This window comes from Nocardia thailandica NBRC 100428 (assembly GCF_000308795.1).
In the GTDB taxonomy this organism is placed as follows: domain Bacteria; phylum Actinomycetota; class Actinomycetes; order Mycobacteriales; family Mycobacteriaceae; genus Nocardia; species Nocardia thailandica.
In genome coordinates, this window is the sequence record NZ_BAGK01000011.1 from 1 (window position 1) to 52,000 (window position 52,000).

At 70.5% G+C, this 52,000-nt stretch carries 38 protein-coding genes; 23 read left to right on the plus strand and 15 right to left on the minus strand.

Going from position 1 to position 52,000, the window contains the following annotated elements; genetic code table 11:
- On the minus strand, positions 1-1,962 hold a 1,962-nt coding region (locus ON36_RS00785; RefSeq protein WP_043646546.1), incomplete at its 3' end, for an N-acetylmuramoyl-L-alanine amidase.
- Positions 1,963-2,185: 223 nt separating this feature from the next.
- On the opposite strand from ON36_RS00785, the gene ON36_RS00790 reads away from it, so the two are divergent.
- A complete protein-coding gene (locus ON36_RS00790; protein ID WP_052313511.1) occupies positions 2,186-3,568 on the plus strand; it encodes a SpoIID/LytB domain-containing protein in 1,383 nt (460 codons plus the stop codon).
- On the opposite strand, the gene ON36_RS00795 is transcribed toward ON36_RS00790, so the two are convergent.
- A complete protein-coding gene (locus ON36_RS00795) occupies positions 3,569-4,189 on the minus strand; it encodes a TetR/AcrR family transcriptional regulator (protein ID WP_052313512.1) in 621 nt (206 codons plus the stop codon).
- Positions 4,190-4,295: 106 nt separating this feature from the next.
- Here ON36_RS00795 and ON36_RS00800 point away from each other — a divergent pair, with 106 nt between their 5' ends.
- The 19 genes from ON36_RS00800 to ON36_RS00890 all read left to right on the plus strand — a co-directional run bounded on the left by ON36_RS00800 (position 4,296) and on the right by ON36_RS00890 (position 31,460).
- Positions 4,296-5,018 carry an SDR family NAD(P)-dependent oxidoreductase gene (locus ON36_RS00800; RefSeq protein ID WP_043646469.1) on the plus strand — a complete coding sequence of 241 codons (723 nt, stop codon included), beginning with the start codon at positions 4,296-4,298 and terminating at the stop codon, positions 5,016-5,018.
- A 62-nt stretch (positions 5,019-5,080) separates the two neighbouring features.
- Positions 5,081-5,623 carry a hypothetical protein gene (locus ON36_RS00805; RefSeq protein WP_052313513.1) on the plus strand — a complete coding sequence of 181 codons (543 nt, stop codon included), beginning with the start codon at positions 5,081-5,083 and terminating at the stop codon, positions 5,621-5,623.
- A gap of 95 nt (positions 5,624-5,718) precedes the next feature.
- Entirely contained in the window at positions 5,719-6,126 is a 408-nt protein-coding gene (locus ON36_RS00810) for a hypothetical protein (RefSeq protein WP_043646473.1), read from the plus strand.
- Positions 6,127-6,163: 37 nt separating this feature from the next.
- Complete coding sequence (locus ON36_RS00815) at positions 6,164-6,676, plus strand: hypothetical protein (protein ID WP_043646475.1); 513 nt, start codon at positions 6,164-6,166, stop codon at positions 6,674-6,676.
- A gap of 96 nt (positions 6,677-6,772) precedes the next feature.
- On the plus strand, positions 6,773-8,008 hold the full coding sequence (gene glf / locus ON36_RS00820; RefSeq protein WP_043646478.1) for a UDP-galactopyranose mutase: 1,236 nt from the start codon (positions 6,773-6,775) through the stop codon (positions 8,006-8,008).
- Positions 8,009-8,037: 29 nt separating this feature from the next.
- The gene (locus ON36_RS00825) at positions 8,038-9,984 is read left to right on the plus strand and encodes a glycosyltransferase (protein WP_043646559.1); all 1,947 of its coding nucleotides are present in this window, start codon (positions 8,038-8,040) and stop codon (positions 9,982-9,984) included.
- 95 nt (positions 9,985-10,079) lie between these two features.
- A complete protein-coding gene (locus ON36_RS00830; RefSeq protein WP_043646562.1) occupies positions 10,080-10,601 on the plus strand; it encodes a phosphatase PAP2 family protein in 522 nt (173 codons plus the stop codon).
- A gap of 1 nt (position 10,602) precedes the next feature.
- A complete protein-coding gene (locus tag ON36_RS00835) occupies positions 10,603-11,535 on the plus strand; it encodes a decaprenyl-phosphate phosphoribosyltransferase (RefSeq protein ID WP_043646481.1) in 933 nt (310 codons plus the stop codon).
- A 4-nt stretch (positions 11,536-11,539) separates the two neighbouring features.
- Complete coding sequence (locus ON36_RS00840; protein WP_083884822.1) at positions 11,540-13,453, plus strand: arabinofuranosyltransferase AftB family protein; 1,914 nt, start codon at positions 11,540-11,542, stop codon at positions 13,451-13,453.
- Between the two features lie 243 nt (positions 13,454-13,696).
- Positions 13,697-14,773, plus strand: a complete 1,077-nt coding sequence (locus tag ON36_RS00845; RefSeq protein WP_043646487.1) for an alpha/beta hydrolase — start codon at positions 13,697-13,699, stop codon at positions 14,771-14,773.
- A gap of 433 nt (positions 14,774-15,206) precedes the next feature.
- Positions 15,207-16,229 (plus strand): alpha/beta hydrolase, encoded by a 1,023-nt coding sequence (locus ON36_RS00850; protein ID WP_052313514.1) that lies wholly within the window; start codon positions 15,207-15,209, stop codon positions 16,227-16,229.
- Between the two features lie 282 nt (positions 16,230-16,511).
- Entirely contained in the window at positions 16,512-17,552 is a 1,041-nt protein-coding gene (locus ON36_RS00855; RefSeq protein WP_083884823.1) for an alpha/beta hydrolase, read from the plus strand.
- A gap of 367 nt (positions 17,553-17,919) precedes the next feature.
- Complete coding sequence (locus ON36_RS00860) at positions 17,920-19,695, plus strand: alpha/beta hydrolase-fold protein (protein WP_373281754.1); 1,776 nt, start codon at positions 17,920-17,922, stop codon at positions 19,693-19,695.
- A 113-nt stretch (positions 19,696-19,808) separates the two neighbouring features.
- On the plus strand, positions 19,809-20,321 hold the full coding sequence (locus ON36_RS00865; RefSeq protein WP_052313515.1) for a DUF732 domain-containing protein: 513 nt from the start codon (positions 19,809-19,811) through the stop codon (positions 20,319-20,321).
- Positions 20,318-21,292 carry a cutinase family protein gene (locus ON36_RS00870; protein ID WP_043646496.1) on the plus strand — a complete coding sequence of 325 codons (975 nt, stop codon included), beginning with the start codon at positions 20,318-20,320 and terminating at the stop codon, positions 21,290-21,292. Before ON36_RS00865 ends, ON36_RS00870 begins: the two co-directional genes overlap by 4 nt.
- 184 nt (positions 21,293-21,476) lie before the next feature.
- Positions 21,477-22,496 carry an LLM class F420-dependent oxidoreductase gene (locus ON36_RS00875; RefSeq protein ID WP_043646499.1) on the plus strand — a complete coding sequence of 340 codons (1,020 nt, stop codon included), beginning with the start codon at positions 21,477-21,479 and terminating at the stop codon, positions 22,494-22,496.
- Between the two features lie 211 nt (positions 22,497-22,707).
- The gene (fadD32, locus tag ON36_RS00880; protein WP_043646502.1) at positions 22,708-24,624 is read left to right on the plus strand and encodes a long-chain-fatty-acid--AMP ligase FadD32; all 1,917 of its coding nucleotides are present in this window, start codon (positions 22,708-22,710) and stop codon (positions 24,622-24,624) included.
- A 98-nt stretch (positions 24,625-24,722) separates the two neighbouring features.
- Positions 24,723-29,897, plus strand: a complete 5,175-nt coding sequence (gene pks13 / locus ON36_RS00885) for a polyketide synthase Pks13 (RefSeq protein ID WP_043646505.1) — start codon at positions 24,723-24,725, stop codon at positions 29,895-29,897.
- A gap of 66 nt (positions 29,898-29,963) precedes the next feature.
- A complete protein-coding gene (locus ON36_RS00890; protein WP_169334664.1) occupies positions 29,964-31,460 on the plus strand; it encodes an acyl-CoA carboxylase subunit beta in 1,497 nt (498 codons plus the stop codon).
- A gap of 112 nt (positions 31,461-31,572) precedes the next feature.
- On the opposite strand, the gene ON36_RS00895 is transcribed toward ON36_RS00890, so the two are convergent.
- Both ON36_RS00895 and ON36_RS00900 read right to left on the minus strand, forming a co-directional pair.
- Positions 31,573-32,070, minus strand: a complete 498-nt coding sequence (locus tag ON36_RS00895) for a peptidylprolyl isomerase (protein WP_043646571.1) — start codon at positions 32,068-32,070, stop codon at positions 31,573-31,575.
- A gap of 240 nt (positions 32,071-32,310) precedes the next feature.
- Complete coding sequence (locus ON36_RS00900) at positions 32,311-32,958, minus strand: hypothetical protein (protein WP_043646511.1); 648 nt, start codon at positions 32,956-32,958, stop codon at positions 32,311-32,313.
- A 491-nt stretch (positions 32,959-33,449) separates the two neighbouring features.
- Between ON36_RS00900 and ON36_RS00905 the strand changes: the two genes are divergently transcribed.
- Complete coding sequence (locus tag ON36_RS00905) at positions 33,450-36,785, plus strand: arabinosyltransferase domain-containing protein (protein ID WP_043646514.1); 3,336 nt, start codon at positions 33,450-33,452, stop codon at positions 36,783-36,785.
- 87 nt (positions 36,786-36,872) lie between these two features.
- Here ON36_RS00905 and ON36_RS35365 read toward each other — a convergent pair whose 3' ends face one another.
- The 7 genes from ON36_RS35365 to ON36_RS00935 all read right to left on the minus strand — a co-directional run bounded on the left by ON36_RS35365 (position 36,873) and on the right by ON36_RS00935 (position 45,007).
- Positions 36,873-37,031 (minus strand): hypothetical protein, encoded by a 159-nt coding sequence (locus ON36_RS35365; protein ID WP_169334665.1) that lies wholly within the window; start codon positions 37,029-37,031, stop codon positions 36,873-36,875.
- Positions 37,032-37,180: 149 nt separating this feature from the next.
- The gene (locus ON36_RS00910) at positions 37,181-37,615 is read right to left on the minus strand and encodes a hypothetical protein (protein WP_043646517.1); all 435 of its coding nucleotides are present in this window, start codon (positions 37,613-37,615) and stop codon (positions 37,181-37,183) included.
- A 185-nt stretch (positions 37,616-37,800) separates the two neighbouring features.
- Entirely contained in the window at positions 37,801-41,118 is a 3,318-nt protein-coding gene (locus tag ON36_RS00915; protein WP_043646574.1) for an arabinosyltransferase domain-containing protein, read from the minus strand.
- Positions 41,119-41,150: 32 nt separating this feature from the next.
- Positions 41,151-41,654, minus strand: coding sequence for a hypothetical protein (locus ON36_RS00920; protein ID WP_043646520.1), 504 nt, complete (start codon positions 41,652-41,654; stop codon positions 41,151-41,153).
- 171 nt (positions 41,655-41,825) lie between these two features.
- Positions 41,826-42,362: a hypothetical protein gene (locus ON36_RS00925; protein ID WP_043646523.1), complete on the minus strand. Its 537-nt coding sequence runs from the start codon at positions 42,360-42,362 to the stop codon at positions 41,826-41,828.
- A gap of 204 nt (positions 42,363-42,566) precedes the next feature.
- Positions 42,567-44,519, minus strand: a complete 1,953-nt coding sequence (locus ON36_RS00930) for a galactan 5-O-arabinofuranosyltransferase (RefSeq protein WP_052313517.1) — start codon at positions 44,517-44,519, stop codon at positions 42,567-42,569.
- 113 nt (positions 44,520-44,632) lie between these two features.
- Positions 44,633-45,007 (minus strand): MerR family transcriptional regulator, encoded by a 375-nt coding sequence (locus ON36_RS00935; protein WP_043646527.1) that lies wholly within the window; start codon positions 45,005-45,007, stop codon positions 44,633-44,635.
- Between the two features lie 65 nt (positions 45,008-45,072).
- Between ON36_RS00935 and ON36_RS00940 the strand changes: the two genes are divergently transcribed.
- Positions 45,073-46,191, plus strand: coding sequence for an alkene reductase (locus ON36_RS00940; protein WP_043646531.1), 1,119 nt, complete (start codon positions 45,073-45,075; stop codon positions 46,189-46,191).
- Between the two features lie 70 nt (positions 46,192-46,261).
- Here ON36_RS00940 and dprE2 read toward each other — a convergent pair whose 3' ends face one another.
- Together dprE2 and dprE1 are read right to left on the minus strand one after the other, a co-directional pair.
- The gene (dprE2, locus tag ON36_RS00945; protein ID WP_043646534.1) at positions 46,262-47,041 is read right to left on the minus strand and encodes a decaprenylphospho-beta-D-erythro-pentofuranosid-2-ulose 2-reductase; all 780 of its coding nucleotides are present in this window, start codon (positions 47,039-47,041) and stop codon (positions 46,262-46,264) included.
- On the minus strand, positions 47,038-48,462 hold the full coding sequence (gene dprE1, locus ON36_RS00950; protein WP_043646537.1) for a decaprenylphosphoryl-beta-D-ribose oxidase: 1,425 nt from the start codon (positions 48,460-48,462) through the stop codon (positions 47,038-47,040). The genes dprE2 and dprE1 overlap by 4 nt, the downstream gene beginning before the upstream one ends.
- A 92-nt stretch (positions 48,463-48,554) precedes the next feature.
- Here dprE1 and ON36_RS00955 point away from each other — a divergent pair, with 92 nt between their 5' ends.
- The gene (locus ON36_RS00955; protein ID WP_083884826.1) at positions 48,555-49,010 is read left to right on the plus strand and encodes a GtrA family protein; all 456 of its coding nucleotides are present in this window, start codon (positions 48,555-48,557) and stop codon (positions 49,008-49,010) included.
- A gap of 1 nt (position 49,011) precedes the next feature.
- Here the strand turns inward: ON36_RS00955 and ON36_RS00960 are convergent, their stop codons facing one another.
- Together ON36_RS00960 and ON36_RS00965 are read right to left on the minus strand one after the other, a co-directional pair.
- On the minus strand, positions 49,012-49,641 hold the full coding sequence (locus tag ON36_RS00960) for a pyridoxamine 5'-phosphate oxidase family protein (RefSeq protein WP_043646540.1): 630 nt from the start codon (positions 49,639-49,641) through the stop codon (positions 49,012-49,014).
- A 174-nt stretch (positions 49,642-49,815) separates the two neighbouring features.
- Positions 49,816-51,996 carry a molybdopterin-dependent oxidoreductase gene (locus ON36_RS00965; RefSeq protein WP_043646543.1) on the minus strand — a complete coding sequence of 727 codons (2,181 nt, stop codon included), beginning with the start codon at positions 51,994-51,996 and terminating at the stop codon, positions 49,816-49,818.
- Between the last annotated feature and the right edge of the window lie 4 nt (positions 51,997-52,000).

Consider the following 52,000-nt stretch of genomic DNA (forward strand, 5'->3'; position numbering starts at 1 on the left):
GCGGTAGGTCTCGTCGTACGTCTTCCACACCGTCGTGACGATGCCGGTGACCTGGTTCAGGATCAGCGAACCGTGCTCGAAGTCGGCGCGGGTGCCGTCCGGGACCGGGTAGGCCCGACCCGTCGGCAGGCCGAGCACGCCGGAGTCCGCGCCGAGGGACACGTAGCGGTCCAGGATCGCGCCCACCACCTCGAACGCCTGCCCGTCGGCCCCGTCGTAGACGTAGCCGTGCGCGAACTTGGCGTACTGACGGCCCTGCGCACCCGCCAGCAGATCCGACTGCGGGGCGCCCAGCGCGCCGTCGACGCCGCCCGCGTCGACCCAGTGCTTGGCCACCGAACTGGTGCTGGACAGGCCGACCAGCTTGTCGACGAGGGCGCCGAGCCCGGCCAGGTTGTTCTGCGCGCGGGCCTGCCGGTTGGGCGCGTTGCTCGGGGTGGCGGGCGAGCTGTACTCGGTGCCCGAACCCGCCGCGATCGCGCGGATGCGGTCGAGCTTCGCGTACGCGGCGTCGCCGGGGCAGCTGGTGTTGCCGACGTCGCGGTGCGCGAAGACCACCGGCAGGTCGACCTGCTCGCCCTGGGCGTACGGCGTGAACTCGGTGCCCTCGGAGATCATCGTCGTGTGGCCCTCGGGGTCGAGCCCGGCCAGCTTGGCGCGCCAGCCGATGAACTTGCCGACCGCGTTCAGCGACGCGTCGGTCGGCTCCTCCTCCTCGTAGTTGCCCATGATCGCCACGCCCGCGGTGTTCTCGTTGAACCCGCCCGCGTGCGCGCCCTGCACCGGCCGGTCGAGGCCGCCGTAGCGGCCCTCGAAGATCTGGCCGTACTTGTCGACGAGCGCGTTGTAGCCGATGTCGCACCAGCCGAGCGTCTCCGCGTGATACGCGTAGATCGCCCGCACGATGCCCGCCGACTCCGCGCGGGTGTAGTCGTTGCGGCCCGCGGTGTGGTGCACCGTGATCCCGCCGAGGCCGTCGTCGTAGGTCGGTTCCTCGCAGCGGATGGACTCGTCGGCACCCCACTGGGCGCGGGTGATCACCTTGGGTCCGCCGCCGGGCAGGGCGGCGGCGACCTGGTCGAGGGCGCTGTCGATGGCGGCGCGGCCGGGGGTGATGAGGACCGCCTCCAGCGACTGCGCCAGGTGCGCCGGGTCGTCGCTGCCCGCGTTCACCGCGGTGGGCTTGCGGGTCACCAGCATCTGCACCGCGGTGGTCTCGCCGACGTAGATGGGCTCGGTGCCGGTGGTGTCGCCGACCGGGGTCTTGTCGTCGGCGCGGGTGTCCACGGGGTCGGCGCTGTACCAGGGCCCCCAGTTCCCGTCGGACTGCCTGGCCCGGATCTGCGTCGAGGTGTTGAGCAGGTCGCGCGCCTTGAGGGCGACCATGCTGAACGGTGTCTCCTGGGTGATCTCCTTGACCTGCGCGCCGACCTGGTCGACCAGGTCGGGCGAGACCGCGCCGGGCGCGAGCGCCGGGGTGTCGGGGCCGGTTCCCGGCTCGAGATTGGCCGGGTCGGCGATGAACCGGGTGCCGCCCGCGGCGCGCGGCGGCGCGGCCGCCGGGTTGGCCGGTTTGCCGGTGGTGGTCGGGGCGGGAGTCGACGGGGTGCTGGTCGCCTTCTGGGGCAGCGGCGGCAGCGGGATCTCGGTGGGCAGGGTCACACCGGGCGGTACCGGCAGGCCGGACGGGACCGGGATGGCCGCGGGCAGCGGCAGCATCCGCAGGTCCGACAGGTGCAGGTCGGGCAGGTTGAGGCCCGTGAGGTCCTTCAGCGGGATGGTGATGTCGGGGATCGAGGTGAACGCGACCTGGGCCAGTTGCGTCGTGACCGGCCCGATCTCGGTGTTGGCGGTCCGGACGTCGGCGGAGTCGCTCAGCGCGAACGCGCCGACCGGTGCTGCGACGGCGAGGGTGGTGACCACCGGGAGCACGAAGGAACGTCTCGGCTTTCGGTATCGCACGAGCCTCTCCAATCAGGGTGGAACGGTCGAAACACACCAGTGGAAGTGATGCTTGCTTCCTATAGCCTCACACACCACACTAGTTGACATACGTCACATATCTAAACCTCAGCTCGAGGGTTATGTGATTGCTCGAATGTAGCCCCCGAACGGCCGTGGACTCCGGCGACATGCCGAGACGAATCCCGCCGGTCCGTCCGGGAAATCGACTGGAGGGCACGGTATGAATCGCACATCACGTCGAGGGACCCGGCGCCGCGGCGTGCCGGTGCTCCGCACCGTGCCCCTGCCCGTGCTGGTCGGCGGCACCGTCGTCGCGGTCACCGGCGCGGCCGGGCTGTGGGCGCTGACCCCGCGCGACGCGGTCACGCCGGCCGTCGGCGCCGGCCACGGCCGCGGCATGAGTCAGGTCGGCGCGTTCGACAGCGCGCAGGAGGGCTCGACGGCCGAGGACATCCTCGCCCACTACTACCCGGGGGCCGAGCTGGGCACCGTCGGCGCCGTGCCCGTCCGGGTCCGGCTCATGGCGCAGGACGACGCCACCCTCGACACCTATTCGCACGCGGGCGCTTTCGTCGCGGGCCGCGACATCGGCCCCGGCGAGGCCGCGCACCTGACCCCGTTACCCGGCGGCGGCGCGAGCGTCGTCGTCACCGCGGGCTGCGACGGAGAAGTGCTGTGGCAGGCGCAGACCGACGATCCCCACGTGTACCCGGTGGCCGACGGCCCGGGCAGGCCGATCGACGAACAACTCGTGCTGTGCAACGGGACCGGCTATCGCGGCGCGCTCGGCGTCGCGCTCGAGGGCGACCGGTACCGCACCGTCAACCAGGTGGATGTCGAGGACTATCTCGCCGGGCTGCTCCCCGCCGAGATGCAGGCGAACTGGGCCGACAAGGGCGCCAACGAGGCCCTGCGCGCCCAGGCCATCGCCGCGCGCTCCTACGCGCTGTCGGAGACCCGCTACGACTACGCGCAGACCTGCGACACCACCGACTGCCAGGTGTATCCCGGCACGGTGAAGGAGGATCCGCGCACCACCGCCGCCGTCGCCTCCACCGCGGGCACCGTGCTGCTGCGCGACGGGCTGATCCTGCGCTCGGAGTACTCCTCGGCCCCCGACGGCGGCAGGCCCGCCGACATCCAGACCTTCGAGGTCGGCCCCGCGCCCGCCGACCTCGGCGCCGCGCCCGCGCCCGTGCGCACGGCGCCGCGACCGCCCACCGCGCCCGAGGAGGGCGTCGAGGAGGCGCCGCTGCCCGGCGAATCCGCCATCGACGCGGTCTACCGGCGGATCGGCGGCGCCCAGAGCGCGGTCGGCGCCCCCATCGGCCCGGAGATGCTGCTGCCGCAGCGGGCGGGTACGTATCGCATGTACGCCAACGGCGTCATCGTCGCCACGCCGACGCTCGGCGCGCAGGTCGTCGACTTCACCACGCTGCTCGAGCTGGTCCCCGACGCGGCCGACCAGCTGCCGCCCTCGGCGTCCGGCAAGCCGCGGGTGACCGCGCCGCGGTCGCGGGCCGACGTGTCGGCCGCGCTGGGGGAGCCCGGTCCGGTGCACGGCCCGGCGAACCCGCTGCCCGGCCCGTACGACGGGGAGTAGTCAGCGGCGCAGCGCGCGCATCAGTTCGTCCTCGGTCAGCGCGGGCACCGGCAACGGGTGCGCGGCCGAGGCGCGCAGGCCGTCGAGGATCAGCGCCAGATTGCGCCGCCACGCGTCCGGTGCGACCTCGGCGGTCGCGGTGACCACCGTGGTGTGCGACCACGTGATGAAGCCGATGTCCTCGAGCGTCCAATCCGCGCGCAGCACACCGGCTTCCTGCGCGCGCGTGACGATCCGGCGCATGAGCGCGTGCCCGTGTTCGCGGGCGCGCTCCACCGCCGCGCCCGGCGCCTGGCGCAGGGCCAGGTCGCCCAGGATGCGGTCGCCCGCCTGGAGCGCGCAGACCTGTTCGACGAGGTGGACGAACGAGTCCCACGGGTCCTCGATCCGCAGGGCGTCCTCGGCGATCCTGGCGCCCGCCTCCAGCCGGTCCTCCACGGCGGCGGCGATGAGGTCGTCGCGGGTGGGGAAGCGGTTGTAGAGCGTGCCGATGGCGACGCCCGCGCGGGCGGCGATGTCCTTGAGGGGCGCGTCGAGGCCCCGTTCGGTGAACACCTCGCGCGCGGCCGTCACCAGGGACTCGCGATTGCGCTGTGCGTCGCTGCGCAAGGGCTTGTCCATGCGGCAGATCCTACAAATCCGCGGCGCGAAATATCTTGAGCATGGGTTCAACTTGATGCTACGGTCGGCGAAATTGAACCTACTCTCAACTTATGGGGTACCACGCATGACCAAGACACTCGCGGTCTTCGGCTACGGACCCGGCCTCGGCGCGGGCACCGCGCGCCGCTTCGGCCGGGCAGGCTTCCGCGTCGCCGTCGTCGGCCGGGACGCCACCGCCGCCGACGGGCACGTCGCCGCCCTCGCCGCCGAGGGGATCGACGCGAAAGCCTTCCGCGCCGACGTCACCGACGCCGCGCAACTCCGCTCCGCGATCGACCGGATCGAGGCCGAACTCGGCGTCATCGACGTGGCCCTGCACAGCGCCGCGGCCGACATGTCCATCCGCAGTCCCTCCACGCTCGACACCGAGGTGGACGCGCTGGCGGCGCCGTTCGCCCTGAAGGTGCACTCGCCCATCGCGCTGGTCCGGGCGCTGGCGCCCGCGATGATCGCCCGCGGTGACGGCGCGCTGCTGTTCTCCTCCGGCGCCTCCGAACACCTCGTCCAGCCCTACCTCGCCAACGTCGGCGTGGCGCTCGGCGCCCAGCGCGCCTACCTGCGTCAGCTCGCCGTCGAACTCGACGGCACCGGCGTCTACATCGGCCTGCTCAACATCGGCGCCCTCATCCGGCACAGCAGGGCCCAGCGCATCATCGACGCGCGTCCCGACCTGATCCCCGCCGGCCTCGAGCTGCCGCGCATCGGCAACGACGAACTCGGCGAGGCGTATTGGCGGCTGTACTCCGAGCGCGCGGCCACCGAACTCGACATCGGTTTCCCCGGCTGAGGTCGCCTATCATCACGACCGAGGACGGCCCGGAGAGTCCGGCGCCGGCTGGAGGGGGGCGGATGAACTACCCGTACGGCGGCTACGGCTACGGCTACCCGCCGCAACCGTACGCGCCCTATCCGCAGTACCCGCCGCCCCCGCGGCCCGGCGGCGGGACCGCCATCACGGCCGGGGTGCTTGCGCTGCTCGGCGGGCTGTGGGGCGCGGTCTCGGCGGGATCGCTGGCCATCGGGCTGAGCTCGGTGTCCAGCGGGGCGCTCGACGAGGTGAAGACCATGCTGGTCGTCAGCCTCGGTATCGGCGCGGTCGTGGCGCTGTTGCTCCTGCTCGGTTCCCTCCTGCTCTTCCTGCGCCGCACCGCGGGCCGGGTGCTGGTCATCCTCGGCTGCCTCGGCGCGATCGCGAGCGCCGCCGTCAGCGTCGTCTTCATGGCGAGCGTCGGCGCGGACTTCAAGGACACCGACGGCTACGCCTCCGGCCTCGCGGTCACCGCCGGGATCTCCGGCGTCATGGCCCTGTTCCCGCTGCTGACGCTGATCCTGGCCGCGGTCCCGGCGACCGGCCGCTGGATCGCGGCCCGCGACGCGCCGCGCTACTACTGACCTCGGCGGCCCGAGTCCCAACCGCCCCATCGGCACCACCCGGCCCGGCGCAGGGCCGTATAAATGAACCCAGTGCCGAGGGAGTTTTAGGGGACGTGGTGGAGCAACAGGAACCGGGCTTCTGGACCCGGGGAGCGACGGCGCTGGCCGCGGGCGGGCTCGGGACGATGATCGGCGTCGCGCTGCTGGTGTTCGCGGTCGGGCTGGTGTGGTGGATGCGCACGACGGCGGGGGACCAGACCATCGCGGCCGTGATCGTCGGGCTGTCGGGACTCGGCTATCTCTTCGGCGGCGTGCAGCTGCTGCGTCGGCGCAACGCGGGGCGGCGGGTCCTGCTCGTCGTCTCGGGATTGATGGGGGGCGCCGCGTTGTTGGTCGTGTTGGTGAACGGCATCGGGCACGGGTGGACGTTCGGCCCGTTCGGCGGCTGGGCCGCGCTGAACGCCGTGCTGCTGGCGCTGGCACTGGCCGAACCGACCCGCCGCTGGGTCGGCGCGCGTTAGGGCTCGATTTCGGGTGAGAGGTATTACGGTTCGCGACATGGTGGTGCGGCAGCAGACTGTGCGGTCGGGTATCGACGAGTGGCTGGCGACGACGGCCGCGGTCCTGGCGTTGCTGCTCGTGGCGGGCAACCTCATCGGCACGGTCCGCGTCGGCTGGACCGCCGTCAAGGGGCCCGACGAACTCGACAACTCCCTGGCGCTGTTCACGGCCCTCGGCGGCGCGGTGATGACCTTCGCCCTCGTCTACGGCGCGTACCACGAACTGCGCCGCGACGAGACGGGCCGCCACGTACTGTTCCTGGCCGCCGTCGTCCAGCTCGGGCTGGGCGCGCTCGGCGTCCTCGCGGCCGTGACCAGCTACGACTCCGGCTACGGCATCCGCTGGTTCGCCGAGGGCTCGGCGCCGCACGCGGTACTCGACGCCCTGACCGGCCTGCCCGGCGCGGTGACCGCGATCGTGCACGACAACCTCGCCGGCGCGCTCACGGCGCTGGTCCTCGGCGGGTTGCTGCTGATTCCGCTGCTGCGGGTCGCGCCCGGGCAGGAGTGACGCCCCCGGCCCGATTGCCGGTCGATCGCCCCAGCTCAGCGGCTGGGGGGTGACTCCGCCGGGACAATCGGCGGTCTTCCGATACTCTGGGCTCCCGTGACCGCCGCATCGTCTCCGGGTAACTCCGTCAACACTGATTCCGCCACCCCGTACGACCTGATCGTCGTCGGCTCCGGCTTCTTCGGGCTGACCATCGCCGAGCGCGCCGCCAACCTGCTGGGCAAGCGCGTGCTCGTGCTCGATCGCCGCCACCACATCGGCGGCAACGCCTACTCCGAGCCCGAACCGGAGACCGGGATCGAGATCCACAAGTACGGCGCGCACCTGTTCCACACCTCGAACAAGAAGGTGTGGGACTACGTCACCCAGTTCACCGAGTTCACCAACTACCAGCACCGGGTGTTCGCGCTGCACAAGGGGCAGGCATACCAGTTCCCGATGGGGCTCGGCCTGATCTCCCAGTTCTTCGGCCGCTACTTCACCCCGGACGAGGCCAAGGCGCTGATCGCCGAGCAGTCCGCCGAGATCGAGACCGGCGACGCGACCAACCTCGAGGAGAAGGCGATCTCGCTGATCGGCCGCCCGCTCTACGAGGCGTTCATCCGCGACTACACCGCCAAGCAGTGGCAGACCGACCCGAAGGAACTGCCCGCGGGCAACATCACCCGCCTTCCGGTGCGCTACACCTTCGACAACCGCTACTTCAACGACACCTACGAGGGCCTTCCCAAGGAGGGCTACACGAAGTGGCTGGAGAACATGGCGGCCTCCGAGCTCATCGATGTGCGGCTGAACACCGACTGGTTCGACGTGCGCGAGGAGCTGCGCGCGGCCAGCCCGGACGCGCCGGTCGTCTACACCGGCCCGCTGGACCGCTACTTCGACTACGCCGAGGGCGAACTGGGCTGGCGCACCATCGATTTCGAGACCGAAGTGCTCGAGACCGGCGACTTCCAGGGCACCTCGGTGATGAACTACAACGACGCCGACGCGCCGTACACCCGCATCATCGAGCCGCGCCACTTCCACCCCGAACGCGACTACCCGACCGACAAGACGGTCATCATGCGCGAGTTCTCCCGCTTCGCGCAGACCGGCGACGAGCCGTACTACCCGATCAACACCCCCGAGGACCGCGCCAAGCTGCTCGCCTACCGCGAGCGCGCCAAGGCCGAGACCGCGCGGGCCAAGGTGCTCTTCGGCGGCCGTCTCGGCACCTACCAGTACCTGGACATGCACATGGCGATCGGCGCGGCGCTGAGCATGTTCGAGAACGTGCTTCGCCCGCACCTGGAGTCCGGCGCCGCGCTGGTCGACGAGGGCCAGGCGTGACCGGTCAGCGCAAGGCCACCCGACCCGTGCTGGAAGACACGACCACCGAGACCCGCGCGATCGCGCTGCTGCAGCGGATCATCCTGCCCCGGCCGGGCGAGCCACTCGACGTGCGCACCCTCTACCTGGAGGAGTCGCCGACCAACGCCCGGCGCGCGCACGCGACCAGCCGCACCGCGCTCTCGATCGGCGCGGAGTCCGAGGTGTCGTTCTGCACCTACTTCAACGCGCTGCCCGCCAGCTACTGGCGGCGCTGGAGCGTGCTGAAGTCGGTCGTGCTGCGCCTGGAGCTGGCCGGGCACGGCCGCGTCGACGTCTACCGTTCCAAGGCGGACGGCTCGCGGATCCACGTGCAGGGCAAGGAATTCGCCGTGGCCGCGGGCGCGGAATCGGTCCACGTCGAGTTCGAGACCGACCTCGGCCCGTTCGAGGACGGCGGCTGGATCTGGTTCGACATCACCACCGACACCGCGGTCACGCTGCTGGCGGGCGGCTGGTACGCCCCGCAGGAGGCGCCCGGCGCGGGCAGCATCGCGGTCGGCATGCCGACGTTCAATCGGCCGACCGACCTGGTCAAGACCCTGGCCGCGCTCGGCTCGGACCCTCTGGTGCTCGACAACGTCGCCGCGGTCATCGTGGCCGACCAGGGCAACCGCAAGGTCGTCGACGAGCCCGGCTTCGCCGAGGCCGCCGCGGGACTCGGCGACCGCCTCGTCATCCGCGACCAGCCGAACCTCGGCGGCTCCGGCGGCTACAGCCGCGTCATGTACGAGGCGCTGAAGCACTCCGACGCCGAGTACATCGTGTACATGGACGACGACATCGAGATCGAGCCCGACTCGATCCTGCGCGCGCTGGCCTTCTCCCGGTTCGCCAAGTCGCCGCTGCTCGTCGGCGGACAGATGCTCAACCTGCAGGAGCGCTCGCACCTGCACAGCATGGGCGAGGTCGTCGACCGCGGCATCTTCATGTGGTCCTCGGCGCCCAACGTCGAATACGACCACGACTTCGCGAAGTACCCGCTGCGCGACCGCGACAACTCCAAGCTGCTGCACCGGCGCATCGACGTCGACTTCAACGGCTGGTGGACCTGCGTCATCCCGCGCGCGGTCGCCGAGCAGATCGGTCAGCCGCTGCCGCTGTTCCTCAAGTGGGACGACGTCGAGTACGGCCTGCGCGCCCGCGAGGCCGGCTACCCGACCGTCACCCTGCCCGGCGCGGCCGTGTGGCACATGGCCTGGTCCGACAAGGACGACGCCATCGACTGGCAGGCCTACTTCCACCTGCGCAACCGCCTGGTCGTCTCGACCCTGCACCTGCCCGGTGACGGCAAGCCGATGATCGTCAACACGGTCAAGGCCACGCTCAAGCACCTGCTGTGCCTGGAGTACTCGACCGTCGCCATCCAGAACGAGGCGATCCGCGACTTCCTGGCCGGCCCGGAAGGGCTGTTCGACCTGCTGCCCAGCGCGCTGGGCAAGGTGCACGCCATGCGCAAGGAGTACCCGGACGCCGTCGTCCTGCCGTCCTCGACCGAGCTGCCGCTGGCCAACCGGCACGGCGTCGGCGCGGTCGGCGAGCCCGGCAACCCCCTGGCCAAGGTGGCCCGCCTGGCCAAGGGCGTCGTCCACAACTTCCGCAAGGCCGACCCGGCCGCCCACGAGACCCCGCAGCTCAACGTGCCGACCCTGGACGCGCGCTGGTTCCTGCTGTCCCAGGTCGACGGCGTCACGGTCACCACCGCCGACGGCCGCGGCGTCGTCTACCGTAAGCGCGACCCGCGCAAGGCCGCCGAGCTGCTCAAGGAAGCCCTGCGGCTGCGCAAGGAGCTGACCGCCCGCTATCCCGAGATGCAGCGCCGCTACCGGGCCGCGCACGCCGAGCTGACCAGCACGGCGGCGTGGGAGAAGATCTTCGGCCTCCACGACGGGCGCGGAAGCCGCGAAGACACCAGCCTGAACGGAACCGACAAGTGAACGCCATCAATCCCGAACTGCCTGGGCTCGAGCTCGTGGACGCCGACGCCGACGGCGGCTGCTGCGGCGACTGCGCCTGCGGCGAGGCCGAGTACATCGAGGTGCCCCTCGAGGTCGGCATCATCAACAAGGTACAGACCACCATCGGCACCAGCCCGGCGGTCGTCTCGGCCGCGCGCGGCATGTCGCACTTCGGCGAGCACGCGCTCGGCTGGGTCGGCATCGCCGCCGCGGGCTGGCTGGTCGACAAGCCGCGCAGGCGGCAGTGGGCCGGGGTCGCGGTCGGCGCCGTCGGCGCCCACGCGGCCTCGATCGTGATCAAGCGGATCGTCCGCCGCCCGCGCCCGGACAGCCCCGCGGTGCAGGTCAACGTGTCGACGCCGAGCAAGCTCAGCTTCCCGTCCTCGCACGCCACCTCCACCACGGCGGCGGCGGTGTTGCTCGGAAAACTGACCGGGCTACCCTTGCCTGCGGTGCTCGTTCCCCCGATGCTGCTCTCCCGGGTCGTGCTCGGGGTGCACTACCCCTCCGACGTGCTCGCCGGTTCCGCTCTCGGTGCCGCCTCGGCCGCCGCCGTGCTAGCCGTCGAAAACCGCACGAGAAAGAGCCTTGGCTGACATGAGTGAAGAGCCGTCCGCCGCGGTCCTCGACGAAGGTGTCGTCAAGGGCCCGCCGAAGAACCTGGCCAGTGGCCTGATCAAGGCGGTGCGCCCGCGGCAGTGGGTCAAGAACGTCCTCGTTCTCGCCGCGCCCCTCGCCGCGGGTCCCGAGGTCGTCTCCGACCTGGGCGTGCTGACGAACGTCGCCATCGCCTTCGTGGTGTTCTGCATGGCGGCCTCGGGCATCTACCTGGTCAACGACGCGCTGGACGTGGAAGCCGACCGGGCGCACCCGACCAAGCGGTTCCGGCCCATCGCGGCGGGCGTCGTCCCGGTCAACCTGGCCTACGCGCTGTCGGCCGTGCTGCTGCTCGCCTCGATCGCGTTCTCGTTCGTGGCGTCCTGGCACCTGGCCGTGGTGATGGTCGTCTACATCGCCATCCAGCTCGCCTACTGCTTCGGGCTCAAGCACCAGGCCGTGCTCGACATCTGCATCGTGTCCTCGGGCTTCCTGCTGCGCGCGGTGGCCGGTGGCGCGGCCGCCGACATCGCCCTGTCGAAGTGGTTCCTGCTGATCATGGCCTTCGGCTCGCTGTTCATGGCGGCCGGAAAGCGCTACGCGGAGCTGCAGATCGCGCTGGAGACCGGCGCGAAGATCCGCAAGTCGCTGCAGTACTACACCCCGACCTACCTCCGGTTCATCTGGACGCTGGCCGCGACCGCGGTCGTCGTGTTCTACGGCCTCTACGCCTTCGAACAGGACCAGCTGAAGGACACCCAGTGGTTCTCGATCTCGATGGTGCCGTTTACCATCGCAATCCTGCGTTACGCGGTCGACGTCGACGGTGGCGAGGCCGGTGAACCCGAAGAGATCGCGCTGGGGGACCGCATCCTGCAGTTCCTCGCCATCGCCTGGATCGGAGCGGTAGGTGTCGCTGTCTATCTCACCTGACGAGATGTTGGTAGCGGAACACGAGCAGAGCGGAGCCGAACCACTACGCGCGGACGCCGAATCCGCGCGTAGTGGCGCGCGTTTCGCCCTGCGGTCCCGCGCCACCTTCGTCGGTGGGGTGGTCCTCACCGCGGTGCTGTTCGCGGTCGGCGCCTGGAACCGGCGCTGGATCGCCGACGACGGCCTCATCGTGCTGCGCACCGTCCGCAATCTGCTGGCGGGCAACGGCCCGGTCTTCAACTACGACGAACGCGTCGAGGCCAACACCTCGACCGCGTGGACCTACCTGGTCTGGTTCTTCAGCTGGCTGACCCAGGCGCGGCTCGAGTACGTCGTGCTCGGCGTCGCGCTGACGGTCTCCGTGCTGGCGATCGTGTTCGCCATGCTCGGCGCCTCGCGCCTGTGGGGCGGCACCGCGACCCAGGTGCTGCTGCCCGCGGGTGTCCTCGTCTACATCGCCCTGCCGCCCGCCCGCGACTACGCCACCTCCGGTCTGGAGAGCGGGCTGGTCATCTGCTGGGTCGGCCTGCTGTGGTGGGTGCTGATCCGCTGGAGCCAGGCCCGGGTGGTGCGGGTGTCGATGCTGTTCGGCCTCGTGTTCCTGGCCGGCCTCGCCCCGCTGATCCGGCCCGAGGCCACGCTGATCGGCGTGCTCGCCCTCGGCATGATCTTCCTCGCGCCGATGCCCGAATTCCGCTACGGCCCGGTCGCGTTGCGCGCGCTGATCGTGGCGGTCGCCGGCGTGGTTCCGGTGGCCTACCAGGTCTGGCGGATGGGCTACTACGGTCTGCCCTATCCGAACACCGCGGTCGCCAAGGACGCGGGCGGCGCCAAGTGGGGTCAGGGCTTCAAATACTTCTGGGACCTCGTCGGCCCCTACTACCTGTGGATCCCGATGCTCGTGCTGCTGGTGGCCGGGCTGGTCGCCGCGCACAACGCGCACGTGACGGTGAACCTGCGCGGGTTGACGCTCACGGGTGTGCGCGGCTGGCTGCGTTCGCCGTCGGCGGTGGTGACCCTCATGCTCGGCAGCGGCGTGCTGCTCACCGTCTACGCCCTGCGCGTCGGCGGCGACTTCATGCACGGCCGCATGCTGCTGACCCAGGTGTTCCTGCTCCTGCTCCCGGTCGCGGTGCTGCCGGTGCGCTGGCCGCAAGGCGGCTTCCGCGGCTCGGACTGGCCGTTCGCGGTGGTCGTCGCCGCGCTGCTCGGGATCGCAGGCTGGTCGCTGTTCGCGGCGAGCACGACCGCGATCAAGACCGGCACCAAGATCAGTTCCTCCGGCATCGTCGACGAGCGCGTGTACTACGTGCTCAACACCGGCCACGATCACCCGATCCGCGCCGAGGACTACCTCGACTACCCGCGCATGCGGGCCATGGTGCGCGACATCCAGGCAACCCCCGACGGCGCGCTGCTGATCAACTCGCCGTCGTTCATGTTCTGGTACCTGGACCCGCCGCCGCAGCCGATCCCCGAGGACGGCGCCGGGCACACGGTGTACTTCCTGAACCTGGGCATGACGAGCATGAACGTCCCGCTGGACGTGCGCGTGGTCGACCCGATGGGCCTGGCCTACCCGCTGGCCGCGCACACCGACCGGCTCAGCGACGGCCGCATCGGGCACGACAAGAGCCTGTACCCGGACTGGGTGGTCGTGGATTCCGGGATGGTCGATCAACACCCCTGGATGCCGCCGTTCATGGACGAGAAATGGGTCACCCAGGCCCGGACCGCGATGTCCTGCCCGGAAACCCAGGCCCTGCTGATATCGACTCGTGATCCGCTGACCTTCGACCGCTTCCGGCACAACCTCCGCAACGCGCTCAGCTTCGCGAAATACCGCATCGACCGGGTGCCGAAGTACGAGATCCAGCGGTGTGGTCTGGTCGATCCCTTCCCCGAACCGCCGCGCTGAGGCTAATCTCATCTCGTCACATCGTCCCCACGGTTTCACCGTGGGCTCAGGTGTCACGCCGGGGTGGTCGGGGGCGCGGAGTGGTGTAGGTCGCCTAATCACTTTTTGGTAACGTCCCGGTATCGATGTCGCGATATGGTCCACAGCAACGTCCCGTCGGCGCACCGGTGCCGGGAGCTCGTCGGCGGTCATTTACGAACAGCGGTCCCGCGCGGGCCGCATGAGGAAAGGCCCGAGAAGAGAATGCGTGGCGGACGTCTGAGAACCAAAACCGTCGGATCGTGGCTCAAACGGTCGGTGATGGTCTCACTGGCAGTGGCACTGCCGCTGGGTGCCTCCGTGGCGGGTCCGATCGCGGCCCCCGCCTCGGCTGCCTTCAACCCCGACGGCTTCGACTTCTGGGTCGACTCCGAGATGGGCCCGATCAAGAACCGGATCTTCCGCGCGGCCGACGGCAACACCGCCCGCGTGGTCTACGCGCTCGACGGTATGCGCGCCCGCGACGACCTCAACGGCTGGGAGATCGACACCGAGGTCGCCCGCTCGCTGACCGCGGCCAACATCAACGTGGTCATGCCGGTCGGCGGCCAGTCCAGCTTCTACGCCGACTGGAACGCACCCTCGAACTTCTTCGGCCTCGACGCGGGCTCGGGCGGCAGCTCGACCGGCTCGGCGGCCACCGGCTCCGCGATGACGGGTTCCTCGATCGCCCCCGCGCAGGTGGCGGGCAAGAAGAACACCTACAAGTGGGAAACCTTCATCACCCGGGACCTGCGCAACGCGCTGAGCAGCCGGCTCGGCTTCAGCCCGAACCGCAACGGCGTGTTCGGCCTGTCCATGGGCGGGTCGGCCGCGCTGACCCTGGCCGCCTACAACCCGGACCAGTTCTCGTTCGCCGGCTCGTTCTCCGGCTACCTGAACATCTCCGCGCCCGGCATGCGTGAGGCCATGCGCGTGGCGATGATCTCCGCGGGCGGCTTCAACATCGACGCGATGGCGCCGCCGTGGGGCCCGCAGTGGCTGCGCATGGACCCGTTCGTGTTCGCGCCGCGCCTGGTCGCCAACAACACCCGCCTGTGGATCTCCGCCGCCAGCGGCATCCCGGGCGCGGGCGACATCTCCAACCCGATGGAGATCGTCCAGGGCGTGCCGCTCGAGGTGCTCGCGATGGCCAACAGCCGCGCGTTCCAGGTGCGCATGCTGACCCTGGGCGGCGGCAACGCCACCTTCGACTTCCCGCTGACCGGCGTGCACAACTGGCGCAACTGGCAGGACGAGGTCAACCGCATGATCCCGGATCTCTCGGCGAATATCGGATAGCGGCTGGCGCCGCGGGGTTTCGGCCTCGTGACCTCGCCGCCGAGGACCGATACTTCGCCTTCGGCGTTACGTATCGGTCCTCGGCGGCGAGGCGGCCGAAACCGTGGTGGTTGCCTTATCGGCTCTCTCCCTGCCCGACGCATTCTGTGTCGGGCGGGGTTTTTTTGTTATGCGGAATTCTCGGGTTGGTCACGGTCGGTGTGTCGGGTGGGGTTCGCGGGGCTCCGGTGGGCAGGATTCAAGCCCCGGAGTTGTGCGCGGGATCACTTTCCAGCAACATGTAGGCATTCGTTGCCGATTGATTCACAGTGAGCATGTGCCGAGGTAGCTTTGTCCGGCTTGTCCGGAACTGAGCCATCCGGTGCCCGATGAGGGGCCAGAGGCGTTTGCCCGGGGTTCGCCTCGGCTGGTCCGTGGAGAAAGGTCGAGTCGAATGCGAACACCGCGCTGGATGCGGCGATGGGCCGCTGGCGTATCTCTTGCTCTGCTGGTTCCCCTGGGGACGGTCGCGGTCGGTGAGCCCGCCACCGCCTCCGCCGCTTTCAACCCCGCCGCGATCGAGATCTTCGTCGATTCCGGAATGGGACCGATCAAGGTTCGAATCCTGCGCGCGCACAACGGCAACACGAATCGGGTGGTCTACGCCCTCGACGGTATGCGCGCACCGGAAACGCTCAGCGGCTGGGAGGTCGACACCGACATTCCCAACGCGATGGCCGCGGCCGACATCAATGTCGTGATTCCGGTCGGCGGAATGTCGAGCTTCTACGCCGACTGGAACGCGCCGAGTTCGTTCTTCGGCGTCCCGGCGGGCTCCACCGGCGCCTCGGGCTCGGGCGCCGCCAACGCCTTCGCGGCGGGCCCGGGCAAGAGCTACCGCTACCAGTGGGAGACCTTCCTGACCCAGGACCTGCCCAACCGCCTCGCCGGGGAGTTCGGCTTCAGCCGCAACCGCAACGGCGTCTTCGGCCTGTCCATGGGCGGCTCGGCGGCCCTGACGCTCGCCGCCTACCACCCGGACCAGTTCTCCTACGCCGGCGCGTTCTCGGGCTACCTGAACATCTCCGCGCCCGGCATGCGCGAGGCCATCCGCCTCGCCATGGTCGACGCGGGCGGCTACAACGTCGACTCCATGGCGCCGCCGTGGGGCCCGCAGTGGCTGCGCATGGACCCGTTCGTGTTCGCGCCCAACCTCGTCGGCAACAACACCCGGCTCTGGGTGGCGGCGGCCTCCGGCCTGCCGACCGATCAGGACCCGCCGAGCATCAACACCGTCAACGGCATGGCGCTGGAGGCCCTCGCCCTCGCCAACACCCGGGCATTCCAGGTCCGCATGGCCACCCTGGGCGCGAGCAACGTGACCTATTCGTTCCCGGCCTACGGCATCCACGCCTGGAACACCTGGGCGGCGGAGGCATTGCGAATGCTTCCCGACTTGTCGGCGAATATCGGCTGAATCTCCGGCGTACGCCCTGTGACCTGCGGCTCGGTGCCACTTCGGCACCGGGCCGCTTTCGTTTTTCCGGCGCCGCATTCGCAGTCCGCACACACCGAACCCGCAGTTCACCGCACATCGAGTTGCGTTGGCCTTGCCTAGAATTCGGCGGTCGAATATCCTCCAGCGAGCGAAAGTGTGACCAGATCGTTGTTTCCTCATCACAACGGCCGGACTGTCGGGATCCGGCCGTGATGTGCTGGGTCGACCGCGTGCCACAACAGCAGAAAGTGAGCGGAATTCATGCGTTTCGGCAAGGCCGTCGCGCCGGGTGCCCATCCGGGCGGGTCTCGGGTAGCGGGCACACCTCGTGGGTGGCGTCATCGAATTCTGGCTGTCGGCGCGGCGGCACTCGCGCTGCCGATCGCCGCGGGCGTGGCGGCCCCGACCGCACTCGCCGCCCCGTCGGTGCAGGCCCCCGCCCTACGCGCCCCCGCGGGCGGCTTCGAGGAGCTCATGGTGCCCTCGAAGATGGGTCCCGTGAAGGTGCAGGTGCAGTGGGCGGCCCGCGGCGGCACCTCCGCGCTCTACCTCCTCGACGGCCTGCGCGCCCGCGACGACAAGAACGCCTGGTCCTTCGAGACCAACGCGCTCCAGCAGTTCGCCAACGACGACGTCACCCTGGTGATGCCGGTCGGCGGCCAGTCCAGCTGGTACGCCGACTGGGTCAGCCCGTCGAACACCAACGGCCAGAAGACCACCTACAAGTGGGAAACCTTCCTGACCGAGGAACTGCCGAACTTCCTTGCCGGATACGGCGTTTCCAAGACCAACAACGCGGTCCTCGGCCTGTCGATGTCGGGCCCGGCCGCGCTGCGTCTCGCCGCGCTGCACCGCGACCAGTTCAAGCACGCCTCCTCGCTCTCGGGCCCGCTGAACTGGGGCGCCCCGGGCATGCGTGAGGCCATCCGCGTCATGATGCTCGACGCGGGCCGCTTCAACGTCGACTCCATGGCCGCGCCGTGGAGCCCGGCCTGGAGCCGCATGGACCCGATGACCTTCGCCCCGCAGCTGCGCGGCCTGCCGCTGTTCATCTCGTCGGCGTCCGGCCTGCCCGGCCAGTTCGACAACCCGAACTCGGCGGTCGGTGTCTACAACACCGCCAACGCCGTCGGCATCGAGGTCATCTCGATGATCTCCACCCGGTCGTTCCAGGGTCGCCTGAACGAGCTGGGCATCCCCGCCGTGTACGACTTCCCGAACGTGGGCACCCACTCCTGGAAGTACTGGGAGGCCGAGCTCTTCAAGGCCCGCCCGCACATCATCGCGGCGCTGGGAGCTTGAGTTCTCTGAGCGCTGGCGCGCTCGAGTCGCGGCCCTGAGGGCCTGACGAAAAGCGGGGCTGGACTTGTGCCTTCGGCACGTTGTCCAGCCCCGCTTTTCGTCGGACCGGCCGCGACCGCCGCTGCGGCGGGGCCTCCTCGAGGTCGGCCTGGTGTGGCGGAGCGTCCTCGCGCGGACGTCTTGTCGGCCGGATTCTCCGGGCACGGCGTCATGTCGACCGGGATTCTCCGTGCCCCGGCGGGTGTGTCTCCCCGGAATCGGTGCTGGTCTGCGGTACAACCGAGCGATGGCAGGTCCGCGCAGGGGGCGGCGAAGGGGGTGCTCGGTGGTGACTCGGCATGTCCGCAGGCCGCGGCGGGTCATCGGGATGGCGGCGCTGAGCGCGGCGATGCTGATGCCGCTCACGGTCGCTCCGCCCGCCGCGACGGCGCAGCCCGGCGGCTCCTACATCGAACGGGTCGACTGGCTCACCGATCGCCGGGTGGCGCTGTGGGTGCACTCGGCGGCGATGAACACCCCCATCCAGGTGCAGATGCTGCTGGCGCGGGACTGGAACCTGAAGCCCGACGCGAAGTTCCCGATGATGCTGATGCTCGACGGGCTGCGCGCGCAGGACGACGAGAACGGCTGGACCAAGGACGCGGGCGCGCAGGGCTTCTACGCCGACAAGAACGTCAACGTGGTGCTGCCGGTCGGCGGCCAGTCCAGCTGGTACACCGACTGGATCGCCCCGGACAACGGCCACAACTACCAGTGGGAGACGTTCCTGACCCAGGAACTGCCCCCGCTGCTCGAACGCGACTGGCGCACGACCCAGGTGCGCGCGGTGACCGGCCTGTCGATGGGCGGCACCGCCGCGATGAACCTGGCGGCTCGCAACCCCGATTTCGTGAAGTACGTGGCCTCCTTCTCGGGCCTGCTGACGACGACGACGCTCGGCATGCCCCAGGCCATCCAGTTCGCCAACCGGGACGCGGGCGGCTTCGACGCGGGCGCCATGTGGGGCCCGCCCGGCAGCCCGGAGTGGGCGGCCCACGACCCGTATCTGCTGGCCGACAAGCTGCGCGGGATCAGCGTCTACGTCTCGTCGGGCAGCGGCCTGGCCGGCACCCACGACCAGCCCGGACCGCTGCCGCTGACCAGCGACAACTGGGCGGGCACCGGACTCGAGATCCTCTCGCGCCTCTCGACGCAGAACTTCGTGGCGAAGCTGGGCAAGCTCAACATCCCGGTGCAGGCCAACTATCGCCCTGCGGGCACCCACACCTGGCCGTACTGGGACTTCGAGATGCGGCAGGCGTGGCCGCAGGCGGCGGGCGCGGTCGGCGTCGACCCGGCGGGCGCGGCCTGCGCGGTGGGCGGGGCGATCGCGCCGGTGGCCCAGGGCTGGATCGGCAACTGCGTGACCCCGGAGTACCCGGCGGGAACCGGGGTGGCGCAGGACTTCGTGAACGGCCGGGTGTTCTACTCCGCCGCGACCGGCGCGCACCCGGTGGCGGGCCGGATCGGCGGCGCCTACGAGGGCGCGGGCGGACCGTCGTCCCCGCTCGGGTTGCCGACCGAGGACGAACGCGGCCTGCCCGACGGGCGCGGCCGGATGCAGAGCTTCGAGGGCGGCGCGGTGTACTGGACCCCGGAGACCGGGGCGCAGCTGGTGCGCGGCGCGCTGCTCGAGGAGTGGGGCAGACAGGGATTCGAGCGCGGCCCGGCGGGCTACCCGGTCTCGGCCGAGGTGCGGACGCCGCAGCGCGAGGGGTTCGTGCAGACCTTCGAGCACGGCCCGATGTTCTACAGCCAGGCCTCCGGCGCGCATCGCGTGCAGGGCTTCATCCTCGACAAGTACCGCGAGCTCGGCTTCGAGAACAGCCCGCTCGGCTTCCCGGTGGCCGAGGAGCAGCCGCTGAAGGATCTCGGCCGCTACAGCCGGTTCGAGGGCGGCAACATCTATTGGAGCCCGCTGTCGGGCGCCTGGGCGGTCCGCAACGGCGCGATCGCCGAGGCGTGGGGCGCGCAGGGCTTCGAGAACGGCAGGCTCGGCTTCCCGGTCAGCGACGAGTTCGCCGTACCCGGCGGGTTCCAGCAGAATTTCCAGACCGGGTTCATCGTGGTGAAAGACGGCAAACCCGAAGTTCACGGGGTGTGAGGACGGACTGAGAACTTCGTGAGCATCGCCGTGCGGCGCCCGGATCGCCGGGTTGTGCCGCTAGCCTGGTCAGCGACCGCGTCCCTGACCAGTTGATCGAGGATAGAGACTTCATGCATCGGATCCCTGCCAAGGTAGCCGGATCGGTTGCGGCGCTGGCCGCCGTCGCCCTGCTGTCCGCCTGTGGTGGCAACGACTCGACCGCGTCCACGACGCCCACGTTGTCGTCGACGGCCGCCGCGTCCTCCGCGAGCGCCGCGCCCAGCTCGTCCGCCGCGCCGCACGGTGACCACACCACCACCGCGGCGCCGGAGACCAGCGCGCCCGAGACCCCGCAGACCGTCCAGCCGCAGCAGACCCCGGCCGCGGTCCCGGTGACCGACAAGGGCAAGGCGTTCCTCGCCGAGCTGGAGAAGCAGGGCATCAAGCCGGGTAGCCCCGACATCGCGATCACCGCCGCGGACTACATCTGCACCAGCCGCGCCACCGGCGCCTCCGACGCCGATATCGCGCCGTTCGTGGCCGCGATGGCGGGTTCGGATCCGTCCTTCGACCAGTCGAAGATGGACGTCGACAAGGCCGCCAAGGCCTACATCGACGCCGCTACGGCGACCTACTGCAAGTGAACGCGCGCCGCGCCGGCCGGCGCCCCGCTGGTTGCCTGACCGTCCTGGCCCTCGGGGCGCTGCTGGTCGCGGTCGTGATCCTGCTCTGGTTCCTGCTCGCCGGGCTGCCCAAGAAGCCGGGGCCGACGCCGCCGGGGCCGACGCCGCCGCAGTCCCAGCCCGCGGACTGCCCCGACGTGCTCGCGGTGTCGATCCCCGGCACCTGGGAGTCGTCGAGCACCGACGACCCCTACAACCCGCACGCGAACCCGATCTCGCTGATGCTCAACGTGTCCGGGCCGCTGCGCAGCCAGTTCGACGAGAGTCGGCTCGAGGTCTACACCGTGCCGTACGTGGCGCAGTTCTCGAACCCCATCGCGTTCCCGCCCGACGGGCAGCAGTCCTACAACAACAGCCGGGCCGAGGGCACCCAGCGCACGATCGACGTGCTCAGCGAGCGGCACGCCCGCTGCCCGTTGACGACCTACGTGCTGATCGGGTTCTCCCAGGGCGCCGTGATCGCGGGCGACGTGGCGTCCCAGATCGGCGCGGGCAAGGGCCCGGTGCCCGCCGACAAGGTGCTCGGCGTCACGACGATCGCCGACGGCCGCCGCACCGGTGACACCGGTCCCGGCCAGCCGACCGAGATCGGCGCGGGCGTTCCCGGTGTCGGCGCCGAGGTGGCGCTCAAGGGCATCAACGTGCCCGGCATCTCGATGACCGGGCCGCGCCCCGGCGGCTTCGGCAGCCTGGCCGACCGGGCGTACACGATCTGCGCGCCCGGCGACCTGATCTGCGACGCGCCGCGCCAGGCGCTGAACCCGGCCAATGTCCTCGGCAGCATCGGCACACTGATCCAGGCGGCGGGCAATCCGGTGCACAGCCTCTACAACACCTACGTGGTGGACGGCAACGGCACGACCGCCACGCAGTGGGCGGTGAACTGGGCCGCGGGGCTGATCGAGCAGGCGCCACGCCCGGCCCATTCCTGACGCTCGCGCGGCCCTCAGTTGTCACAGTCACACCCTGGCGTGATTACCACCGATCACGCCTCGGTGTGACATCCGCACTGTCCTTCGCGGACACGCTGTAAAGTGCGCTGGTGATCGCGCCGCCGTCTCGCCACGCGGGGTGGCGCGTGCCGGAGGAACACCGCACAGCCAGGAGCCTGAATCAATGACACAAGCTGCCGCACCCGTCGGTGAGTCGACCGCTCTGGGTACGCCGCTGCGTCCGTTCCGCTTCGCTGCGGCGGGTGAGGGGAACAAGCAGGAGGGCGGCGCGCGCAAGTTCGTGCAGACCGCCCAGCAGGCCGAGGAATACGGCTACGACACCTTCGTGGTGCCGGACCACCTGGGCGACCAGATCGGCCCGATCGCCGCGCTCGGCGCGCTGACCCAGGCGACCGGCAAGATCCGCCTCGGTACCTCGGTGCTGGCCAACGGCTTCCGCCACCCGGTCGTGCTCGCCAAGGATCTGGCCACCATCGACGTGCTGTCCAAGGGCCGCCTCGAGGTCGGCGTCGGCGCGGGCTGGATCAAGGAGGAGTTCGAGAACGCGGGCATTTCCTACGAGCGGCCCGGCGTGCGCCTGGAGAAGCTCGAGGAGACCCTGACGATCCTCGACACGCTGCTCCGCGGCCAGGAGTGCACCTTCGAGGGCAAGCACTACCAGGTCCGCGGAATCAAGGGCACCCCCCGCCCGCGGCAGGGCCCGCGCCCGCCGCTGTGCACCGGCGGTGGCGGCCCGAAGATGCTCGCGCTGGCGGCGCGCCACGCCGACATCGTCTCGATCGTTCCCCAGACCACCAAGGACGGTAAGGGGCTGCTGTCGGGCATCACGCTCGAGAAGACCCTCGAGAAGGTGAACATCGTCCGCGAGGCGGCAGGCGACCGCTTCGCCGACATCGAGCTGAACTGGGCCATCACCGCCGTCGTCATCACCGACGACCGGGAGAAGACCGCCGAGATGGCGCTGACCGCGATCGAGCGGGGCCTGCACCCCGATCTCGAGGTCGACGTGCAGCTCTCGGTCGAGGACATCCTGAATTCGCCGTACATCGCGATCGGCACCTTCGAGGAGATCGCCGAACAGATCAAGCGTGTGCGCGAACTCACGTCGATGTCGTATGTCGGCATCTTCCCCACCCAGATGGACGCCTTCGCGCCGGTGATTCCGCTGCTGCGGGAGGACTGAGCGGCTGTTCTCTGTAACATGACTCTGGTTTGAAAACATCTAGCCGATAGCGGTCACCGCGCAGACCGCTCGAAAATCCGCAGGTTGTTCCGGGGTGCGCTCGCGGCGCAGTCGGAGCACCGGTGGCGATAGCGAGTCGGGGCCTCACGGGTGTCAGCGCCGTAGCTGTGCGCAGATTCACCGGTCCGCAGGTCTCGGAGGAGAAGAAGGAATGGAAGAGACTTTCGACGACTACCTGGACGAAACCGGGAACATCACAATTCCCGAGGGTCGGACCCTGGTGGATCATGTCGAGAAGCACACGCGTAACGATGCGAACGATCTCGCGTACCGCTACATCGATTACTCGAGGGAACTCGACGGTGAGGTGCACGAGCTCACGTGGCAGCAGTTCGGTGTGCGGCTGCGCGCGGTGGCCGCTCGTCTGCAGCAGGTGACCAACCCGGGCGACCGGGTGGCCATCCTGGCGCCGCAGGGCCTGGACTATGTGATCTCCTTCTTCGCGGCGATCTACGCGGGCACCATCTCGGTGCCCCTGTTCGATCCCGACGAGCCGGGCCACACCGACCGCCTGCACGCCGTGCTCGGCGACTGTGAGCCCTCGGCGATCCTGACCGCGACCTCCTCCGCGGCAGGCGTGCGCCAGTTCTTCCGTTCGCTGCCCGCGGCGCAGCGCCCGCGCATCATCGCTGTCGACGCCATTCCCGACAGCCTCGGTGACAGCTGGGTCCGCCCGGACATCGCGATCGACGACATCGCCTACCTGCAGTACACCTCGGGCTCGACCCGGGTCCCGGCGGGCGTGGAGATCACCCACCGCGCGGTGGGCACCAACCTGCTGCAGATGGTCAAGGCGATCAACCTCGACCACAACTCGCGCGGCGTCACCTGGCTGCCGCTGTTCCACGACATGGGCCTGTTGACGGTGATCCTGCCCGCCGTGGGCGGCAAGTACATCACCATCATGTCGCCGAGCGCGTTCGTGCGCAGGCCGTCGCGCTGGATCAACGAGCTGGCCGCGGTCGCCGACGGCGCGGGCACCTTCGCCGCCGCCCCGAACTTCGCCTTCGAGCACGCCGCCGCGCGCGGTCTGCCCAAGGCGGGCGAGTCGCTCGACCTGTCGAACGTCATCGGCCTGATCAACGGCTCCGAGCCGGTGACCACCTCGTCGATGAAGAAGTTCAACGAGGCGTTCGCGCCGTACGGCCTGCCCAAGACCGCGATCAAGCCCTGCTACGGCATGGCCGAGGCCACCCTGTTCGTCTCGGCGACCAAGGCCGAGGACGAGGCCAAGGTCGTCTACGTCGACCGCGACGAGCTGAACGCGGGCCGCATGGTGCGCGTCGAGCCCGGCACCGAGAACGCCATCGCGCAGGTCTCCTGCGGCTATGTGGCGCTGTCGCAGTGGGCGACCATCATCGACCCCGAGTCGGTGGAGAGCGCCGAGGGCGGTCGCGAGCTGCCCGACGGTCAGGTCGGCGAGATCTGGCTGCACGGCAACAACATGGGCATCGGCTACTGGGGTCGCCCGGACGAGTCGACCAAGACCTTCCGCAACAAGGTCACCGACCGTCTCGCCGAGGGCAGCCACGCCGAGGGCACCCCCCTGGACGCGAACTGGCTGCGCACCGGCGACTACGGCGTCTACTTCGACGGCGAGCTCTACATCACCGGCCGCGTGAAGGACCTCGTCATCGTCGACGGGCGCAACCACTACCCGCAGGACCTGGAGTTCTCCGCGCAGGAGGCGTCCAAGGCGCTGCGGCCCGGTTTCGTCGCGGCCTTCGCGGTGCCCGCCAACCAGCTGCCCGCCGAGGTCTTCGCGGCCGACAGCCACTCCGGCCTGAAGTTCGACGCCGACGACGCGTCCGAGCAGCTGGTCATCGTCGGCGAGCGCGGCCCCGGCGCGGGCAAGGCCGATCCCGGCCCGATCTCCGACGCCGTGCGCGCCGCGATCTCCCAGCGCCACGGTGTCACCGCTCGTGACATCCTGCTGGTGCCCGCGGGGTCCATCCCGCGGACGTCCAGCGGCAAGATCGCCCGGCGTGCCTGCAAGGCCGCCTACCTCGAGGGAACGCTCCGCGGTGGTTACACACAGCAGGCTTTCCCCGATGCACCAGACGAGTAATTGCCGAGTTTTCCCGGCGAGGACGCCCGGCACGGAGCACCGTGCCGGGCGTCATTCGGCGGCGCGCCCGGTACCCAGACAGGTAGCTTGAGGAATTGATGGCTGACAACGAGGGCACGCCCACCCAGAGTCCCGAGCCCGCCAAGGGTTCGAACCCCGACATCTCGGTCCCCGAGCTGCGTGAGTGGCTGCGCAACTGGGTCGCCGACGCGACCGGGCAGCCGGTCGAGCAGATCACCGTGGATCGGCCGATGGAGGAGTTCGGACTGGCCTCCCGGGACGCGCTGGCCCTCGGCGGTGACATCGAGGAACTCACCGGTGTCATGCTCACCGTCACCACGGTCTACCAGCACCCGACCATCGCCTCGCTGTCGGAGCGCATCGTCAACGGCGAGCCGGAGGCGGAGGATTCCGCCGCCGAGGACGACCTCTACACCGCGCGCTACACGCCGGGGGAGGCGCACGACATCGCCGTGGTCGGCCTGTCGACCCGGCTGCCGGGCGCCGGCGACACGCCCGAGTCGACGTGGGAGTTCATCGCCGGTCGCGGCGACGCCATCACCGAGCTGCCGGAGGGCCGCTGGTCGGAGTTCCTGGCCGACCCCGCCGTCGCCGCGGCGGTGGCCGCGGGCAAGACCCGGGGCGGTTACCTCGACGAGGCCGTCGTCAAGGGCTTCGACGCCGACTTCTTCGCGACCTCGCCGCTCGAGGCCGAGCGCATCGATCCGCAGCAGCGGCTGATGATGGAGCTGACCTGGGAGGCGCTCGAGCACGCCCGCATCCCCGCGAGCGAGCTGCGCGGCACCCCGGTCGGCATGTTCGTCGGGTCCTCGACGAGCGACTTCCAGATGATCGCCGCGCTCGCGCTCGGCAACCCCGATCCGAACGTGCCCGCCTCGGCCGAGGCCTACGCGATCATGGGCAGCTCGAACGGCATCATCGCCAACCGCGTTTCCTACTTCTACGACTTCCGCGGCCCCTCGGTGACGGTGGACACCGCGTGCTCGTCCACGCTGGTCGCCGTGCACCAGGCGGTGCGCGCGCTGCGCGAGGGCGACGCCGACCTGGCGCTGGCCGGCGGCGTGAACATGCTGCTGATGCCGATGACGACGCTCGGTTTCGCGCCGGGCACCTCCGAGGACGGCCGGATCAAGGCGTTCGCCCGCGACGCCGACGGCATGGTGCGTTCCGAGGGCGCCGGCCTGGTCGTGCTCAAGCGCCTGGCCGACGCCGAGCGCGACGGCGACCACATCTACGGCGTGATCAAGGGCAGCGCGGTCAACAGCGACGGCCGCTCCAACGGCCTGCTCGCCCCGAACCCCGACGCGCAGGCCGACGTGCTGCGCGCGGCCTACCGTGACGCGGGGATCGCCCCGACCACGGTCGACTACATCGAGGCGCACGGCACCGGCACCCCGATCGGTGACCCGATCGAGGCCGAGGCGCTGGCCCGCGTGGTCGGCCGCGGCCGCGACGCCGACAAGCCGGCGCTGCTCGGCTCGGTCAAGACCAACTTCGGCCACCTGGAGTCCGGCGCGGGCGTGCCGAGCCTGGTGAAGGTGCTGATGGGCTTCCAGCACAACGTGATCCCGCCGACCATCAACTTCTCGGCCCCCAGCCCGTACATCCCGTTCGAGCAGGCCAACCTGAAGGTCGTCGACGAGCCGACCGAGTTCCCCCGCTACAGCGGCGTCGCGACCGTCGGCATCTCCGGCTTCGGTTTCGGCGGCACCAACGCCCACGTCGTGCTCCAGGAGTACGTGCCGACGGCGGCGGTCCCGGCGGTCGAGGACGTCACCCCCGACGAGGTCGCCGCCGCGCGCGACGAGCTCGCCGAGTCCGTGGACAGCGCCGAGACCACCGACGTGGTCGCCGAGGCCGAGGCCATCACCACGGCCGCCGTCGAGGCCACCCCGCCGGTCGAGTGGGACGGCGAGCGCGCCGAGCCGCTGCCGGTCGTCCTCGCGGTGTCGGCCTACCTGCCGTCGCGCCGCAAGCGCGCCGCCGCGGAGCTGGCCGACTGGCTGGAGGGCCCCGGCAAGGAGGTGCCGCTGGCCGACGTGGCCCGCTCGCTCGCCCGGCGCAGCCACCAGCGCTCGCGCGGCGTCGTGCTGGCCAAGACGCACGAGGAGGCCGTCGCGGGCCTGCGCGCGATCGCGGCGGGCAAGCCGGGCGCGGGCGTGTTCACCTCCGATTCGCCCGCGGCCAACGGCCCGGTCTGGGTGCTGTCCGGCTTCGGCTCGCAGCACCGCAAGATGGCCAAGCAGCTCTACGGGGAGAACTCGATCTTCCGCAAGACCGTCGACGAGGTCGACGAGCTCGTGCAGGACGAGGCCGGGTACTCGATCCGCGAGATGTTCCTCGACGACGAGCAGGACTACGACGTCGGCACCTGCCAGGTCGGCATCTTCACCATCCAGCTCGGCCTCGCCGCGCTGCTGCGCGCGCACGGCGCCGAGCCCGCCGCGGTGGTCGGGCACTCGATGGGCGAGGTGGCCGGCTCCTACATCGCGGGCGGCCTGAGCCTCGAGGACGCGGTGCGCGTGATCTGCGCCCGCTCGCGCCTGATGGGCGAGGGCGAGCAGATGATCACCGAGGACGACGTGCGCAACATGGCGCTGGTCGAACTCAGCGCCCACGACGTGGCCGAGTTGCTCTCGCGCTTCCCCGACGTGGAGTGCGCGGTGTACGCGGCGCCGACCAACACCGTCATCGGCGGCCCGCGCGAGCAGGTCGAGCAGATCGTCGCCGAGGTGGAGGGCATGGGCAAGTTCGCCCGCATCCTGCCCACCCGCGGCGCGGGGCACACCTCGCAGATGGATCCGCTGCTCGGCGAGCTGGCCGCCGAGCTGGCGGGCATGGAGCCGAGCAAGCTGACGACCGGCCTGTACTCGACCGTGCACGAGGGCCTGTACTTCAAGCCGGGCTCGGAGCCGATCCACGACCCGGCCTACTGGGTCAAGAACATGCGCGGCGCGGTGTACTTCACCAACGCCGTCAAGGCCGCCGTCGATACCGGCCACACCACCTTCCTGGAGCTGGCGCCGAACTCGGTGGCGCTCATGCAGGTCCTCGGCACCACCTACGCCGCGGGCGTGCACGACGCGCAGCTGATCCCGACGCTCAAGCGCAAGGAGGACGAGTCCGCCGGGGTGATCGGCGCGCTCGCCCAGCTCTACGTCAACGGCCACGCGGTCGACCTGCCCTCGCTGCTGCCCGCCGGCCCGTACGCCGATGTGCCGCGTACCGCGTTCCTGCGCAAGGAGTTCTGGCCCAAGGTCGCCGTCGGCGCCGGTTTCGGCGGTGGCTCCGGCAACGGCAAGCTGCCGGGCGCGCACGTCGCGCTGCCGGACGGCCGCCACGTGTGGGAGGTCGACGCCGCCGCGGTGAGCGACCTGACCGCGCTGGTGAAGTCGGCCGCGGCGCAGGTCCTCTCCGAGGTCGCGGTCGGTGTCACGCACGCGCACGGCACGATCCCGGCCGCGGGCACGCTGACCACCACGCTGACCCCGCACCTGGGCGGCGCCTCGGTGCAGGTGCACGCCAGGGAGGCGGGCGTCTTCCGCGCGCTGTTCGACGCGGTCGTCACCTCCGGTGACCCGCTGCCCGAACCGGTTGTCGCCGAGGTCGTTCCGGCCGCCGCGCCCGAGCCGACCGCCGCCGAGGTCGCCGCCGCGACCGGCGACCGCTGGGACCCCGCGGGCACCCAGACCGTGGAGGAGCGCCTCTCGCTGATCGTGGCCGAGTCCATGGGCTACGCCGTCGAGGACCTCCCGATGGAGATCCCGCTGATGGAGCTGGGTCTGGACTCGCTGATGGCCATGCGCATCAAGAACCGCGTCGAGTACGAGTTCGACATCCCGCAGCTGCAGATCTCGGCCGTCCGCGACGCCAGCCTGCACGAGGTCGCCAAGGTCCTGCGCTACGCCATCGAGCACCGCGACGAGGTGCAGCAGATGGCCGATCAGCAGGCCGCCGCCCGCGCCGCGGGCGAGGACGTCGCCCTCGACGGCAACTTCGCCGAGGCCGCGCGCGCGGCGCTGGCCGCGGGCGCCGACCCGGTGGCCGCGGTGAAGGCCGAGCTCCCCGCCGACCCCGCCGCGCCCGCCGCGACCGTGACGGAAGCCGCGGTCACCGCACCGGTCACCGAGGTCCCGGCCGAGGACAAGGTCGAGATCAGCTACGACGACGACGGCGACAACGTCCCGCCACGTGACGCTCCCGAGCGCCTGGTCTACGGCACCTGGGCGGTCGTCACCGGAACCTCGCCGGGCGGCATCTTCAACACGCTGCCGATCCTCGAGGAGGAGGTCGCCGAGAAGCTGGCCGAGCGCCTGACGCAGCGGGTCGGCGCGGAGATCTCCGTCGACGACGTGCTCGACTCCGAGACCATCGAGGATCTCGCCGACGTCGTGCGCAAGCTGCAGGACTCCGGCGCGGATGTCGACGGCTTCATCCGTCCGCTGCGCCCGCGTCCGGAGGGCTCGAACGCGGTGCCGGTCTTCGTGTTCCACCCCTCGGGCGGCAACACGCTGGTCTACGAGCCGCTGCTCAAGCGCCTGCCCGCCGACACCCCGATGTACGGCTTCGAACGCGTCGAGGGCAACATCGAGGAGCGCGCCAAGCAGTACCTGCCGGAGCTGCGCAAGATCCAGGGCGACGGCCCCTACGTGCTCTACGGCTGGTCGCTCGGCGCGGTGTTCGCGCTGCAGGTCGCGCAGCTGCTGCGCGCCGAGGGCGCCGACGTCCGCTATGTCGGCCTGATCGACCTCGCCATCCCGGTCGAGGGCGAGGACAACAGCCCCGAGGAGCGACTGGCCCGCATCAAGCGCTACCAGCAGTTCGCCAAGCGCACCTACGGCGTCGAGGGCGAACTGCCCGACGAGCAGCTCCAGGAACTGGCCCAGGCCGGCGACGAGGAGCAGTACGAGATCGTCGCCAGCCTGATCAAGCTCACCGGCGCCAAGATCCCCGGCGGCGTGCTCGAGCACCAGCGCACCTCCTGGATCGAGGGCCGCCACCTGGCGAAGACCAGCCCGACCCGCTACGACGGCGATGTCGTGCTGTACCTGGCCGACCGCTACCACGACGGCATGATCGAGCTGGAGCCCCGCTTCGCCGATCGCCGTCCCAACGGTGGCTGGGACGAGTACATTCCCAACCTCGAAGTCGTGCACATCCCCGGCGATCACCTGCAGATCGTCGACGAACCGCGGATCGGCCAGATCGGTGCGGACCTGGCAGCCAAGCTGGCACAGATAGTGAAGGGTTGACCGAAGAAGGGGAGTCGAGTGACTACTACTGCCGAAAAGCTTGCCGACCTGCGTAAGAGATTGGAGATGGCGCAGGAGCCGGCGGGTGAGGCGGGTATCGCCAAGCGGGAGCGCAAGGGTATCCCCAGCGCCCGGGACCGGATCAACATGCTGCTCGACCCGGGCACGTTCGTCGAAGTCGGTGCGCTGGTACGTAGTCCGGTCGACAAGAACGCGCTCTACGGCGACGGCGTGGTGGTCGGGCACGGCTTGGTCGACGGCCGTCCGGTGGCGGTGTACTCGCACGACCAGACCGTGTACGGCGGGTCGGTCGGTGAGGCGTTCGGCCGCAAGGTCGCCGGGATCATGGAGTACGCGGCCAAGGTCGGCTGCCCGGTCGTCGGGATCAACGACTCCGGTGGCGCGCGCGTGCAGGAGGCGGTGAGTTCCCTCGCCTGGTACGCCAACATGGCGTACCGGGTGGAACCGCTGTCGGGCATGGTGCCGCAGGTGTCGATGATCCTCGGCAACTGCGCGGGCGGCGCGGTCTATCACCCGATCAACACCGATGTGGTGGTGGCGACCGAGGGCGCCCACATGTTCGTCACCGGGCCGAAGGTGATCAAGGAGGTCACCGGCGAGGACGTGAGCCTCGAGGAGCTCGGCGGAGCGCAGACCCAGGCCGAGGTGGGCAACATCCACCACATCGCGCCGGACGAGCCGTCGGCCTTCGAATGGGTTCGCAACTACCTGAGCTACCTGCCGAGCAGCTGCCAGGAACTGCCGCCGATCGTGAATCCCGGTCTGGAACCGGAGATCACCGACTCCGACCGCGAACTCGACACCCTGATGCCCGACTCGGACAACGCGGGCTACGACATGCACGACATCCTGCTGCGCATCTTCGACGACGGCGAGTTCCACGAGATCAGCGCGTCCGCGGGACGCAACGTCATCACCGGCTTCGCCCGGGTCGACGGTCGCAGCGTCGGCGTGGTGGCCAATCAGCCGCTGGTGTCGGCGGGCGCGCTGGACGCGCGGGCCGCGGACAAGGCCGCGCAGTTCGTGCGCATCTGCGACGCCTACGAGATCCCGCTGATCTTCGTGGTCGACACCCCCGGCTTCCTGCCGGGCGTCGAGCAGGAGAAGAGCGGTGTCATCAAGCGCGGCGGCCGGTTCCTGTTCGCCTTCGTCGAGGCGACGGTCCCGAAGGTCACCGTGGTGGTGCGCAAGTCGTACGGCGGCGGGTACGCGGTGATGGGCTCCAAGCAGCTCGGCGCCGACATCAACCTGGCCTGGCCGACGGCGCGTATCGCGGTGATGGGCGCGGAGAGCGCGGTCAGCCTGATCGGCGCCCGCCAGATCGCCGCGGCGCCGGAGGACCAGCGCGCGGCCGTGCGCCAGGGCCTGGTCGACTTCTACAACGCCACCATCGCCACCCCGTGGGTCGCCGCCGAACGCGGCTACATCGACGCGGTCATCGAGCCGAAGCACACCCGGCTCGAGCTGCGCAAGGCGCTGAAGCTGCTGCGGGACAAGCAGGTCCAGCGCAACCCGCGCAAGCACCACCTCATCCCGATGTGAGGGGTGTCGGAGCGCGGGCGCGCGAGTCGCGGCCCTGGGGGCCCGACGAAAGATCCCCGATCCTCGCGGCTGCACCGCGGGGGTCGGGGATCTTTTCGTCGGGGTGCGGCCGTCAGGCCACCTTGGCGCTGGTGATCACGACGTCTTCGGTCGGGACGTCCTGGTGCGGGCCGGCCGAGCCGGTGGCGACGCCGGCGATCTTGTCGACGACGTCGGTGCCCTCGGTCACCTTGCCGAACACCGCGTAACCCCAGCCCTGGCCGGACGGCGCCGAGTGGTTGAGGAAGGCGTTGTCGGCGACGTTGATGAAGAACTGCGCGGTGGCCGAGTGCGGGTCGTTGGTGCGGGCCATCGCGACGGTGTACTTGTCGTTCTTGAGGCCGTTGCCCGCCTCGTTCTGGATCGGGGCCTGGGTGGGCTTCTGGCGCAGGCCGGGCTCGAAGCCGCCGCCCTGGACCATGAAACCGGGGATGACGCGGTGGAAGATCGTCCCGTTGTAGTGGCCCGCGTTCACGTAGTTCACGAAGTTGGCGACCGTGTTCGGCGCCTTCTGATCGTCCAACTCCAGCACGATCGGTCCGTGGTTCGTCTCGATATTCACCTTGGTCATGGTCTTCATCTTGGCAGCGCGCCCGCCCCGGGGTCCAGCCGGGGTCGGATGGGCCCGGCGCCGGTGGACGACCGGACTTTTGCGATTCCATGAACGGCGGAGCGCGATAAAAGTAGCGGCGCGCGCCGGGGACCCGTGTGCGAATTTCGCACACGGGTCGGGAGTTATCCGCGCGGCACGGAATTCATCGCGAAATGCGGCGCCTCATGAACGCGGAATTCCGGCCGCGGAAACCGGATATCAGGGGCCGACGGTGATCGGCACCGAGGGGGTGGTGGTGTTGTTCACCGCGTAGGTGCCCGTCACCTGACCGGTGGTGGCGCTGGTGGGGCAGCCGAAGCTGCCGGTCACCTTGATCGGCGCCGGGGAGTTGGTCGCCTGGACCTTGGAGGGGGTTCCGTTGGTCCAGGTGCCGGCCAGGGCCGCGGGCGCGGTGGGCGCGACCACGATCTTGCAGGAGGCCAGGCCGCTGGTCTGGATGACCATGCCGCCCTGCGGGACGTTGATGGTCCCGGAGATGGGCGAGCCGTTCTGGCCGGTGATCGACCAGCTGCCGTTGGTGGTCACGGTGGCGCTGACGCCCCACATGCTGGTGGAGCAGCCGGTGAAGGTGGGCGCGCTGATCGGCACGGTGATCGGGCCGCTCGGGTTGGTGTTGTTGGGCGCGGCCGGGACCGCGCCGGTGGCGTTGGAGCCGGTGCAGGTGATGCTGACACCGCCCGCGACCGCCGTCACCGAACCCACGTTGGTGGCCGAGACCGAGGCTCCCGCGGGGGAGACGGTGGTCGAGCCGGCGGCCGCGGCCGGGCCGATGCCGAACGTCGCGGCCGCCACCGCACATCCGGCGGTGACCATTGCTGCGCGCGCGAAGAATTGATTGTCGAACATGATGTCCTCCTACGGTGAGGGGTCGGTGAATCCGAATTCCGGTGGAATCACCGAATTCAGCGTACGAAATGCGAATTTCGCACCGCTGTGAATCGGCGCTACGGTTTCGTTCGGGGGATTTCGCGCGAACGTCGGCATTCGGCGCGTTTCATCCGATAACATGCCTGCCCGATTGTTTCGCGCAACAATCGGGCCGCATTCGCGCCGGTCGCGCCGGGGGTCCTGCTAAGATTGAAACACCTCTGTGTCAGATCCGAAGTGCCTGTGAACGTGGTTCACTGAAACTTGGCGATAGCGGATGGCTCTGGCCGTGGAACCCGTTGAGGGAGCGGCACTTCCGGCCGGCCGCGCGGCGCGGGCCGCGACCATTAATGAAACAGTTGAACTTCAAACGGTGGCCCAGTATATGGCACCCGGGGCCCGTCATCCGGGAACCGGCCGCGGCGTGCGACCACCTCGCAACATCCGGCGGCCAGATACCATGGCGAACCGTGCCAGACGCCGCAACTGCCGTTCTCACCAAGCCGCCCGCCCAGCCGGCGGCTTCCGCGAAGGACTTCCGGACCGCCCGCTGGATCGCCCTGATCGCGGGCATACTCGGTGCGCTGTTCGCGCTGGCGACGCCGTTCCTTCCGGTCACCCAGACCACGGCCGAGGTGAACTGGCCACAGGGCGGAACCGTGGGCAACGTCCAGGCGCCCCTGATGTCGCAGGTGCCACTCGACGTCACCGCCACCATCCCGTGCGCCACCGTCGCCCAGCTGCCCGCACAGGGCGGCATGCTGCTGGCTACCGCGCCGCCGCAGGGCGACCGCGCGGCGCTGGAGGCGATGTTCGTCCGGGTGTCCGACAGCAGCGTCGACGTGGTCCTGCGCAACGCCGTGGTCGCCTCCGCGCCGCGGGCCGAGATGGGCGGCTGCACAGAGATTCTCATCGAGTCCGGCCGGGACCGGACCACCGCGGAGTTCACCGGCCTGACCAAGGAGGTGCAGCGGCCGGTCGAGGGGCAGCCGGGTGTCACCGAGACCGTGCGCGTGCCGGTCACCGGGCAGCTCAACGGCGACCTGCGCCCGCAGGTGGTCGGCGTCTTCACCGACCTCAAGGGCGCGGCGCCCGCGGGGCTGTCGTTCCACATGGACGTCGACTCGCGTTTCTCGTCGAGCCCGTCGATCGTCAAGCTCGTCGCCATCGTCGCCGCGGTGCTGTGCACGCTCCTCGCGCTGGCCGCCCTGGCCCGGCTCGACGGCAGCGACGGCCGTGGGCACCGCCGGTTCCTGCCCGCCAACTGGCTGAGGCCGACCTGGGCCGACGGCGCGGTCGTCGGCACGCTGCTGGTGTGGCACTTCGTCGGCGCCAACACCTCCGACGACGGCTACATCCTGAGCATGGTCCGCGTCGCGCCGCACGCGGGCTACATGGCCAACTACTTCCGCTGGTACGGCGTGCCCGAGGCACCGTTCGGCTGGTACTACTACGTCATCCAGGCGTTCGCCGAGGTCTCCACCGCCAGCCCGTGGGTGCGGCTGCCCGCCCTGTTCTGCGCGATCCTGTGCTGGATGGTCATCAGCCGCGAGGTGGTGCCCCGCCTCGGCAACGGCGTCAAGCGCAGCAAGGTCGCGCTGTGGACCGGCGGCCTGGTCTTCCTCGCCTTCTGGCTGCCCTTCGACAACGGCCTCCGGTCGGAACCGATCGTGGCGCTGGGCGCCCTGCTGACCTGGGTCTCCATCGAGCGCGCCATCGCCACCGGCCGCCTGCTGCCCGCCGGTGTCGCGGTGCTGGTCGCGGCGTTCACCCTCGCGGCGGCGCCCACCGGCCTGATGTGTGTGGCCGCGCTGCTCGCCGGCATCCGGCCGCTGGTGCGGATCGTGGTGCGCAGGCACCGGCAGTTCGGCACGACGGCGCTGCTCGCGCCGATCGCGTCCGCCGGCCTGCTGGTGCTCACGGTGGTCTACGGCGATCAGACCTTCGCCGGGATCCAGGAGGCCAACCGGGTGCGGCAGGCGACCGGCCCGAACCTGGCCTGGTACGAGGACTACCTGCGCTACTACTACCTGTTCGTCGAGACGGTCGACGGCTCGCTGGCCCGCCGCTTCGCCTTCCTGACGATGCTGCTGTGCCTGTTCACCACCATGCTGGTGCTGCTGCGCCGCCGCCAGGTGCCCGGCATCGCCTCGGGGCCGACCTGGCGGCTGATGGGCGTGGTCATCGGCACGATCTTCTTCATGATGTTCAACCCGACGAAGTGGACCCACCACTTCGGCGCGTACGCGGGCATCGCGGGCTCGCTGGCCGCGGTGACCGCCGTCGCGGTGTCGGCCAGCGCCCTGCGCTCCCGCAAGAACCGGGCGATCTTCCTGGCCGGCCTGCTGTTCGTGCTGGCGCTGTCGTTCTCCGGGATCAACGGCTACTGGTACGTCTCCAGCTTCGGCGTGCCGTGGTTCGACAAGACCATCTCGCTGAAGGGCTTCGAGTCCAACACCGTGATGCTGGTGCTGTTCGGCCTGGCGCTGGCCCTGGTGGCCTGGTACGGGCTGCGCGAGGACTACGTGAAGCCGCAGCCCTCGCCGAAGTCGGCGCGCGGCAAGCGGATCCGCAAGTTCGCCGCCATCCCGCTGACCGTGGTCGCGGCGCTGATGGTGCTGCTCGAGGTCGCCTCGCTGGCCAAGGGCGCGGTGCAGCAGTACCCCGCCTACTCGCTGGGCCGCTCCAATGTCGACGCCTTGTTCGGCAAGTCGTGCGGGCTGGCCAACGACGTGCTCGTCGAATCCGATCCCAACGGCGGCAGGCTGGAGCCGGTCGTCGACCCGTCCGCGCCCGCGTGGAAGGACCGGAACGATCCGCTGGCGGGGGCCGATCCGGTCGGCTTCAGCCCCAACGGCGTGCCCAACGACCTGTCCGCCGACGCGGTCGAGGTGAAGCCGGGCACCGGCAACACCAGCAACCAGTCGGTCGGCGCGGCCTTCGCCGAGGGCGAGAGCGCGGGCACCGGCGGCGGAAAGGGCGCCCAGGGTGTCAACGGCTCGACCGTGGCGCTGCCCTTCGGCCTCGACCCGGCGACCACCCCCATCCAGGGCAGCTACCAGGAGGGCGTGCAGCAGCCCGCCCACCTGGAGTCCGCCTGGTACGGGCTGCCCGCGCGGTCCGCGGACTCGCCGCTGATCGTCATCAGCGCGGCGGGCCGCATCGCCTCCAAGGACGACACCGGCGCCGACAAGTACGGCCAGTCCCTGCTGCTCGAGTACGGCAAGCGCAATCCCGACGGCACCATCGAGTCGCTGGGCGTGTACCAGCCGCGCGACATCGGCCCGTTCCCGTCCTGGCGCAACCTGCGGGTGCCCCGCGACGAGATCGCGCCCGAGGCCGACACCGTGCGCATCCTGGCCAACGACCCGATCCTCATCGGCGACCAGTGGCTCGCGTTCACCCCGCCGCGCGTGCCGGTGCTGAAGTCGCTGGACAGCTACCTGGGCCGCACCCAGCCGGTCCTGCTGGACTGGGCCGTCGGCCTGCAGTTCCCGTGCCAGCGCCCGTTCGATCACCGCTACGGCGTGGCCGAGGTGCCCAACTACCGCATCCTGCCGGACCGTCCGCTGGCGATCTCCTCCACCGACACCTGGCAGGCCGAGGAGTTCGGTGGCCCGCTCGGGTTCGCGCAGATGCTGGCGAGCCGGGTGACCGTCCCGACCTACCTGAAGGACGACTGGGCCCGTGACTGGGGCTCGCTGGAGCGCTACGACCAGTACATGAAGGCCGTCCCCGCCGAAATCACCACCGGCGAGGCGACCAGGTCCGGCCTGTGGAGCCCCGGCAACCTCCGGGTGTTCTGAGGCTCGGCCACAGACGTGATGAGGCGCGGACCGGATGCCGGTCCGCGCCTCGGGTCGTTCGGTGGCGGTTCTGGTGCTGGTGGTGGTTCAGGCGTTGATGCGACGGCCGAGCTCTCGGCGTAAGACCTCCTGCGAGGGCAGTCTGTCCAGGACTCGCATCACTGCCGGTCGTAGTTCGCGCTTCTCGTCGTCGTTGAGCAGATCGACGAGATCCCGCAGATCCATGTCATCGAAGGCTCCTGTCATACCCTCAAGCCTACGTGCCCAAACCTCGAGGTGAAGCGTCTTGGCACTGCCATTTACAGCTCTTTCACGCCCGTGAAACCCGCTGGGCGAGCGGCTGTTTCGCGGCACTGCCAGGTCAAGGGCGGCGTGCCGCCCCTGTGCTGCCCCTGCTACCCCGCCGACAGGCTCGACAGCCACGAGCCGATGCCGCAGCCGGCGCTGCCGGTGCCCTCGGCGGGCGCGACGACCACGGTCAGGGTGGACGGCATGATCGACGCGCTGAGGTAGGCGTAGTGCGCGGTGATCGTGTGGGTGCCCGCGGTGGTCGGGGTCCACGACACCGCCCGGGTGTTGCCCGCGGCGGACTGGGTGAGCGCGAGGGGGCTCGCCGGGATGGTCTCGGTGCCGTCCATGAACAGCACGCTCTCCAGCGAGCCGCCGAGCACGGTGCTCTCGACCGTGTAGGTGCAGCCGACGCGCGGGGTCGGCGAGGAGATCGACACGACGCGTTGCGCGTCCGCGCCCGCGGCGCCCGCGCACCACGCCCCCGTCGCGGCGATGCTGAGGGCGGCGACCGCCCGGGTGATGTTCCTTCGGTACTGCATGATGTTGCCCTCCTGCGTGCTTGCGGGTGAGCGTAGGCGCCGCGACTGTGAAACATCTTGATTTCAGAGGACATCGAAACCTGGGTCTTGCGGACCTCGCGCATCCCTGCGCCGACGAGCGCGGGCCCGGGTCCCGACGGTGCGGCGCACCGCCGAGACCCGGGCCCGATCCGGTCTCCGGCGGGTCAGCCCTGGGCGCGGATCGGGGGTTCCTTCAGCCTGCCGCTCACGGTCTGCCGGGTGACGCCGATCTCGGCCGGCACGGCCTCGACGTAGGGGGTGAAGCGTTCCAGCGAACCCCAGTCGCGGCCGAGGTCGTGGGACAGGTAGCTGGGGACGGTCTGGGACTTCAGCAGCAGGCCGGTCCAGCCGAGCGGGCCGCCGCCGATGTCGTCCTGCCAGGCGTTGGACGCGTCCGAACCCACGCGGTCGGGCAGGATGCGCCACTGCGGGACCTCGGCGACACCGTTGTGGTGGTCGAACGGCCGCTGGCACGGGAACGCCAGGCCCACATGCCAGTCCAGCAGCACGGGCGCCGTCGAGCCGACCACGGAGTTCAGGGTGGCCAGCTTCGGCAGCCGCGGCGGGGTGACGGCCAGCCACTGCTTCTGGGTGATGTCGTTGTCGGCCGCGACCAGGCGGACGGCGTCGGTCCCCGCCGGGAGCTGGTCGAGGGGGACACGCAGGTTGCGCCACGACGGCGCCGGGCCGATGTCCAGCGGGACGACCGAGCCGCGCACGTCGACGGTGCCGTCGGGACCGCGAACGCCGTACTCCACCTTCAGGTCCTGGCCGTAGTGCACGATGCCGTCGGCGTCCACCGAGCGGATGCGGCCCGCGGCGGTGATGATCAGCGCCTGATAGGCGGGATCGTCCCGCAGGCTCTGCGGCGCGTCGAGGCGGTACCACTGCGAGGTCAGCTTCGCCTGCTGCTGCACGCCGTCCTGGTAGGAGCCGAGGACGGGGGTGCGGGCGGGATCGAGGCCGAAGGGCAGCGCGACGGAGCTGCCGTTGAGACCGGTCTGCGCGGTGGTGCCGCCGCCGGTGCCCGCGCCGGTGGTCTTGGTGGTCTTGTTCTCGGTGGACTCCACGGAATTGGCTCCGCCGGTGGCGGTCTCCTCCGCGTCGGCGGTCAGGTCGGCGGCGACGCCGTTGGGGGTGAATCCCGTCGACTCGGCGCCGAGCCCGTCGGCGGGCGCGCCGGTGTAGGGGGTCAGCAGCGAGCCGGGTGTATCGGTCTCGACCAGGACCTCGTCGGCCAGCGCGCACGGATTCCCGCGCAGCGACTCGATGTTGGACTTGGCGATCGAGTACGCGGGATACTGCGTCACCGCGCCCTTCACCAGCGAGAAGACCTCGATCAGGACGACCAGCGCGGCGGCGATGGTCAGCGGGACGGTCGCGAAACGATCGAAACGCCGTGGCGCGCGCGGCTTCCGGTACGGGGCACGCAGATGGAACCACAGCGCGACCAGCAGCGCCAGCACGCTGAGGCCGAGGAACAGCGTCGACAGGCCCTTGCCTGCGACCACGGGCGCCTTGTCCCAGAAGGGGACCCCGTAGCTGGAGACGTACCACCAGCCGTTGGAGCCGGTGAAGGTGAAGGCCAGCAGGAACAACACCGCGGCCGTGAACAGCGCGCGGTTGCGCGGGGCGCGGATTCCGTCGGCGCCCACCGCGACCGCCGCCAGCGCCGCCAGCGAACCGGCCAGGCCCGCGTAGACGCCGAAGTGGTGTGTCCACTTGGTCGGCGTCCACATCATCAGCAGCAGCGAGGCGAAGACGATGCCGAGGATGCGCACGGACGGCCCGCGCGAGGTCCCCGGTATCCGGCCGCGCCGCAGCACCTGCACCACGCAGACCAGCAGGCACAGCAGCATCACCAGCACGCCGAAGCGCCGCGAGAGGGAGCCGTCGGGGGCGAGCATGAACAGCGAGTCCCAGCGGGTGCGCTCGTCGAACCAGGTCACGTTGGGGCCGACCAGGGTGCGCACCCGCGTCGCCTCCATGACGGTCGCCAGGGTCTGATCGGCGAACACGACGGTCAGCACGACGGTGCCCGCGGCGAGGCCGGGCGCGAGCAGGGCGGCGTAGCGGAACACGGTGGCGCCGAGGGACCGTCGCGGCGCGGGCACGGGGGCGGCCGCGTCGCCGTCGGGTTCGTCGGCGGCGACGCGGCGGGGCCGGACGCCCTGCGCGCGCTTGACGATGATCTCCAGCACCGGCCGCGCGCCCGCGATGAGCGCGGCCAGGCAGATCAGGCCGGTCGGGCCCGCCGCGAGGGAGAAGGCGGCGATCAGCACGGCCAGCGCGGCGGGCAGCAGCCTGCCGGTCGCGACGGCGCGCTCGATCGCGCACCAGGTGAGCAGCGCGCCCGCGGCGATCAGCGGCTCGGGGCGCAGCCCGTTGTCGTAGGGCAGCCAGAACGCGAGGAAGACCAGCCCGGCGGTCCACAGCGCCACCCGGTCGCGGCGGACGCGGGCGCCGAGGCGCGGCAGCACCTCGCGGCTGATCACCGCCCAGCACACCAGCCCGGCGGCCAGCGCGGGCAGCCGCATCCACGGGCTCGCGTCGCTGACCTTCGTCATCCACGCGAGCACCTCGTAGGACCAGCCGAACGGGGCCTCCGGCACGCCGAACCAGCGGTAGTAGTTGGCCATGTAGCCCGCGTGCTCCGACGCGCGCGCCATGTTGAGGATGTAGCCGTCGTCGGAGGTGTTGGCGCCGACCACGTGCCACACCAGCAGGGTGCCGACCACCGCGACGTCCGCGCCGGAGACCTGCCACCAGTGCCGGGGCAGGAAGCGGCGCGCCCGGCGGCCGTCGCCGGTGTCGAGCAGGTGCAGCGCGATCAGGGCGATCACGGTCGCGACGCCCGCGACGACCATCGCCGCGAGCTTGAGCGGGGTCGGGGTCGAGCTGAAGCGGGAGTCGATGTCGGCGTGCAGCGCCGCCCCGGTGAGGGCCGCGGCGTCGAGGTCGGTGAACACGCCGACGATCTGCGGGCGCTTGTCCACGGTGACGGTGTTGCGGAAGGGGGACCCGTCCTGGCGGGTTACCCCGCGGAACTCGACGGTCGTCGCCTCCACGGTGGAGTCGATCGCGACGCTCGCGCAGCCGCCGATCTCGGCGACCGGCGCCGAGAGCATCGGCACATCGCGGGCCTGCACGCCGAGCACGCCGTCGCGGACGGTGACCGACAGGCCCTTGGCGGTCTGCCCGGAGGCCGCGGGGACGGTGGTCAGCAGCGTGGTGGTGCCGGATTCGGGCAGGCCGCGCAGCACGGCGCACGGCAGCTCGGCCGTGAGGCGCTGGGGCACGTACGACACGAGGGGCGCTTCGACGCTGGTCGCGCCCGGCTGGGGCCAGTCCAGGCTCGCCCGGTCCTGACGGACCGGCAGCAGCGGGGTCAGCAGCGCGAGCAGGAACCCGAGGAGCCCGGCGACGAGGGCGATCAGGCGGTATCTCTGGAACGCTCGGTTGGTTCGGTCCGGCACGGGGATTGATGCTAACCGCGACGGCCGGGCCCGCGCGGTCAGCCCGCGGCGCGCGTGCTCTCGGCCAGCAGCGCGCGGCCCCACGCGGGCACCGCCGTGTCCGGGCGGGGGAAGGCCGCGAGCTCGCCGCGTAGCTGGTCAGCGGTGATGGGCGCGGTGCCCTCGGGGAGTTCGGTGGTGGAGAACGCGGTCTTGAACCGGGTCGGTCCCGCCACGAAGACCTCCGCGGCGAGCCACGCGCCCGCGTGCGGGTCGTAGGACATCCGCTTGTGCTCGGCCAGGTAGTGCACGAGGTCCGGCGGCGCCTCCAGTTCGGTGACCGTGCCGTCGCGGTGGCGCACCTCGATGTAGGCCGACAGCCCGTCGCCGACGGCGACGGCGCGCACGGTGGCGAACCGCTGACCCGGCTGCAACAGCGTGATGGCCAGGTCGACCATGGCCTGCTCGACCGCCGCGAGCGAGGGCAGGGCCGGGGGAGGGGCAGTTTCGCGCGCCAGTCGTGGGCGCAGCAGATCGAAACGATCCTGCCTGCTGAGCGTCATAGCAATACCTCTGCATCCGTACCGGAGTGACACCGAGTCGGTGTACTCCGGTCGGCCGAACTTTCGAACAAGGCGCAGCGTACCCCGCATGCGCTGCCGTATGGTCGGGATACCCGCTCTGACCGGGTCAGGTGTGGGATATCACGCCTGGCTTACCCGTGGTTACCCATCTCACGCCGCGGAGACACGCAACGCGAACCAGCCCTCCGCCGGGTCGGCGAAACCGTGGTACAGCAACGGGATTCGCTGATCGACCGCGAAGTGCCGGTACACCGCCGCCATCGCCTGGCGCATCGCGAAGGACTGGAAGTCCTCTATACGCCGCGGGCCGATCGGATGCTCGGGCAGCAGGGACAGCCGATCCAGCTCGACCGGATCGTCGATGTCGAGGCCGCCGGGTTCGGGGTCCTCGATGAGGTGATCGTGCAGGACCTCGCGGGCGGCGGTCGGATCGTGCCGGGGCCCGGTGTAGGCCTGCTCGTGCGCGTGGACGAGATCGCGCGCGCCGAGGGGCGCGGACGTGGCTTCGATCAGGGCGATCAGCTCGGCGTCGGGTACCGGTTTTCGGTCGCGGACCGGGGCCTGCTCGAGAAGGTGCAGGATGTAGCCGCCGCGCACGAGCGGCTCGGGGACCAGGAAGACGCTCACGCTGGGACAGGTGAGGTTCCCGCCGGTCAAACACATCCTGGTGTGCATCGGATCGGACATATGTCCTCCTCCGCGTAGCGGGCCGGTCACGACCCGGTTCGAACCGTGGATCGAGTGGTGGAGCGCCGTCCGCGTCGCGCGGGCGACCGTGCCGCACCAGTCAGTGTAGTGCTGCGCGGTTGCCCGGCGGGATGAACATCGCGAAAACGACCCGGCGCGATCGGGATGACCTGCGCCGGGTCGTCGGGGGTGCCGGTCGGCGGGTCAGCGCCGGACGGTAACCAGCGTGAAGGGCCCGATATCGGTGGTCTCGAAGCGCGGGTCGGCGAACAGGGCGGCCGGGAAGGACACCGTGTAGCGCCGCACGTTCGGGTCGTTGGGATAGACGTCCTCGGCCAGCCGCAGCGTGTACCGGTCGCCCTCGTGCCGGAACAGGAACGCGTCCGGCGCCCGCCACGGCGCGGCGTCCATCGCCGTCAGCAGCGCCTCGGGGGAGGCGGCCTCGCTCCACCGCGCGATGGCCGCCGCCCGGCCGGAGAAGTCGGCGAGCGGGTTCGCGTAGTGCGAGGTCAGCGCCTGGAAACCGAAGTACGGGTAGATGGCCAGGAAGGTGGTGTCGGCGGTCAGCACCACGGTCTCGTCGCGCGGCCGCCCGGTCTGGGTGCGCAGGGCCGCGTCGATCGCCCGGTAGTAGGACTCGGCCGAGGGCGGACGCTTGTCGGCGCGCTCACCGTTGCCATCGGTGTCGGTGTAGGCCAGGTCGATCTCGTGGGTCAGCACGCCGGGGATGGCCTGGGCGAAGGACAGGGCGCCGAGCACCGCGACCACCGCCGCGGCGACGCGCAGGCCGGCGGGCTCGTCGAACAGCTGGTAGAGCGCGCGGGCGCCCTCGAAGAACCCGAACGCGCCCGCCGCGGCGAGCAGCACGAGCAGGACCGGGGTGAGCCGGAAGGAGAGCAGGGTGGTGCCGATCGCGGTGGCCGCCAGCGACAGCAGCGTCCACAGGTAGACGCCGATCACGCCGAGGCCGAGCGCCTGCGCCCGCCGCGACGAGCCCGCCCGCAGCACCAGCCAGATCGTGCCGAGCAGGCAGAACGCCCCGCGCAGGCTGAACTCGGTCATCGGGAACGACATCTCCGCCCCGAAGGTCGGCAGGTAGTGCAGGGCCGTGCCCGAACTCGCCGTCGCGCCGGTGGCGGCCTGCCTCAGGTACGGGCCCCACACCAGCAGCGCGATCAGCCCCGAGATCGCCCCGATGACGACCAGTTTGACCAGCGGCGGCACCGCCGCCCGCCAGGCGGGACCGAGGTCGACGGGTTCGCGGCGGCCGATCCGCGGTCGGGTGAGCTGCCGGTGCGCCCGCAGCGCGAGCGCGGCCGCGACCACCGCCATCAGGGTGACGATGAACGCGCCCGCGATGAAGTACAGCGTGTAGAAGCATCCGGCCAGCCCGAGGAACAGGCCGGTGCCGAGCACCGCGCCCCAGCCGCCCGCGGTCGCGCCGTCGGGCTCCGGCCGGTGCAGCGCGCCCCACGCCAGGATCAGCACCGGCGGGATGAGCAGGATGAGGACCGCGCTGTAGGCCTCGGGGGAGGCGTAGGCGATGGTCATCGCGGTCACCGCGGCCGCCGCGCCCACCGCGAGGTCCGCGCGGACCAGTGCCGACCACAGCACCAGCGCGATCACCGCGAACACGGCGAGCAGCCCGATCGCGTACGGCTTGAACACCTCCCAGCCGTCCATGCCGAGCGCGTCGCCGACCCGGCCACCGATCCAGAACCAGCCCGCGGGGTAGTACGGCGGCAGGTCGGCGTAGGTCATGTCGCGCAGCGCGGGGCTGTCGGTCAGGCGGGTCAGGTACTCGGTGCGGAACTCCTGGTCGACCGAGATGCCGTAGAGGTAGAGCTTGGTCGCGGCCAGGGGCATGCCGAGGGTGACCGTGACGAACGTCGACAGGCCGACCCACGACAGCAGCTTGGCCACCACCGGCCTGCGGCGCAGCCGGATCAGCGTGATCGACGCGACCAGCAGCGCGGCCGCCACGACCTGGCCGACGGTGGTCAGTGCCTTGGTGACATTGGACGAGTTGAAGGCGGGCCACTGGACGACCGCGAACGCGAACAGCCCGATCGCGGCGACCAGGGCGGCCACGACCGCCGCCGCCAGCGCCTCCCCGAGCCCGCGGCCGGCCCGGCGCGCCAGGACACCCGCGTTCACGCGTGGAGTCCGTCCGCCGGATCGACCCGCAGGTCGTCGTCGATACGTCTTGCCCCCCGGTCGATCCCCTGCACGTTGCCTCCGGCTAGTCACCCGATCAGATCGGGGCAAGCCTAGTGCGAAGCCGCGAAACGTTCCCCGGCGCGTTCGATGACGTCGTCGAGCACCTCGCGCGAACGGACCAGATCGGTGATCATCCGATCGATCCGCGCGCGTTCGGTGGTGAGCGCGCGCACCAGCTGGGGCGTGGCGAATTCGTTGGCGCCGCCGTCGGTGTCGCGCATGCAGGGCAGGATCTGCGCGATCCGCTTGCTGGTGAGGCCGGCCGCGAACAGTTCCTGGATGTGGATGACCCGATCCACGGCCCAGTCGGGATAATCGCGGTGCCCGCCGGCCGTGCGCTCGGCGGCCAGCAGGCCCTGCTCCTCGTAGTAGCGCAGGGAGCGTTCGCTCACCCCGGTCCGGCGGGCGAGTTCACCGATCCGCATCTGTCACCTGGCCTTTCGTCTCCGGGCTTGAATCTCACACCGGTGTCAGGTTTTACGGTACCCGCATGACGAACGACGCGGTCACCCCGAACCTGTTCACCCCCGCCGACCTCGGCGCGCTGCACCTGCCGAACCGCCTGGTCATGGCGCCGATGACCCGCAACAGGGCCGCCGCCGACGGCGTGCCGACCCCGCTCATGGCCACCTACTACGCGCAGCGCGCGAGCGCCGGCCTCATCATCGCCGAGGCAACCACGCCGAACCCGGTCGGCCAGACCTACACCCACATCCCCGGCGCCTACACCGAGGCGCAGACCGAGGGCTGGCGCGCGGTGACCGAGGCCGTGCGCGCCGCGGGCGGCGCGATGTTCCTGCAGCTCCAGCACGGCGGGCGGGTCGGCCACCCGGCCAACAGCGGGCTGACGCCGGTCGCGCCGTCACCCGTGCCGCTGCCCGAGCCCATCCACACCCCCGCGGGCGACGTGCCCGCGGTCGTTCCCGAGGAACTGACGGTCGCGGGTATCGAGGCCACCGTGGCCGACTTCGTGTCCGCCGCCCGCAACGCCGTCGCCGCCGGGTTCGCCGGCGTGGAGATCCACAGCGCCAACGGCTATCTCCTGCACCAGTTCCTGGCCACCAACACCAACCTGCGCACCGACGGGTACGGCGGCTCGATCGCCGGGCGCATCCGGCTCACCGTCGAGGTGGTGACCGCGGTCGCCGCGGCCATCGGGCCCGAGCGGGTCGGCGTGCGGGTCTCGCCCGGCGGCACCGTCAACGGCATCGCGGAGACCGACACCGAGGCGCTGTACCCGGAACTGGTCGCCGCGCTGGACCGGCTCGGCCTCGCCTACCTGCACTACGTCTTCGCCGACCCGGACTCGGCCGTCTTCCGGCGGATCCGCGACCTGTGGACGGGCACTCTCGTCGCCAACCCGAACCTGGGCTGGGGCGTCCCGTTGCCCGCCGACGGCGGCAGGGCGGCCGCGGAGGCCCTGCTCGCGGCGGGCGCCGACCTGATCTCGCTCGGCCGGTCGTTCCTGGCCAACCCCGACCTCGTCGAGCGCCTGCGCCTCGGCGCTCCGCTCAACCCGGTCCGCGACGCGCACCTGATGTACGTGGGCGGCGCGGAGGGCTACACCGACTACCCGACCCTGGCCGAGGCCGCGTCGGTGGCCGTGTGAGCCGACCCGGAGACGGCGATGCCGCGCCGCCCGGACGGACGACGCGGCCTCACCGACGAGCGGACCCGCGCTACAGCGGCAGCTTGCGGAAGATCGGGCGCGGCACGTGCCGCAGCGCCGACATGAGGAACCGGACCTCGCCCGGCGCCCAGATGAGCTCCTTGCCCTTCTCCGAGGCGGCGACCGCGAGCTGGGCCACGTCCTCCTTGTTCACGGTGAACGGGGCTTCCTTGGCGCCGGTGGCGGCCCAGTGGTCCAGCGTGGTCTTGGTGCGCACCTGCCCGGGCCGGACCACCGTGACCCGCGGGCCGAACTCGCGCAGCGCCTCGCCCAGACCCAGGTAGAAGCCGTCGAGACCCGCCTTGGTCGAGCCGTAGACGAAGTTGGAGCGCCGCACCTTCTCGCCCGCCACCGAGGACATGGCGATGATGCGCCCGTAGCCCTGGTCCTTCATCTTCTGGCCGACGAGCACACCGACCGACACCGCGGCGGTGTAGTTGATGCCCGCGGTCGCGACCGCCTTGGCCTGGTTCTGCCACAGCTCCTCGGCGTCGCCGAGGACACCGAACGCCACGATCGCCACGTCGACGTCGCCGTCGGCGAAGGCGGCGTCCACGACGGCCGGGTGGCTCTTGGTGTCGAGGGCGTCGAAGTCGAGGACGTCGACCTGGGTCGCGCCCGCCGCCTTCATCTCCGCGACGGCGTCCTCGCGCAGCGGGTCGCCGGGCAGGGTGGCCAGGATGATGCGGGCCGGTCCCTTGCGCAGGTACTCCGCGCAGATCGCCAGACCGATCTCGGAGGTGCCGCCGAAGAGCAGCACGGTCTGCGGATTGCCAACTGCGTTGATCACTGGAGCTCCAGCCTCCTGGCCATGTCGGACATGAACACACCGTTCGGGTCCACGCTGCGGCGGACCTTGATCCACTCGTCGATGCGCGGGTACATCTTGTGGAAGGTCTCGGCCGTGGTGCGCGAGTCCTTCGCGGTGTAGAGCCTGCCGCCGAATTCCAGCACCCGCCGGTCCAGCTCGGTGACGAACTCGTTGAGCCCGCGCGAGATCGGGAAGTCGACGCAGATGTTCCAGCCCTCCATCGGGAAGCTCAACGGAGCCTGATTGCCCGGGCCGAACAGCTTGAAGACGTTCAGGAACGAGTAGAAGCCCGAGGCCTGGATGTCGACGATGATGCGCTTGAACTCCTCCACCGACTCCGGCGGCACCACGAACTGGTACTGCAGGAACCCGTTGGAGCCGTAGCCGCGGTTCCATTCACCCAGCATGTCGAGCGGGTGGTAGAACTGCGTCAGATTCTGGACCTTGCCACGGTAGGTGCCCGACTTGCGGTACCAGATCTCGCCGATCGGGCCGAAGGTGTACTTGTTGGCCAGGCCGTTGGGGAACACGTCCGGCAGCGTGAAGAAGGTCTTGCCGTTGAATCGCAGCGGATCCTTCTGCAGCTTCGCGGGCAGCTGGTCCAGCTTGGCCAGGTTGCCGCGCGAGATCGCGGCGCGGCCCAGCTTGGGCAGCGGGGCGATGGCGTCGAACCACGCCGAGCTGTACTCGTAGGAGCCCTCGGAGCCGTCGCTGTGGAAGGCGATGGTCTCGTCGAGGGTGGCGGTGACGTCGCCGTCGGCGATGAAGTACGCGGTCTCGGTCGGCGTCATCTCGATGGTGGCCCGCAGGATGATGCCGGTCAGGCCGCAGCCGCCGATCGTCGCCCAGAACAGCTCCGGGTCGGACTCGGCGGTGATGTGGCGGACCTCACCGTCGGCGGTGAGCAGCTCCATCGAGCGCACGTGGTTGCCGAAGCTGCCTGCGCTGTGATGGTTCTTGCCGTGGATATCGGAGCCGATCGCGCCGCCGATGGTGACCTGGCGGGTGCCCGGGAGTACCGGGACCCACAGGCCGAACGGCAGCGCCGCCTTCATCAGCTGGTCCAGGTTCACGCCGCCGTCCACGTCGACCAGCCGGGTGGCCGAGTCGATGCGGTGGATCTTGTTCAGCGCGGGCATGTCGATGACCAGGCCACCCGCGTTCTGCGAGTTGTCACCGTAGGAGCGGCCGAGCCCACGCGGGATCACGCCGCGTCGCAGATGCGCGGGCTTGGAGTCGTTGTCCTCGGCGACCATGCGCACGGCCGTGACGATCACCTCGGGATCGCTGGTCGAGAGCACTTCGGCGGAGGTGGCTGCGGTGCGACCCCATCCGGTGAGCTTGCGGGTCCGCGTGGTGAACGCGCCCTGCTCCGCGGGGGTCGTAATGTTCTCGGACATCGTTGATAGAGGCTACATGCATAGCCGAACCGATGACCCGTCCCGGCGGTGGGCGTGCAGTGGGATATGCCTCAGTGACCTAGGCTGTGCGCGTGTCTGCTCAACCGCATCTGCCGCTGCCCGCGGAAATTCCGGTCGTCGACGAGCCGGGTGGCACCGATGTCGATCTGAAGACGCAGATCGTCCGCTTCACCCTGACCGGCGGGTTCTCCGCGATCGTCGACTACGGCATCTACAGCCTGCTGTTGTACGCGGTCGGGCTGCCGGTGAGCGTGGCCAAGGCGATCAGTTTCGTGTGCGGCACCACGACCGCCTACCTGATCAACCGGCGCTGGACCTTCAAGGCCGAGCCGAGCCGGGCCCGCTTCCTGGCGGTGATCGCGCTCTACGCGCTGACCTTCGCCGTGCAGGTCGGGATCAACGCGGCGCTCTACTTCGCGCTGCCCGACGAGTGGTGGCGGCAGCCGCTGGCGTTCGTCGTCGCGCAGGGCACCGCCACCGTCATCAACTTCGTCGTGCAGCGCGTGGTGATCTTCCGGATCTCCTAGGTCAACTGGCCTTGGCGGCCGCCGCGGCCGCGCGCTTCCTGCTCTGCTTGCTGCCGAAGTAGTCGCCGCCCTTGGCGCGGACGCTGTCGGTGCCCCACTGGCGTTCCGCGCCGACGGGGACCATCTGCGGTATGTGCTTGCGGCAGTGGATGTAGGCCTCCTCCACGTCGACGACCACCCACACCTGGGCGGCGCGGCCGCGCTGCGGCTCGGGCAGGTCCTCGACGGTGGTGCGCAGCTCGGCGTCGTCGACCATGCGGGCCGACCCGTTGACGTGCAGGCCGATGAGGTCACGCACGAAGTCGATCATGAGAATGCCGACGTGCGGGTTCTCGAGGATGTTGCCCAGGCTGGCCATCACCCCGTTACCACGGTATTCGGGGTACGCAATCGTGCGTTCGTCGATGACGTGCAGGAACCCGGGCGGGCCCGCGCGGAAACTCGAATCGCACTCGCCGTGCGCGTCGGCGGTCGCGATGAACGCCATGTCCATCCGCGCCATGAACTCGATCATGGTGGGATTCAGGTAGTCGAGCACCTGATCGTCGTAGAAACGCTCGGCGCGGTCCGTTGTCCGGAATCTTTCCTGTAGTTCGTGCTCGCCGTCGCTGCCGACCGGTGTTCCGGGCATGGCGCCCCCTTCGATTACCGAACCTGCTGAATGGGGGTATTCGGTCGGAAACCCCCGCTGTGACCGCAATCTCGCAGTGAAGTCTAGGTCAGCGAGGGTCACCGCGTGGCGAGTCCACGATTGCGAACCGGGCGAATCGCCCGTTTGCGCAAAGGTTTCTGGGCGGGGAACCGGTCAAGCGGGCTCGACGGTGACCGGGACACCGTTGAACACCGCGTTGCCCGAGACCGGATCGATCACCGAATCGTCGGTCAGCGCATTGGCGTTCACCCCGGCGTTGGCGCGGGCGACCGACTGCGCGCTGCCGCCGTGACCCCAGCCGTGCGGCAGGCTCACCACGCCCGGCATGATCGCCGCCGTCGTCTCCACCGGCACCCGCAGGGCGCCCGCCGCGGAACGGACCGTGGCGGCCTCGCCGAGACCGAGCCGCGCGGCGTCGTCCGGGTGGACGTGCAGCGTGCAGCGGTTGGACCCGCCGACCAGGCCGGCGATGTTGTGCATCCAGCTGTTGTTGGAGCGCAACTGCCTGCGCCCGATCAGCGTCATGGCGGGCACCGGTTCGGTCAGCCGGGCGCGCAGGCGGGCGACGTCGGCGATGAGCTGCGGCGGGGCGAGCTCGACCCGGCCCGACGCCGTGCGCAGCCCGTCGGGCAGCCGGGGCCGCAGCGCACCGAGGTCGAGACCGTGCGGATTGTCCAGCAGGACCGACAGATTCAGCTTGCCGCCGTTCCACTCGCCGTACGGGCCGAGGCGGAGCATGAGATCGATGCGCTGCTCGGTGCTGTCGGCGCCGGTCAGCTCGCCGCGCGACTCCGCCCGGCCCGCCTTGGCCAGGGTGGTCGCGATGACGAACTCGTCGAACTGTGCGATGGCGCTCTGCGCGCCGGTGCCCGCGTGCGGTTGGCCGGTGACCGCGGCCGCCAGCCGGACCAGCACCGCCGACTCCGAGGGTCGATCGCCGAGCGGGACCAGCGGCGGCGAGTAGCGCGCGTAGTTGCGCACCGCGAACTGCAGCAGCGCGAAGTCGTAGTGCGGGGACTGCACCGAGCGCGGCGGCGGCAGGATGACGTCGGCGTGCCGCGTCGTCTCGTTGACGTACCGGTCGACGCTGACCATGAACTCCAGCCCGGCCAGGGCCGTGTCGAGCCGGTCGCCGCTCGGCGCGGACAGCACCGGGTTGCCCGCGACGGTGATCAGGGCGCGGATCTGCCCCTCGCCCGGCGTCTCGATCTCGTCGGCCAGGGTGGCGACCGGCAGTTCGCCCATGGCCTCGGGCAGGTCGCGGACCCGGCTGCGCCAGCGCCCGGTCCGGAACGGCTTGCTGCGCGCGACGCCACCGGCGGCGGCCTGGGCGAACATGGCCCCGCCCGGGCTGTCGAGGTTGCCGGTGAGCGTGTTGAGCACGTCGACCAGCCACTGGGTCAGGGTGCCGAACTCGGCGGTGCAGGTGCCGATGCGCGCGTACACCGCGGCCGACGGGGCGGCGGCCAGCTCACGGGCGAGGCGGCGCACGGTGTCCGCGTCGATCCCGGTCCGCTCGGCGGCGACCTCGGGGGTGAAGTCCGCGGCGGCGGCGCGGACCTCCTCCAGGCCCGTCACGTCCACGGTCACGCTCACCAGGTCCTCGGCGAACAGGGTGTGCGCGATGCCGAGCAGCAGTGCGGGATCGGTGCCCGGCCGGATGAACAGGTGCTCGTCGGCCAGCTCGGCGGTCCGGGTGCGGCGCGGGTCGACCACCACAAGGCGCCCGCCGCGCGCCTTCAGCGCCTTGAGCCTGCCGGGGAAGTCGGGCGCGGTGCACAGCGAGCCGTTGGACTCCAGCGGGTTGGCGCCCAGGATCAGCAGGTGGTCGGTCCGGTCCAGGTCCGGCACCGGGACGAACAGGGGATCACCGAACATCAGCCCCGCGGCGACCTGCTTGGGCATCTGGTCGGCGGTGCTGGCGGAGTAGATGTGGCGGGTGCCGACCGCGCGGATCAGCGCGGGCAGGTACAGCGCCCCCGCGACGGTGTGCGCGTTCGGGTTGCCCAGGTAGAGCCCGGCGGCCCGGTTGCCGTCGGCGCCGAGGGCGGCGGGGAACCGCTCGGCGATCAGATCGAAGGCATCGTCCCAGCTCACCGGGCGGAACTCGCCGGTCGACCGGTCACGTACCAGCGGCGTGCGGACCAGGTCGGGGTCGCCGTCGAGCTTGCCGAAGCTGGCCCCCTTGGGGCAGAGGAATCCGCGCGAGAACGGATCGTCACGATCGCCCCGCACCGAGACCACCTGGTCGTCGGCGTCGAGGGTGAGGGTCAGCCCGCAGACCGCCTCACAGAGCGGGCAGGTACGCAGCAGATTCCGGGAACCGACGGCCATACCC

Coding starts and splice junctions, on each gene's coding strand:
- ON36_RS00900 (WP_043646511.1), bottom strand. CDS start 32,958: ATGTTCGACAATCAATTCTTCGCGCGCGCAGCAATGGTCACCGCCGGA.
- ON36_RS00895 (WP_043646571.1), bottom strand. CDS start 32,070: ATGACCAAGGTGAATATCGAGACGAACCACGGACCGATCGTGCTGGAG.
- dprE1 (WP_043646537.1), bottom strand. CDS start 48,462: ATGTCCGAGAACATTACGACCCCCGCGGAGCAGGGCGCGTTCACCACG.
- ON36_RS00935 (WP_043646527.1), bottom strand. CDS start 45,007: ATGCGGATCGGTGAACTCGCCCGCCGGACCGGGGTGAGCGAACGCTCC.
- ON36_RS35365 (WP_169334665.1), bottom strand. CDS start 37,031: ATGACAGGAGCCTTCGATGACATGGATCTGCGGGATCTCGTCGATCTG.
- ON36_RS00965 (WP_043646543.1), bottom strand. CDS start 51,996: ATGGCCGTCGGTTCCCGGAATCTGCTGCGTACCTGCCCGCTCTGTGAG.
- pks13 (WP_043646505.1), top strand. CDS start 24,723: ATGGCTGACAACGAGGGCACGCCCACCCAGAGTCCCGAGCCCGCCAAG.
- ON36_RS00865 (WP_052313515.1), top strand. CDS start 19,809: ATGCATCGGATCCCTGCCAAGGTAGCCGGATCGGTTGCGGCGCTGGCC.
- ON36_RS00835 (WP_043646481.1), top strand. CDS start 10,603: ATGAGTGAAGAGCCGTCCGCCGCGGTCCTCGACGAAGGTGTCGTCAAG.
- ON36_RS00850 (WP_052313514.1), top strand. CDS start 15,207: ATGCGAACACCGCGCTGGATGCGGCGATGGGCCGCTGGCGTATCTCTT.
- ON36_RS00920 (WP_043646520.1), bottom strand. CDS start 41,654: ATGACGCTCAGCAGGCAGGATCGTTTCGATCTGCTGCGCCCACGACTG.
- ON36_RS00860 (WP_373281754.1), top strand. CDS start 17,920: ATGGCGGCGCTGAGCGCGGCGATGCTGATGCCGCTCACGGTCGCTCCG.
- ON36_RS00800 (WP_043646469.1), top strand. CDS start 4,296: ATGACCAAGACACTCGCGGTCTTCGGCTACGGACCCGGCCTCGGCGCG.
- ON36_RS00840 (WP_083884822.1), top strand. CDS start 11,540: ATGTTGGTAGCGGAACACGAGCAGAGCGGAGCCGAACCACTACGCGCG.
- ON36_RS00890 (WP_169334664.1), top strand. CDS start 29,964: ATGGCGCAGGAGCCGGCGGGTGAGGCGGGTATCGCCAAGCGGGAGCGC.
- ON36_RS00790 (WP_052313511.1), top strand. CDS start 2,186: ATGAATCGCACATCACGTCGAGGGACCCGGCGCCGCGGCGTGCCGGTG.
- ON36_RS00815 (WP_043646475.1), top strand. CDS start 6,164: ATGGTGGTGCGGCAGCAGACTGTGCGGTCGGGTATCGACGAGTGGCTG.
- ON36_RS00940 (WP_043646531.1), top strand. CDS start 45,073: ATGACGAACGACGCGGTCACCCCGAACCTGTTCACCCCCGCCGACCTC.
- fadD32 (WP_043646502.1), top strand. CDS start 22,708: ATGGAAGAGACTTTCGACGACTACCTGGACGAAACCGGGAACATCACA.
- ON36_RS00855 (WP_083884823.1), top strand. CDS start 16,512: ATGCGTTTCGGCAAGGCCGTCGCGCCGGGTGCCCATCCGGGCGGGTCT.
- ON36_RS00910 (WP_043646517.1), bottom strand. CDS start 37,615: ATGCAGTACCGAAGGAACATCACCCGGGCGGTCGCCGCCCTCAGCATC.
- ON36_RS00805 (WP_052313513.1), top strand. CDS start 5,081: ATGAACTACCCGTACGGCGGCTACGGCTACGGCTACCCGCCGCAACCG.
- ON36_RS00875 (WP_043646499.1), top strand. CDS start 21,477: ATGACACAAGCTGCCGCACCCGTCGGTGAGTCGACCGCTCTGGGTACG.
- ON36_RS00960 (WP_043646540.1), bottom strand. CDS start 49,641: ATGCCCGGAACACCGGTCGGCAGCGACGGCGAGCACGAACTACAGGAA.
- ON36_RS00925 (WP_043646523.1), bottom strand. CDS start 42,362: ATGTCCGATCCGATGCACACCAGGATGTGTTTGACCGGCGGGAACCTC.
- ON36_RS00845 (WP_043646487.1), top strand. CDS start 13,697: ATGCGTGGCGGACGTCTGAGAACCAAAACCGTCGGATCGTGGCTCAAA.
- ON36_RS00795 (WP_052313512.1), bottom strand. CDS start 4,189: ATGGACAAGCCCTTGCGCAGCGACGCACAGCGCAATCGCGAGTCCCTG.